Here is a 55,694-nt window from a genome sequence, read left to right as displayed (position 1 = left end):
TGGGTGGGGACCTGTCGGTACGACGTCTGGGGTTCGGCACGGGTGGTTTGGTCGGGTCCGGCTACTGGGGTCCGCGGGGCGGCCGGGTCGAGGCGCACGCGGTGTTGCGGGCGGCGGTGGAGGCCGGGGTCACCCTCATCGACACGGCCGACAACTACGGCCCGTCGCTGGCCGAGGAGCTGATCGCCGAGGCCCTGTACCCGTACGGGGAGCGCCTCGTGATCGCGACCAAGGGCGGGGTGGTCCGTACCGGACCGGACCGGTGGCACGTGGCGGGGCGTCCCGAGCAGTTGCGCGAGATGTGCGAGGCGAGCCTGCGGAGGCTGCGGGTGGAGCGGATCGACCTCTACCAGCTGCACCGCTTCGATCCGGCGGTGCCGATGGCCGAACAGCTGGGCGCGTTGGAGGGGTTGCGGGCGGAGGGAAAGATCCGGCACGTCGGGCTGAACACGGTGTCCGCCGAACAGCTGCGGTCAGCAATGGAGTTGTCGCCGATCGCCGCTGTGCAGAACCCGTACAACCTGCTGGACCGTTCGTCGGCCGAGGTGCTGGCGCTGTGCGAGGCGCACGGGATCGCCTTCCTGCCGTACTACCCGTTGGGCAGCGGCGCCCTGACCCGGGAGAGCGCGGCGGCGGTGACGGCGGTGGCCGCCGCGCACGGCGCGGGCCCGGGGCAGGTCGCGCTGGCCTGGCTGCTGCACCGTTCGCCGGTGCTGTGCCCGACCCCGGGTACCGGTTCGCCCGCCCACCTGGCGGAGAACCTGGCGGCCGGGGCGATCCGGTTGGAGCCGCGGGAGCTGGCGCTGCTCGACGCGCTGGCTCCGTAGGGCGGGTCTGCCGGGGGCGGTGGGGAGTCAGGGGCGGGTCAGTTCGACGAGTTTGGCGACCGTGTTCCAGTTGCGGGTGGTCACGTCGAGGCCCTTGACGACGGCGGGCCTGGCGAGGGCCTCGGCCAGTTTCGAGCGGCCCAGGCCGTCGGGGGCGTAGAGGTAGACGACGCGGTCGCCGATCCGGTACTCCTCGGGAAGGTGGGCGGCCGGATCCACGGAACGGAAGCGTTCCTCGGCGGGCTGTTCGGAGAAGAAGGTGGCGTGGAGCTGCTTGCCCTCCAGTTCGGCGGCGGGGAAGGGGCAGGCGTCGGCGACGGCCTTCAAGTGGTCCCCGTCCACGACCAGGCACGCCACCCGGAAGCCGAAGTGGGCCTCGATGGCTGCCTCCAGTTCGCGGGCGAGCGCGTCGGGGTCGTGCCGGGTGCTGCTGAAGACGGCGTTGCCGCTCTGCAGGTAGGTCCGTACGTCGCCGTGTCCGAGTGCCTCGATGAGCGGGCGCAGCTGCGCCATGGGGACCTTCCTGCTGCCGCCCACGTTGATGCCCCGCAGCAGCGCCGCGTACTTCCGGGGGGTGTCGGGGGTGCCCGTCCTGTTCGTCATGGCGGCACCTTAGGCCGTCTCCTTCCGGTCCTGTCGGTCAGGTCCGGGCGCCCGGCGCCGGGAGTTCCGCTTCGATGAGGTCGGCGGCGCGGCGGGTACCGCCCTCGGCCGCCATCTCGGCACGGACGGCTTCGGCCCGGGCGGTGACCTCGGGGTCGGCGAGGAGGCCGAGGACGGCTTCCCGCAGGGTCTTGGCGTCGGCCTCCTCCATGGGGAGGTGGCGGGCGACGCCGAGGGAGGCGAGCATGTCGGCGTTGCCGAACTGGTCGACGGCCTGGGGGACGGCGACCATCGGGGTGCCGGTGGCGAGGCCCTCCTGGCTGCCGCCGGCGCCGGCGTGGGTGATGAAGGCGTCGGCCCGGTGGAGGATGTCGAGCTGGGGTACCCAGCGGTGGACCTCGGCGTTGGCGGGGACGGGGCCGAGTTCGGCTTCGTCGGTGAACCTGCCGATCTGCAGGACGACGTGCCAGTCGGGGAGTTCGGCGAACGCATCGAGGCAGGCCCGGTAGAACGCGGGCTGCTTGGTGAAGGTGGAGCCCAGCGAGACCAGGAGGACCTTCTTGCCCTCGGCGGCGGGCGGGCGGGTCCAGGTGCCCTGGGTGGCACTGCGGTCGCCCTGACAGGCCCCGACGAAGGTGTGCACGGTGGTGTCGACGCGGTCGGCGTGCGGCTGGAGGGCGCGCGGGATGAGGACGATGCTGCGGCGGGGGCGGCCGACGAAGGGGTCGGGGTCGTCCGCGATGCCGTTCTCGTCGAGCCAGGAACGGAAGCGGGCGTAGTAGGCCCGGCCGCGTTCGGTGGCGCGCAGTGCGGCGGTCATCGGCTCGGCGACCTCCTCCTCGTAGCCGGTCCAGGCGACCAGGTTCGGGGAGAGGGAGACGCAGGGGACGCCCCACCGGCGGGCGAGGACGATCGCCGGGTAGGAGGTGATGTCGTGGAGGACGAGGTCGGGCTCGTCCCCCTCGAAGGCGGCGGCGAGTTGCGGCAGGGCCTGGACGGCGTCGTTCAGGAAGGGCTCGATGTTGTCGATGAGTTCGGTGCCCCAGGCCTCGGGCTCCTCCTCGGTGGGGAGGGTGGAGTTCCAGATCACCGGGGTGGCGCCGGTTTCCGCGACCTTGTCGGCGTACCGGGCGGGGATGGCGTAGCTGACGCGGTGGCCCCGGGCGACGAGTTCCCGGATCACTTCGATGCTCGGGTTCACGTGGCCGGCGGCGGCGATGGAGAACATGGCGATGTGTGCGGGCTTGGCTGAGGTCATGGCAGGAGCTTAACGAGACGATACGTCTCGTGCAACCTGATTCCGGCAGCCGATCCGGAGCACCCGCGTCCATCACTTCGTCCCCGCCTGCGCCCGATCGCGCACACTGGCCTAGGATTTCGAACTTCCGCCCGATGGCGGCGGGGTCGGTTCCGGGGTGTCCGGGGAGAATGCGGGGAGGTGCCGCGAGGTGCCGGGAGGAACGTTCCTTCGTCGATCGGTCCGGACCGCGAGCGGTTCACCGGCCCCGGTCCGCAACCGGGCCGTCCGCAGGGAGGCCCGCCGCGCGGTCCGCTCCATGCCGCTGCCCCACCCCTTCAGCACGGCCTCGCTGATCTCCGCCATCGAGGCGGAACGCGGGCGCCGGATCGAGTTGGTCACGGCCCCGGACAGCCTGCTCGGGCAGAGCGACGTCTGCGGGCTGTGGGTCCACCACGAGCGGCTGCTCCTGGACCTGATCTTCATCCCGGAGAGCATCTCGGGATACCACCGGCAGCGGGTCGTCTTCCACGAGCTCGCCCACCTGTGGTGCGACGACCCGACGACCCAACCCGACGGGGCGGCCGCCCTCCTGCCGGAACTCTCACCGGAACTGACGGCCCGCCTGACCGAGGCGGGCCCGTTCATGGCCCGCCACCGCTACGACACCCACGTCGAACGGCGCGCCGAGATGATCGCCGACCTGCTCCACGAGGAGGCCTTCGCCTCCGACCGGATCGAGGACGGCACCCTGCGCGGCCTCGACGACACCCTCTCCCGCCCCTTCTCCCGACCGGCCAGGAGTGGACTTGTCTGACGCCTTGACCTACGCGATCGTGCTGCTCCTGCTCGTGCAGGCGCTCTGGCGCATCCCTTCCGCCCTGCGCGGCCGCACGAGCGAACGCTCCCTGTGGGGCGCGTTCGCCGTACTCGGCTGCGCCTGGCTGCTGCGCACCGACCTGGGCCGCCACCTGGTCGACGGCCTGGGCGTGGACGACCTGTCCACGCTGCTCAAGCACTGCTTCGTCGTGGCGGGCATGTGCGTGCTGCTGCGGTACGTCGCCGCCGTCTACCGCGGGGCCGCGGGCGACGGCTCCACCTCCCGGGGGGCGCGCGTGACGGTGGCGGTCCAACGCCACGCCGTCACCGGGGCCGTGGCGGTCATCGCCGTCATGGCGGCGGTCTTCCTGCTGGTCCTGGACCGCGGTCCGGTGCCGGAGGGCTCGCAGTTCATGGCCCGCCATGCGGGGGAGGCCGGCCTGGCCGTCTACATGCCCCTCTTCTACGGCTACAGCGGGGCCGTCATCGGACTGTGCGGCTACCAGTGGGCGGGCGCCGCCCGCGGGGCCGCCCGCCGGACCCTGCGGACCGGCCTCGCGGTGATGGCGTTCGGCATGGCGGCGGGCGCGCTGTACGCGGCGGTCCGCGCCGCGTACGCCGTCGTCGTCGCCTTCCACCCCGTCCCGCAAGCCGCCGCGGACCTCCAGGAGACCGCCACCGACGTCCTGCTGTACACCTCCTTCCTGTGCTGGACCCTCGGGGTCATCGCCCCGGCCAGCCAGGCGGCCGTCAACCGGGTGCGGGCGTACCGGATGCTGGCGGAACTCCACCCGCTGTGGCGGGACCTGGCCCTGACCGCCCCGGACCTGGTGCGCCGCGCGCCGAGCCGGCTGCTGCCCGGGCGGCCGCTCGCCGACCGCCTCAACACCCTGCGCGACCTGTTCGCGCACGACGCTTCCCCACAGGTGCGGTTGGGCCGGTACGTCACGGAGATCCGCGACGTCATCCACGCCATGCGGCGCCGGGCCCCGGACGACCTGTACCAGGTGTCGCTCGAACTCGCGGAGAGCGAGGGGCACGAGGGCCGGGACGCGGAGGCCGTCGCACAGGCGTACTGGATCCTGTCCGCACGGCTGAACATGCGGGACCCGGTCCGCGAACCCGGCGTACCGGCCGAGTTCCCCGCCGCCGGGGAGGACTTCTTCGCGGACGAGGTGCCGTGGCTGCTGCGCGTCGGCGAGGCGTACGCGCAGGCCGACCCCGCGGTCGCCGAAGAGGTGCTGGAGGACTCCCTCGCCTAGGGGGTGTTTCAGAAGTCCCGCCTGGCCCGCGGCGCCCGGCGCTACTTCCAAAACACCCCCTAGGCGCGCCGACCCGTCGACGCGGCGCGCCTCACCTGGGGCGCATGCCGTCGACGACGCCGCCGATGAAGTCCAGCAGCTCGGCGGGCAGGCCGTCGCCCCCGCCGCGGGCCGCGATGCCCGCCAGGCCGCCGCGGACCAGCCGCATGCCGCTGATGATCCGGTGCACCTCGGCGTCGTCGCTCCGGAAGAAGAGCGGCGGCACCGCCAACGCCGCGGCGAGCGCGTCGAGGACCTCATCGGAGGCCGCCTCCACCTCGCCCGTCCGCAGCCCGCGGACCAGTTCCTCGCTCAGCACCGCGGACCCGACCTTCGCGTTGCCGCGCGCCGCGATCACGGCGTCGGAGGGGTGCGGGGCCGTGTAGGTCTCCGCCAGGAGGTGGGCGAGCTTCTCCGACAGGGTGCCGGGCGAACCGGGCCGCGGCTCCCCCGGCGCGACCTCCGGCCGGGGCTCCCGCACGGGAGCGTCGGCGGCGTCCGGCGGGGCGGGGCTGAAGGAGCGTTCCTCCGCGGCCAGCAGCGCCTCGACGCTCACCCCGTACGCCTGCGCGAGGAGCGGCAGGAACTTCTCCGAGAGGCGCCGCCTGCCCCGTTCGGCGTTGGCCACCGGGCCGGCGCTGCGCGTCCCCGTGATCGCCGCCGTCTGGTACTGGGAGTACCCGGCGTCACAGCGGAGGTCGGCCAGGTCCGGGGGCAGGGAACGGGGAAAGAGTTCGTCCAGGTCGGCGCCGAGCGCCTGCGCCAGTGCCGGGAGCTTCTCACCGTCCGGCAGTGACTTGCCGCTCTCCCACCCGACGACGGCCGGGACGGTGACCCCGAGCCGGTCCGCGACCTCGCCCTGGGTCAGGTCGGCGGCGCGACGTACTTTGCGGAGCAGGTTTCCGTCGACGTGACGAACCGGCATGGGCTCTCCTGGGCTGGCTCGGCAGGTGCACCAACTCTAACGAGTGGACCACTTGATCGGTTCTCCAAATTTAGATAACTTCATTTCAGCGAACGGGGGTCGCTCCTCCGGGCCTGGCACCGCGTTGCGGCGCAGGGCCTTGCCGTGGGCCGACGTGTGGGGGGACGCGTCGGTCCACGGGTCCGGGGACTTCGCGCGGGATGCGAGACTGGGCGGATTCACGACGGTCCGGACCCGGAGAACGAGATGGACGAGGCGCAGGCCAGGAACGTACTGGAAGCAGTGGGCCTGGGCGCGGGCGCCGTGCTGGTGGCGCTCGGCGAGAACGCGGTCTTCACCGCCGGGGACCTGGTGGTGAAGGTGGGCCGCGCGGATCCGGCGCTCGTCGGGCGGGCCGCACACGAACTGGCCGTCGCCCACTGGTTGGAGCAGGCCGGAATCCCGGCCGTCACCGCCGCCGAGGCGGAACCCCGGCTCGTCTCCGGACACCCCGTGACCCTGTGGCACCGACTCCCGGACGCGGTCCGAGCGGCCGGTCCGGAGGATCTGGCCGGGCTGCTGCGGCTCGTCCACGCGCTGCCCGCACCGCCGTTCGCCCTGCCCCCTCGGGAGCTCCTGGGCGGCGTGGAGCGCTGGTTGCGGCTGGCCGGCGACTCCGTGGACCCGGAGGACGCCGCGTACCTGCGGGCCCGCCGCGACGCCTACGCGGGCGAAGTCGCGCTCCTGACACCCCACTTGACGCCCGGACCGATCCACGGTGACGCCCTGACCCGGAACGTCCACGTGGGTCCCGACGGGCCGGTCCTGGTGGACCTGGAGACCGTCTCCACCGACCTGCGGGAACACGACCTGGTGGTGATGGCCCTGGCCCGCGATCGGTACGGGCTGCCCACCGACTCCTACGAGGCGTTCGTGTCCGCGTACGGATGGGACGTACGGGAGTGGGAGGGCTGCCGGGTGCTGCGCGGCGCCCGCGAGACGGCCAGCTGCGCCTGGGTGTCCCAGCACGCGCCGGCCAATCCGAAGGCGCTGGCCGAGTTCCGCCGCCGGGTCGCCTCGCTGCGCGAAGGCGACACGGAAACCCGCTGGCACCCGTTCTAGGAACCGTCGCCGGGCCGGTCGTCCGCCGGTATCGGGGGGGGCGCTCCCGCCGCGGGGCCCGGTCGTCCCGGTTCAGGCGGGGACGAGGTCGCGCAGCGGCCAGGCCGTGTCGATCACCGCGTCCGGGGTGCCCTGCTTGCGCAGGTACGACTGGAAGTCGCGGGCCCAGCGGGCGTGCCAGGTGCCCTGCCGGTCGTGCAGGTCGGCCGGTGTGAGGGAGGCCACTTCGGGGTGCCGGACGGCTATCGCGCGGGCCACCTGCACCGCGGCCAGCGCGTCGGCCCCCGCGTCGTGCGCCGCGTCGAGGGTGACCCCGTACACCCCGCACACCGCCTCCAGCGTCCGCTTGCCGCGCCGGTAGCGGTCCACGGCCCGGTCGATGGTCAGAGGGTCCACCACCGGCCCGGTCTCGGCCCCGCCCAACCGGTCGGCGAGGGAGGGCAGCCCGTACCGGGCCAGTTCGGCGGAGAGCAGCGTCAGGTCGAACGCCGCGTTGTACGCCACCACCACCGCGCCCCGGAGCCAGTGCCCGACCAGCACGTCGGCGACCTCGTCCGCGACCTCGCGGACCGGGCGGCCCTCGGCGACCGCCCGCTCCGTGCTGATGCCGTGGATCGCCGAGGCCTGCTCCGGAATGGGTATCCCCGGATCCGCGAGCCAGCCGCGCCTCCCGTGCACCGCGCCGTCCCGCACCTCGATCACCGCGGCCGTCACGATCCTGGACTCCCCCGGCTCCGTACCGGTCGTCTCCAGGTCGAAACCGACCAGTGCTCCCCCGTGCCACGCCTCCATGACGCGCCCTCCCCCGTTTGTCCGGTCAACGGGTTTCAGCCTGACACGGCCCACTGACACCGCCGCCGCCGGGGTTCGGCCCCCGCACCGACCGCCGCGGGAACGCACCCCCGGCCCGCGGGGGCGCCGAGGGACTCGTGGGGGGGCGTCGAGGTGCCGGCGGGGGCGTCGAGCCCGTAGGGCGCGACCGCGCCCGCCCCGCCCCGCCCCGGAGGCCGCCGCGCCCGCGGGCGCCGGGGCGGGCCGGCCCCGGCCCCTCGTCACGAGACCGGGCGGGAGTCCTCCCACACCGACTCGAACTCCTCGCGGTAGGTCGTGAAGAGGCCGTGGTCGGCGTCCTTCGGTACGCCGCGGCCGCCACCGCGCAGCACCAGCACCGGGGCCTCCATGCCGCGGGCCCGGCGCAGGTACGACTGGACGACCGCGATGCCCGAGGTCTCGCCCTCCACCAGGTAGGCGGTGAAGCGCGGGGTCTCGTCGAACACGTGGATGTCGAAGCGCGAGGGGTCCCGCAGGCCCGCCCGGACCCGGCGCACGTGCAGGATGTTCATCTCGACCGAGCGGCTCAGCTCGCCCTTGCGCAGTCCCAGCTCCCGCTCGCGGCGTTTGACGGCGCTGCTCGCCGGGTTCAGGAACAGCAGTCGGACCCGGCAGCCCGCCTCGGTGAGCCGGACGAGTCTTCGACCCGAGAAGTTCTGCACCAGCAGGTTCAGGCCTATGCCGATGGCGTCCAGCCGCCGCGCCCCGCCGAAGAGGTCCTCGGCCGGGAGCTGCCGCTGGAGCCGCACCCGGTCGGGGTGGACCGAGATGACGTCCGCGTACCGGTCGCCGACGAGGTCCTCGACCGCGTCGATCGGCAGCCGGTCCGCCGCCGGGCTGCCCGCGCCCGCGCCCAGGACCTCCAGCAGGCGCGCCGAGGCGCGCTCGGCCTGCTCCAGCACGGGGCGCGACAGTGCCCGGTTGCGGGACACCACGTTCCGGGTGACCTCCAGCTCGTCGAGCGCCAGCTCGATCTCCCGCCGGTCGTCGAAGTAGGGCTCGAAGCAGGGCCAGTGCTGGACCATCAGCTCACGCAGCTGCGGCAGCGTCAGAAAGCTCAGCACGTTGTCGTCGGCCGGGTCGAGGAGGTAGCCCTTGCGACGGCTGACCTCGCGCACGGCGACGGCCCGCTGCACCCACTCCTGCCCCGCGGGGCCGGCGGCCGCGACCACCCAGTCGTCGCCGCCGTGCACCGGTTCGTAGACGGGCCGCAGGACCGCGCCGACGACCGATCGCAGGCGCTGCTCGATCAGGTTCAGCCAGATGTAGGCGCGTCCCGCGCGCTGGGCACGGATGCGGACCTCGCTCCACGCGTCCGCGCCCCAGTCCAGCTCGGCGCCGGCCCGTACGCTCCCGGCCTCCGGCGGGGCCACCGACACCGTCCCGGCCGCCACCCCCGCGGGGGCCCCTCCTGGGGCATCCGCCGGGCCACCCTCGTGACCACCGTCACCAGGGGGCAGCTCCAGACCTCCCGAGCTCACCCGTGCACCGCCTTCTGCGTCTGGACGCCCGTCTCCAGTGATCACGGAAGGGTACTCCGCGCGCGCGGTCCGATGCAGCCCGAAGCGGCCGTCGGGTGAGCCCATGCTCCTTGCCCCGGCAGTCCGTTGACTCATTATGTGATGCGCGGACTGTCCGTTGACCCGCCTATCAGCTCTCCGGGTCACCCGGTAGGAGCATCCCAAGTCCACGCGTGGAGACCCTCTTTCGGGGAAGATCTGGCAGTGACGTGGTCCACGCCGGATCAGCCGGGACATCCTCCGACCCCGAGGAAAGAGTCGTTATCCATGCAAGTCTGGCCGGGACAGGCGTATCCGCTCGGCGCCACGTACGACGGCGCCGGCACCAACTTCGCGGTCTACTCCGAGGCCGCGCGCCGCATCGAGCTGTGCCTTCTGGCCGACGACGGCTCGGAGACCGCCATCGAGCTGCGCGAGACGGACGCCTTCGTCCGCCACGCCTACCTGCCCGGGATCATGCCGGGCCAGCGCTACGGCTTCCGGGTCCACGGCCCGTACGAGCCCGAACGGGGGCAGCGCTGCAACGCGGCGAAGCTGCTGCTGGACCCGTACGCGCGCGCCATCAGCGGGAAGGTCGACTGGGGCGAGGAGGTGTACGGCTACCACTTCGGCCGCCCCGACTCCCGCAACGACCTGGACTCGGCTCCGCACACGATGAGTTCGGTCGTGGTGAACCCGTACTTCGACTGGGCCAACGACCGACCGCCGCGCCACGAGTACCACCACACGGTGCTGTACGAGGCGCACGTCAAGGGCCTGACCATGCGGCACCCGGACCTCCCGGAGGAGCTGCGGGGCACCTACGGGGCGCTGGCGCACCCCGCGGTCATCGGGCACCTGACGAAGCTGGGCGTCACGGCGCTGGAGCTGATGCCGGTGCACCAGTTCGTCAACGACCACCGGCTGGCGAACGACGGCCTGAGCAACTACTGGGGCTACAACACCATCGGGTTCTTCGCCCCGCACAACGGCTACGCCTCGGGTGACCGCGGGCAGCAGGTGCTGGAGTTCAAGTCGGCGGTGCGGGCGCTGCACGAGGCCGGGATCGAGGTGATCCTGGACGTGGTCTACAACCACACGGCGGAGGGGAACCACCTCGGTCCGACGTTGTCCTTCCGCGGCCTGGACAACGCCTCGTACTACCGACTGGGCGACGACGCCCGGCACTACACGGACACCACCGGCACCGGGAACTCGCTGCTGATGCGGTCCCCGCACGTACTCCAGCTGATCATGGATTCGTTGCGGTACTGGGTGACCGAGATGCACGTGGACGGCTTCCGGTTCGACCTGGCGGCCACGCTGGCCCGGCAGTTCCACGAGGTGGACCGGCTGTCCTCGTTCTTCGACCTGGTGCAGCAGGACCCGGTGGTGAGCCAGGTCAAGCTGATCGCCGAGCCGTGGGACCTGGGCGAGGGCGGCTACCAGGTGGGCAACTTCCCGCCGCTGTGGACCGAGTGGAACGGCAAGTACCGCGACACGGTACGGGACCTGTGGCGCGGGCAGCCGCGGACGCTCGCCGAATTCGCGGGCCGACTGACGGGCTCCTCGGACCTCTACCAGGACGACGGCCGGCGGCCGTTGGCCTCGATCAACTTCACCACCTGCCACGACGGTTTCACCCTGCACGACCTCGTCTCCTACGACGAGAAGCACAACGAGGGCAACCGGGAGGGGAACCGGGACGGCGAGACCCACAACCGGTCGTGGAACTGCGGTGTCGAGGGGCCGACGGAGGACCTTGAGGTCCGGGACCTGCGCGAGCGGCAGATGCGCAACTTCACCGCCACCCTGATGCTCTCGCAGGGCGTGCCGATGCTCAGCCACGGCGACGAGTTCGCCCGGACGCAGGGCGGCAACAACAACGCCTACTGCCAGGACAACGAGGTGGCCTGGGTGGCCTGGCCGGAGCCGGGCAAGGAGCCGCCCGCGCTCCTGGAGTTCACCCGGCGGATGGTCTGGCTGCGCCGCGACCACCCGGTGTTCCGGCGGCGCCGGTTCTTCCACGGCCGCCCGGTCGAGGGCACGCACGACGAGCTGTCCGACATCGCCTGGTTCACCCCGCACGGCGAGGAGATGCGGGCCAGGGACTGGCAGGCGCAGAGCGCGCGGGCGCTGACCGTGTTCCTCAACGGGGAGGCGATCTCGGAGCCGGGCACCCGCGGGGAGCGGATCACCGACGACTCGTTCCTGTTGATGTTCAACGCCGGAGCGGAGCACCAGGACTTCACGATCCCGGCCGGTCACGGCGCGCGCTGGCACCTGGTGGTGAACACGGCGCGGGCGGACGTGCTGCCACCCGGTACCGGGCCGCAGTACGCGGCCGGGGACCGGGTGGCCCTGACGGGGCGGTCTCTGGTGGTGCTTCAGCGTCCGGCGTAGGAGGTGCTGCCCTCCCCGACGGCCGGGGAGGTGCTCCGCTGGGCCGGGATGAAGGGCTTGGCGGGGGTACGGGCGGACGGGACGCGGGTGACGAGCGCCAGGGTCAGACACAGGGCGGCCGCCCCGACCGCCACGGCGAACGCCCCCGACGGCCCGTACCACTCGGCGAGCCGCCCGGAGACGGCGAGGGCGACAGCCTGCCCGGCGACCAGGGAGCTCGCGGCGTAGGCCATGGCCTCGGCGAGCCGGGCGGGTTCGACGACCCGCTCGGTGAGCGCGAACGCGGTGATCAGGTGGGGGGCGTAGGCGGCGCCGAGGACGGTGACGACCGCGTAGAGCGGCCACAGCGAGTCGGTGAACAGCAGCGGCACCGACAGGACCAGTGCCGAGGCGGTGGCCGCCCGCCAGCGCAGCCGCAGCCCGAAGCGGGCGGGCAGCGCGCCCAGGGCGAGGCCGACGAAGGCGCTGACGACGCCCATGGCGGCGTACACGATCCCGGCCTGGCCGGGGACGCCCAACTGCGCGGTCAGCGAGGCGATTCCGGCCTGGCAGGCGCCGAACATGGCGCCCTGGAGGGCGAGGGAGCCGCGGACGGCGTGGACGACGCGGGGGTGGCGGGTCCGGCCGCCCGCCTCCGCCTTCGGTCGCGCGGGGGACCCCGACGTGACGGCGGCGGTCGGGTGCAGGGCGTAGGCGGTGCCGAAGACCACGACGAGTCCGGCCGCGCCGGCGAGGGCGACGGCGGGGTGCGCGACGAGCGCGGCGAGTCCCACGAGGGCCGGGCCGAGGACGAACGAGACCTCGTCGAGCGTTCCTTCGAGGGAGTGGACGGCTCCGACGACGGCCTCGTCGGACTCGGCCCGGTGGGCGAGGGCGACGGAGCGGGTCCGGGCGAGCGGTCCGATCAGCGGTACGGAGGCGCCCGTGACCGCGCCGATCGCGGCGAGCGGGACGGTCGCGAGGCCGCCGAGGGCTCCCGCGACGAGGGCGGCGGTGGCGACGGCGTTGACGGCCGCCGCGGTCAGGACGACGGGCCGCTGCCCGTGGCGGTCGGCGAGCCGGCCGAGGACGGGACCGAAGACCACCTGGCCGGCGGAGAGGGTGCCTCCGACGATGCCGGCGGTGGCGAGGGAGCCGCTGGTCTGGGCGACCAGCAGGACGCTCCCGAACTGGGACATCGCGACGGGCAGTCGGGCGAAGAAGGAGACGAGGGGGAGTAGGGGCCCGGTCAGGGCGATGACGTTTCGATAGGTGTTGACGGTTCCAACCACTTGATCAACGCTAACCCGACGCAGTCACCCGGATGCATTGGGTAATGGCACGGAATCCGGCAGGCTGGGTACGTACGTTCTCATGAGCCTGCCGCAGCACAGCATCCGAACGGAATCTGATGTTCCGAAATCTGTCACTCCGGCGTCGACCTACCGCCTCCAGCTGTGCCCGGAGTTTCCCTTCGAGGCGGCCGGGGCGGTCGTACCGCACCTCGCCGCGCTCGGCGTGTCGCACCTGCACCTCTCCCCCGTCCTGGAGGCGGCGCCCGGCTCCTCGCACGGGTACGACGTCACCGACCACGCCCGGGTCCGGGCCGAGCTCGGCGGCGAGCCGGGGCTGCGGGCCCTGGCCGCGACGGCCCGCGCCCACGGGCTCGGCCTGGTCCTGGACATCGTGCCGAACCACATGGCGGTGCCGTCACCGCTGAGGCTGAACCGGGCGCTGTGGGAAGTGCTGCGGGAGGGACCGCACTCCCCGTACGCCCGCTGGTTCGACATCGACTGGGCGGCGGGCGGCGGACAGCTCCTGCTGCCGGTGCTCGGAGAACCCGCGGACACCTACGACGTCCGGGTCGGCGGGGACGTACTGCGCTTCGGGGAGCAGGAGTTCCCGCTGCGGGCCGGCACCGCCGGGTTGCCGCTGCCGGAGCTGTTGGCCGCCCAGTGGTACCGGCCGGCATGGTGGCGCGAGGCCCGGACCGGGCTCAACTACCGTCGCTTCTTCACCATTTCGGACCTGATCGGGGTCCGCGTCGAGGACCCGGCCGTCTTCGCCGCCACCCACGCGAAGGTGCTGGAGCTGGTGCGGGACGGAGTGGTGCAGGGCCTGCGCATCGACCACGTGGACGGACTGGCCGACCCGGGGCAGTACCTGCGCAGGCTGCGGGCCGCCGCCGGGGACGGCTGCTGGGTGGTGGTGGAGAAGATCCTGGCCCGCGACGAACGGCTCCCGTCGGCCTGGCCGGTGGCGGGCACCACCGGGTACGACGCGCTGCACCGGATCGACGGGCTCTTCACCGATCCGGCCGGCGCGGCCGAGCTGGCCCGCGCGTACGGGCGCGCCACCGGCCTGCCCTCCTGGGAGGAGACCGCCGCGGCCGCGGCCCGGGAGGTCCTGACCGTGGACCTGGCCGCCGAACTGGCCCTCCTGGAAGACCGGGCCGGCCCCGGTGCGGCCCCGGCCGTACGGGAACTGCTGATCGCCCACCCGGTCTACCGCACCTACCCCGACGGGCCCGGGCCCGACCAGCGGACCCTGGAGGAGGCCGCCCGGTGGGCCGGGCGGCCCGCGGTGGACGGCGTACGGGACCTCCTGCTGCGGGATCCGGCCTTCACGGCCCGGTTCGCCCAGACCTCGGCGGCGCTGCGCGCCAAGTCCCTGGAGGACCGGGCCTTCTACCGCTGGGCCCCGCTGCTGTCGGCCACCGAGGTCGGCGGGGAACCGGGCGCGCCGGCGGTGCCGCTCGGGGAGTTCCACGCGTACTGCGCCGCCCTGGAGCGGGACTGGCCCGCCTCGGGGACCGTGCTGTCCACGCACGACACCAAGCGCAGCGCGGACGTCCGGGCCCGGATCGCGGTGCTGTCCCAGGCGCCGGAGCTGATGGCCGGACCGGAGCCGCTGGAGGGGGACCCGCAGCTCGCCTGGGTCGCCCGGCAGAGCGCGCTGGGGCTCGGCGAGGTGCCCGAGCGGGCGGAGCGGCTGGCGGCGGCCCTGCTGAAGGCCGCCCGGGAGGCGGGTCTGCGCACCTCGTGGACCGATCCCGACGAGGCGTACGAGGCGGGCGTGACGGCAGCGGTCCCGAAGGGCGCGGAGGAGCTCCCCGCCGAGCTGGCGGGCGCTGCGCGGGCCGGCCTGCTCGGCATGACCCTGCTGCACCTGACGATGCCCGGGGTGCCCGAGGTGTACCAGGGTGCGGAGAGCGAGTACCGGGCCCTGGTCGACCCGGACAACCGGCGCCCGGCCCACTTCGCCCGCCAGGAGCTGGCCGCCCTCGACGCGGGCACGGAGCCCGACGGCGTGTCGCGGGAGAAGCTGGCCCTGACCGCGGCCCTGTTGCGACTGCGCCGCGACCGGCCCGCCCTGTTCACCGGGTACGCCCCGCTGGAGGCCCGGGGGCCGGCGGCGGAGCACTGCGTCGCCTTCGCGCGTACGGGCGGGCTCGTCGCGGTGGCCACCCGCCTCTCGCACCGGCTGGCCGGTGCGGGCGGCTGGCGGGGCACCGCCCTGACCCTGCCGCCGGGCCGCTGGGCGGTGGTGCCGGGCTGCGGCGACGGCGCGGCGGACACCTCGTACGAGGGGGCCGTCGACCTGGCCGGGCTGCTGGCCAGGCGCCCGGCGCTGGCGCTGATCCGCACGGACGCGGGAACGGGCGGGTACTCCGGGCGGGCGGAAGGGGCGTAGGGAGGTTCCCGGCCCGGCGGGAGCGGATCGGGGGCGGTCGGGGCGAGGGCGGGCAAGGCGTTGGCCAGGGGTTTTCGGAGGGGGATCCGGAGAAGTGCGGGGCGCGGGGAGCAGTAGGGGGCGTGCGCGGCGGGCATGGCATCCCATGTGACCCTCCTCCGTGAAACGCGCTACCCGACACCTCAAGAACTCGCCCTGGCCGCACGCGCTCTGGCGGACGAACACCCCGCCCGGGTCCGGCTCCGCCGGGTCGGCACCTCCCGGGCGGGGGCGCCCCTCTGGCTGCTCTCCGTCGACCCCGGCGAAGGCGCCCGCGACGTCCTGGTCGTCGCCGGGGCCCACGCCAACGAGCCCGTCGGCGGGGCGACGGCCCTGTCCCTCGCCCGTCGGATCGTCCGGGACCCCGCCCTCGGCGCCGGGGCGGGCTGGCACTTCCTGCTCTGCGCCGACCCGGACGGGGCGGAGCTGCACCGCACGCCCCGCCCGTACACCCTGCTCGACTACCACCGGAACTTCTTCCGGCCGCCCGGGCCCGAACAGCCCGAGTGGGCACCCTCTTTACTCGCCCCGGACCGGCTGCCGCCCGAGACGCTCGCGCTGACCGCGCTCATCGACGAGCTGCGCCCCTTCCTCCAGGTCTCCCTGCACGGCACGGACCTCGGCGGGTCCTGGGTACAGCTCACCCGGGACATACCGGGGCTCGCCGAGCCGTTCGGGAGGTCGGCCGCCGAACTCCGCATCCCGGTCGAGACCGGGGCGTCCGACGCCGCCGGGTGGCCCTCCCCCGGGCCGGGGATCTTCGTGATGCCGGAGCCGGGAGCCGGCCCCGGCGGGGCCTTCCACCCCGAGGACACCCGGCTCAGCACCTGGTACCGGGTCCATCGCCACCACGGGACCACCGCGATCGTCGAGGTCCCCATGTGGGCCTCGGCCCTGGTGGACGATCCGGCCCCGCATCCGGACCCCCGGCACGCCCTGCGCGTGCTCGCGGCCAGGCTCACCGAGGACGCCGCGCGCGTGGCCGGACCGCGGGACACGGTCGGGGGCGCCGACCCCGCGTCCGCCGCCCTGCTGCGCGCCGTCGACTGGACGCTCGCCCTGATCCCCCGGATCACCACCGAGTGGACCGGGCCCGGTGCCCCCGTCGACGCCACGGCGGCGGCCATCGGCAGCATCGACGCCTTCGGGCGGCGGCTCTCGCTGCGGGCCGCCGCGATGCTCCTGCGGGTCCTGCGCATCCAGGGGCACCCGGCCGCGCCGGCCCTCGACCGGCTCGTGACCGGCTGGTGCGAGGAGTTCTCGGCCCGCTTCCAGGCCCGCCGGGTCCCGGTGGCCACCCAGGTGGAGCACCAGTGCCGGACGGTCCTGGCCACGTACGAGCGGCTCGCGCACGCCTCGTGCGCCGAGCGGGTGTAGGCCGAGCGGGTACGGGCCGCCCGACCCGGCCGGCGGAACCCCGCCGCCCCCGCCCCGGCCGGCGGGGGCCGGCCCGCGTCCGTCGGCGGCCGGACGGCCTAAACGGGCCACCCGTAGCGGCGCTTGGGCAGACCGGTCGCGCCGAGGCGGTCGTAGAAGCGGATCGCGCCCTCGTTCCAGTCGGGCGTCTGCCACTCGACGTGGTCCAGGCCCAGCTCCCGGGCGAGGGCGGCCACCCCGTCCATGAGGGCCCGGCCGAGGCCGTGACCACGGGCCCCGTCGGCCAGGTAGAGGCAGTCCATGTGGAGGTGGTACCGGGCGTCCCAGAAGGAGAACTCGGCCGCGCAGGCGGCGTATCCGACCACGGAGCCCCCGGGTGCCTCGGCCAGCAGCACCCATTGCCGGGGCTCATCGACGAAGAGCTGCGGGCCGAGCCGGGCGGCCAGACCGGGCGGGCGCGGGGCGGAGCGCTCGTAGGCGATGTGTTCGTGGATCAGTTCGACGAGGCGCGGCAGGTCCTCGGGGCGCGCCGGACGCACCGCGGGCGTGGGTTCTTCCATGACGTCATCCTGCGCCCCGGCGCGGCCCACCGCGCCGTCGGGTCCGCCGTCGAGGAGGCGTCAGGTCGCGGACAGCCGGAAGTCCATCCGGCCGAAGCCGATCTGGTCGCCGTCCCGGACCACCGCCGAGCCGGACACCCGACGGCCGTTGACGGTGGTGCCGTTGGTCGAGCCGAGGTCCTTGATCACCCAGACTCCGTCGCGCATGCTCAGCTCGGCGTGCGCCCGCGAGACGGTCTCGTGGCTGAGCCGCAGGCCGTTGCCCGGGTCGCGGCCGATCCGCAACGGCCCGGCACCCGGGTGCGGCAACAGCAGCCGGGGCAGCCGTTCCACCTGCCAGGCACGACGGACCCCGGCGGACACGGCGGACGCGCGGCCCACCCAACCGAACAGCCGACGGCTCCAGGGGGCTTCGCCCGCCTCCCGGGTCTGCAGGTCGGCGGTGAGCACCGCGAGGTCCTCCGCCCGGCGGGCGGTGAGCGCGAGTTCCATCCGCCGCAGGAAGGTGTCGTGCGAGAGCCGGCCGAGCGCCGCACCCTCTCTGAGCTGGCCCAGCGCCCGGTCGCGCTCGGCGTCGGAGAGCCGCGGCGCGGGGAAGGCGGGGAACTCGAAACTCGATGTCACAGGGTGATTGTCGGCCCGTCGGGTGCGGAGTGTCCAGAAGTCCTCCGGAAGGCCCGGAATGATGGGCACGATACGCATGCTGGACACCGCCGGAGACGAGGGGACCGTCCGTGCAGTTCGAGGTATGGGCACCGCTGACAGGTCGGGTCGCCATGCGACTGAACGACACCGCCTACGAGATGACACCGGACCGGGACCCCGGCCGCCCCGGCTGGTGGACCGTGGACGCCCCGGCCGCCGACGGCGACCGGTACGGCTTCCTGCTGGGGGACGACCCCGTGGTCCGCCCCGACCCGCGCGGGCGGCGCCTGCCGGACGGGCCCGACGGCCTGTCCGCGGTCGTGGACTTCGAGCCGCTCACCCCGCGGGGTCCGGCGCCGCGCACCCCGCTCCAGGACGCGGTGCTGTACGAGCTGCACGTCGGAACCTTCACCTCCGAGGGGACCTTCGACGCGGCCGCGGCCCGGCTGGGGCACCTCACCGCGCTGGGCGTGACGCACGTCGAGCTGATGCCGGTGTGCTCCTTCCCGGGCCGGCACGGCTGGGGGTACGACGGGGTGGCGCCCTGGTCCGTGCACGAACCGTACGGCGGCCCGGCCGGGCTGGCCCGGTTCGTGGAGGCCGCGCACGCGGCCGGACTGGGCGTGGTCCTGGACGTGGTCCACAACCACCTGGGGCCGTCCGGGAACCACCTCCCCGCCTTCGGGCCGTACTTCACCGACACCCACCACACCCCGTGGGGCTCGGCGGTGAACCTGGACGCGCCGGGCTCCGACGAGGTGCGGTCCTACCTCCTGGGCAGCGCGCTGGCCTGGCTGCGGGACTACCGGATCGACGGACTCCGGCTGGACGCGGTGCACGCCCTCGTCGACGGGCGGGCCCTGACCTTCCTGGAGGAACTCGGCGCGGCCGTCGACGAACTGGGGGTGGAGACCGCCCGTCCGCTGTTCCTGATCGCCGAGTCCGACCGGTGCGACCCGCGCACCACGGCCTCCCGCGCCCAGGGCGGGCTGGGCCTGCACGGGCAGTGGAACGACGACTTCCACCACGCCCTGCACTGCGCCCTGACCGGCGAATCGCAGGGCTACTACGCCGACTTCGCGCAGGCCCCGATCGGCGCCCTCGCCAAGACCCTGACCCGGGCCTTCTTCCACGACGGGACCTGGTCCTCGTTCCGGGGCCGGACCCACGGCCACCCGGTGGACCGCAGGCGCACCCCCGCACACCGGTTCGTCGGCTACACCCAGACCCACGACCAGATCGGCAACCGCGCGCTGGGCGACCGGCTCTCCGCCTCGCTCTCCCCCGGCCTGCTGGCCTGCGCGGCGACGGTGGCGCTGACCGGACCGTTCGTGCCGATGCTGTTCATGGGCGAGGAGTGGGGGGCCGGCACGCCCTGGCAGTACTTCACCGACCACCCCGATCCGGAGCTCGCGGAAGCGGTACGGACCGGTCGGCGAAGGGAGTTCGCCGCGCACGGCTGGAAGGCGGAGGAGATCCCGGACCCGCAGGACCCGGCGACCCGCGACCGGTCCTGCCTGGACTGGACGGAACCCGAACGGGCCGCGCACGCCCGGCTGCTGGCCTGGTACCGCACCCTGGTCTCGCTGCGCCGCACCCAGCCGGACCTGCGCGACCCGGATCTCGCGGCGGTCCGCGTCGCGCACGACGAGGAGCGCCGCTGGCTGACGTTCCGAAGGGGCGAGGTCCGCGTCGCGGTGAACCTCGCCCCGGAGCCGGTGACGATCGCGCTGGGCCGCAACGGCGTGCGGGTCCTGGCCTCCTGGGAGCCGGCCGAGCATCCGGGGCCGGACGGGCGGATCCACGTACCGGGCGAGTCCGCCGTGGTCCTCGCTCCCTGACGGGCGCCGCCGGCGGCCGTGGCACGCGGGGCTCGTGGGGACGGGCGGGGCTCGCGCTCAGTGCCCGTCCCGGGATCCCGCCGTGAGCCGGGCGGCGAGGGAGGCCGCCGCGCCCGTCACGACCTTCGGCGCGAGCAGTTCCGTACGGTGCACCAGGCGCGGCGCGGACAGCGGTACGCAGACCCCCGCCCCGGCGGCCCCGGCGACCCTTGGCGGCAGCAGGACGAGGCCGTGCCCGGCCGCGGCCAGGGCGCAGAGGGCGAGCAGGTCGGTGCCCTCGTAGCGGACGGAGCCGCGGGCCGCGGTGAGCGGGCGGCCCACCCCGGGGGCGTCCAGCCAACGCGCGTCGGCGAGGTCGTCCAGCCGGACGGCGGCCCGGCCGGCGAGGGGGTGCCCGGCGGGCAGCAGCACGGCCAGGTCCTCCTCGCCGATCCCGGTGACGGTGAGCGGGGCGACGTCGGGCAGCCGCAGCGGGTCGCTCGGCGCGGCCAGCCCGTCGACGAGCCCGAGGTCGCAGCCGCCGGTGGCGACGGCGGCGGGCACCTCGTCCGGGGGCAACACGCGCAGGGTGACACCGGTGGTGGGCAGGACCGCGAGCAGCGCGGGCCCGACGGCCAGCGGGGAGGCGGCGAGGGTGACCCGACCGGGCGGCGCCGCGGCCAGCCGCAGTACGTCGGCGCGGGCCGCGTCGAGACGCAGCAGCAGCGGGCCGGCGTGCTCCAGCAGCCGCTCGCCGGCCGGGGTCGGCGCGACGGGCCTGCGGGTGAGGAGCTCGGTGCGCAGGTCGGCCTCCAGCGCGGCGACGTGCTGGGAGACGGCGGACTGGGTGTAGCCGAGTTCGCGGGCGGCCGCCGAGAAGGAGGCGAGGCGGGTGACGGCGACGAAGGTGCGGAGCAGGTGCGGGTCCATGCCACCAGCCTGCCATCGACATCAGGAACACTTATCGATGGTGCAGGAACAATCGTTGGCGCTGAACGGCGTCGGGGTCGCAGGATGATCGTCATGAACACCGCTCCGATCGCCCGGATCGCCCTCGTCGGCGACCGTTCCCCGCACGTCACCTCCCACGCCCGCGTCCCGGTCCTGCTGGACGCGTTGGCCGCGCGCGACGGGCTCGTCCTCGACGCCTACTGGATCCCCACCGCCGACGCCGGGGCGGGGGCGGCCGCCGGCACCCTGGCGGGGTTCGACGCGGTGTGGGTGCTGCCCGGCAGCCCGTACGCCAGCGAGGCCGGGGCGCTCGCCGCGATCCGGGTGGCACGGGAGGAGGGCATCCCCTTCCTCGGCACCTGCGGCGGGTTCCAGCACGCGCTGCTGGAGTACGCCCGCAACGTCTGCGGGCTGACCGACGCGGCGCACGCCGAGAACGATCCCGGGGCCGGCGATCCGCTGATCGCGCCGCTCGCCTGCTCCCTCGTCGGGCACGAGGGGCTGGTCCGGGCCGAGCCCGGCTCCCTCGCCGAGTCCGCGCTGGGAGCGGAGCGGACGATGGAGCGCTACCACTGCGACTACGGTCCGGCGCCGCGGCACCTGCCCGCGCTCGCCGCGCACGGACTGCGGCTGTCGGGCCACGACGAGGACGGGCAGGTCCGCGTCGCGGAGCTGCCGGGGCACCCCTTCTTCCTGGCGACGCTGTTCCAGCCCGAGCTCTCCGGCGACGGCACCCGGCCGCACCCGATCGTGCGGGCCTTCGCCGCGGCCGCGGTGGAGCGGGCCGCCCACCGCGAGGAGGGGTTCCCCGCCCGCCTCGCGGCGACCCCCACCGGCAGCCGGTCCGCCGGATAACGCGTCGCGGAACCACCCCTCTGATCGGCTATGCTGTGCTTGCACATCGAACGGGTGGTTCCGCCGCCCTTCGTGGTGGGTGTAGCTCAGTTGGTAGAGCACCTGGTTGTGGTCCAGGTGGCCGCGGGTTCAAGTCCCGTCACTCACCCTTTTGATCCCGTGGGGTACGAGGTTTCCTCGTACCCCACGGGTTTTTCGCGTTCCGGAGGGGACGGGGCGGGGCGGACCCTAGCCGCGCAGGAAGGCCTCGACGTCGGTGGCGAAGGCGACCGGGGTCTCGTGCGGCGGGTAGTGGCCGGAGCCCGGGACCGTGACGATGCGGCAGTTCGAGTACCAGGCCTGCCACGTGGCGCGCATCACGTCGGCCGTCAGCGCCAGGTCGTACTCCCCCACCAGGACCAGCACCGGGACCGTGCTGCCCTTCACGGCCGAGGACAGGTCGAGCGGCTGCCAGCTCGCCAGGTACCCGGCGAAGGCCTCGGGGCGGGAGACCGCGAGCGAATGGGCGACCATCCGGTCCAGCCAGTACCGGCTCGCCCGGTGGCCGGTGACCAGGTCGAGGATGGCGAGGCGCTTGTCCGGGTCCTCGGCGGCTCCGTGGAAGAGGGCGTGGGTCCGGTCGTCCATGACGTAGGGCCCGGCCGGCACGGGCGCCGTGCCGATCAGCTTCTCGATCCGCTCGGGGGCCCGCACGAGCACCTGCTGGGCGGCCTTGGCGCCCATGGAGTGCCCGAGCAGGGAGAACGTGTCCCAGCCCAGCTGGTCGGCCAGTTCCAGGACGTCGTCGGCGATCTCGGGCAGGGTGTGGCGGCCGGGGACGTCCCGCCGCTCGCCGTAGCCGCGGTAGTCGAGGAAGGCGTACGAGAACTCCTCCGGGTCCAGGTGGTCCAGTACGGAGCCCCAGTTCGCGGAGGTCCCGAACCAGTCGTGCAGCACGATGACGCGGACGGGTCCGGTGCCGATCCTGCGATGGGCGATGGCCATGCGTTCCCCTTCGGTGACGGGCGAAGAAAGCGACGCGGTACCTCTGCCCATCCGGCCCGCCGTCACACCGCACGGCCGGTTCGCCCGCCCGCGCGACCACCGGAATCCGGACGGGCCCGGGTCCCCGCACGGGCGCGGGGACCCGGGCCCGACGGTTCAGACCGTCTTGATCGCCGGGTCGGAGACGCCCGGGGCGCCCGTCTCCACGTGGCCGGCGAACCGGCGCAGGAACGTCGCGTCGGCGTCCGAGACGACCGTCACGTCGTACCAGCGGGCCGCGGCGCGCAGGTCCACCGTGTGGGAGACGCTCGCGCCCGCGTTGACCTTGAAGGTCTGGGCGGCGCCGCCGTAGGCGTTGGTCACCGTGAGGTTCACCGCGGCCGTGCCCCCGTTCGTCAGGGTCAGTGCCAGGTTGCCGGTCGCGCCCACGTGGCGGGCCGTCACCTCCGGGCCGGCCTTCTTCGCCGGTCCCTTCCAGGTGCGCAGGAAGCCGTTGGGGCCCCAGACCGTGAGGTCGATCCGGTTGCCGGTGGGGGCGCTGGTGCTCCAGGTGTCGGACAGGGTCTTGCCGGCCTCCACCGTGTAGGGCCACGGACCGTCGGTCCGGTTGCCCGAGGTGCTGTGGAAATGGGCACCCAGCGACGGCCCGGAGGCGAAGGTCAGCGTGAACTTGCCGGTGGAGACGGTGGCCCTGCCGTCCACGTACGGGCTGTAGCCCAGGGCTCGGGTCGGCTTCCCGCCCGCCTCCTGCTTCGGCAGCGCCCCGGTCGCCGGCGGGGTCGGGTGGTAGGACGGGTGACGGTCCTTGTCCGGCGGGACGTACCCGGCCGTGGAGGGCAGCGCGGCGGGTGCGGAGTCCGCCCGGGTGAAGTCGAACGCCGAGGTCAGGTCACCGCACACGGCCCGGCGCCACGGCGAGATGTTCGGCTCCTGCACGCCGAACCGCTTCTCCATGAAGCGGATCACCGAGGTGTGGTCGAAGGTCTCGGAGCAGACGTAGCCGCCCTTGCTCCAAGGCGAGACCACGATCATCGGGACGCGCGGGCCGAGACCGTAGGGGCCGGCCGCGTAGCCCCCGCCGCCGGCGTACAGGTCGCGGGTGACGTCGGCCGTGGACAGGCCCCACGCCGAGGAGGTGGGCGGGTACGGCGGGACGACGTGGTCGAAGAAGCCGTCGTTCTCGTCGTAGGTGATGAAGAGGGCGGTCTTCGCCCAGACGGCCGGGTTCGCGGTCAGCGCGTCCAGCACCTGCGAGATGTACCAGGCGCCGAAGTTCGTCGGCCAGTTGGAGTGCTCGCTGAACGCCTCGGGTGCGGCGATCCACGAGACCTGCGGCAGGGTGCCGTTCACCACGTCCGCGCGCAGCCGGTCGAAGTAGCCCTCGCCCGCGGCGGCGTTCGTGCCCGTGCGCGCCTTCTCGTACAGGGGGCTGCCGGGCTGGGCGTTGCGGTACGCGTTGAAGTAGAGCAGCGAATTGTCGCCGTAGTTGCCGCGGAAGGCGTCGTTGATCCAGCCCCAGTGGCCCGCCGCGTTCAGGCCGTCGCCGATGTCCTGGTAGACCTTCCAGGACACCCCGGCCGATTCCAGGCGCTCCGGGTAGGTCTTCCAGCCGTACCCGAGCTCCTGGTTGCCGAGGACCGGGCCGCCGCCCGTGCCGTCGTTGCCCGTGTGCCCCGTCCACAGGTAGTAGCGGTTGGGGTCCGTCGCCCCGATGAACGAGCAGTGGTAGGCGTCACAGACGGTGAACGCGTCGGCGAGGGCGTAGTGGAACGGGATGTCGTTCCGCGTCATGTACGACATGGTCGTGGCCGTCTTCGCCGGGACCCACTTGTCGTACTTGCCGTTGTTGTAGGCCTGGTGGCCACCGGCCCAGTCGTGGTTCAGGCCCTCCAGGAACTGCATCCCGAGGTCCTCGATCTGCGGGTGGAAGGGCAGGATGTCCTTCGTCCCGTTCGACTGGTGGAAGACCGACTTCCCGTTGTCCTGGAGCACCGGACGCGGGTCCCCGAAGCCGCGGACGCCCTTCATGGCCCCGAAGTAGTGGTCGAAGGACCGGTTCTCCTGCATGAGGACGACGACGTGCTCGATGTCCTGGATGGTCCCGGTGCCGCCCTGCGCGGCCGGGATCGCGGCGGCGCGCGCGATGCTCTCGTTCAGCATCGCGACGGCGGCGGTCCCGCCGGCGATCCGGAGGAACCTGCGTCGGTTGAGTTCAGCCATGGGTGACGACCTCTGGAGGTGAGGGGGGAGTCGAGGGGCGCCCCAAGAACAGCCGCCCCGGGGTACCGGACGGAGATCCCCGTCTGACGTCGGGCCGTACAGCGGGCGAACGGAAAGCCCCGGGAAATGGCTCCCGCACGGCCCCCGCATCTGCTGGAATGACCTTCACACACTGCACGGGGGGCGCAGACGTATGGCGGGGACCGAGCACGGGCACGCCCTGGCCCGGCCCGGCACACCCTCCGCCCGTCCGCCCGCCGCATCGATGGAACGCTACGGGGCACACGGGGCGCGACAACAGCCCTCCGATGTGAGGGTGTTCGGGAGGTCCGACGCGATGGCCCGGTACGGGCGGGGCGCGATGCCCCGGTACGGGAGGGCCTGGACGTCACGGCGGGCGGCGACGCCCCGGGGCGGGCGGGCGTGGACGCCGGGCGGGGCGGCCGCCCGGTCGGAGGGGGACGCATGAACCTCGCGCAGCTCCACTACGCCTCGGGGACGCCCGGCCCGGAGGGTTCCGGTCCGGGCTTCACGTCCGTCACCCCGGGCGTGCCCGCCGCGCTGCTGCGCGAGGCCGGGCGGCTGATCGGGTACGAGCCGCCCGACGACGCCCCGGCGCACCCGTCGGCGGAGCAACTGGCCGCGCTCCCGGTGGCGCTGAGCCTGAGCATCCTCTCCGACGGGAGCCGGCTGCTGGCCCGCTCGGCGTGCACGGACGCGGGTACGGGTACCGGTGCGGACGCGGGTACGGGCACCGGTACTGACGCGGGTACCGATACGGGCGCGGGCGCCGGACCGGCCCGCCCCGGGGTGGGCCTTCCCTTCCACGCGCACGCCGTGCACCTGCCCGGGGCCGCGGGCTCCGGGGCGGCCCAGGGCGCCCTGCCGATCACGGCCTGGGGCTCCCCCCAGTGGGCCTCGCGTACCCCTCCCGGCGGCCCGCCCCCGCCGCTCGCGAAGGTGCCCGCCCCTGGACGGCACGACGCCCCCGGGCTGGCCGCGTTCGTCGCGGCGCGGGGCGCCCGGCTCGCGGGGTTCTTCGCCGACGTGCGCCGGCTCGGCATGGACCCGGAGGCCCCGCGGATCGTGCTCGTGGAGCGCGACAGCCTGGACGTGGCCCGCTGGGTGATGCTGGCGTGCAGCGTGCTCCCGCACCAGCGGGGGCAGTGGCTCACCTTCACCACCTACACGCGGCGTCCCGGCCTGGCCCCGCAGCAACTGATCGGCGTGCGCCCCGGCGGGGAGGCCGAACTCGCCGCGCTCGCCGGGCGGGAACACCGCTACCGGATCCTCGACCCCGCGCGCGAGCCCCTCGCACCGGCCGACTCCGACGCGTCCGCCGGCCCGTGGGCGCGGACCGCTGCGCTGGTCTGGCTGGCGGGCCGGCCCCAACTGTTCGCGGAGGTGCGGCAACTGCCCGGCGACCCCTACGACGCGGGCCCGTTGGCCGCGCTCGCCCTTGCCGCCGGGCTGCCGCTGGACCCGGCGGCCCACGCGGAGGCCGCCGAGTGGACCGCCGAACACGGGGACGCGCTGCCCGACGCCCGCGACCGAGCACCGCGCCGCACACCCGGGCCCGGCCCGACACCACCGGCACCGGCACCGGCACCGCTGCTCTCCGAAGCGCGGCCCGCCGGCCCCCGGCACGCGCGGCGGGCACGGCACGCGGGGGACGACATACGCGACGAGGCGCCGCACCCGGCCGCCGAGGCCGATCGCGCCGAGGGGGTCCCGCCGGGCGCGGGGTCCGGCGTCGACGGCCCGCACGGGGTGGCGGACCGGCGCACGCGGATGGCCGCCGCCCTCGGGGTCGGCCCCGCCGCGCCGTTGCCGGAGGTGGCACGCCGACTGGCCCTCGCGCTGCTGGGCGATCCGGAGCGGGCGTACGGGGAGGACGTACGGGACGGGCTGGCCGAGCTGCCGGCCCTGCGGATCCTCGTGCTGGACCGGCTGGACGCCCTGTCCGCGGGCGATCCCGCCGCCGGTGTCCGACTGTTCGAGCACACCGGGATGCGGCTGGGCGCCGCGGAGGCGGTACCGCACCTGCGGATGTGCGCGCGGGCCACGGAGCCGGCGTGGGCGCGGGCGGACCGGGTCGTCGCGCTGGACACCCTCCTCCGGGACTGCGGGGTCTCCCTCTACGCCGAGCCGCTGGTCCTGCGGACCGGAATGCGGCTGGTGTGGGGTGCGGAGCCGCTGCCCGCCGACGAGGCCCGTCTGGTGCTGGCGACGACGGGCGCGCCGGTGCACCGCGACGCCGGTACCTGGGACCTGCTCGCCTTGGCGGCGGTGCGGGCCCCGGCCGGGGACCCGGCGGCGTCGGACCTGGCGCGGGAGGTGCTGGGCCACTTCGCGACGGAACTCCCCGAGCGGCTGCGCCGGGAGCTCCTGCTGGTGGAGACGGCCCCCGGGCAGGACGACGACGCCCGCCCCGACGAGCGGCCCTACGCACGGGACGCGGCGCACGGGGAAACACCCCCGGACGACCGCCCCGACGACCGACCGGCCGACCGGGCCACGACGGCGACCCGAGCCGGGAGCGCAGGGCGCTCGACCCCGGACCCGGCCCCGCGGACGTCCGCCCGGCCCGACGCCCCGGTGGACGGCCGGGACACCCTGCCGTCGGCACGACCCGGCGCGGACGGGACCCGCTCCATACGGCAGGACCGACGTCCGGACGTCCCCGCGCAGGACCCGGAGCCCCGGGGCCCCGCCCCCGGAGCCGACGCGGCGGCCGGAGCACTCGCGGCGACGGCGGCCCGGCTGCTCGCCCCGGACCGGTCGGGCGCGGCCGGGTTGCGGGCGCTGATCGACAGCGAGGACGCCGAGTTGCTGTCGGCGTACCGGCGCGCGGCGCACGATCCCCGGGTCGGGGCGCTGCTGCGCCGCTCGCCGCGCTTCCTCGCGGACTGCTTCGCCGTCTGGTCCTCGCACCCGCAGGCGGGACCGCTGTGGCAGGAGACCCGGACCGACCTCTTGGAGGGCGTGCTCCGACCCGCCGTACGGGACCTGTCGCCCGAGCGGCTCCTGGAGGCCGAGGAGGAGCTGGCCGGTCACGGGGCGCGCCGGGCGGAGGAGTTCCGTGCCTGGCGGCGGCCGGGGGCCCTCGCGGGGCTGCGTGAGCGGCTGTCGGGACTCCTGCGCCGTCGCCCGCTCCCGCCGGACCCCGGTCCGGGCCCGGGACCTGCCACGACGGCCGCCGCTCCCGACCGCCCGGCGGGCGCCGACTGGGCCGGCGTCACCCGCCGCCGCGTCATCCCGCCCCCGCCGAACGAGCCGCCCCGGAACCACTGAACCCGGGGCGCGGTCCGGGTGTCCCAACCCATCAGGGAGTAACCAACGCAGCGACGGGCCTGGTTGATCGGACCACGGCGGCACGACCGACCGCACGGCCTGGACGATCCTCCGCCCGGCGACCTAGGTCCGGCGTCGGATGCGAAGGGTCGGACGTCGCCATAGTCTCCTCGCATGACGGAAGTTGACTCCCTCCCCGACGGACCCCGCAGCCCCGAGCAACGCAAGCGCGAGGCCTTGGAACGGCTCGTGCGGGACGTGGACGTATGGGTCGCCACGGCCGACGCCACCGGCGAGCCCTGTCTCGTGCCGCTGACCTTCTGGTGGGACGGCGAAGCCGTCTGGCTCGCCACCCGCGACACCAACCCGACCGGGCGCAACCTGAGCGCCTCGGGTCGCGTCCGGCTGTCCTTCGGCCACACCCGGGACGTCGTCCTGGTCCACGGCACCTCGCGCACGGTGCCCCCCGAGGAGCTGCCCGACGGGGTGGGCGAGGGATTCGTCGCGAAGGACGGCTGGGACCCGCGCAAGAGCGGGCCCTCGTACTTCTTCTACCGGGTCACCCCGCAGTTGCTGCAGGCGTGGGGAACCGTGCCCGAGTTGGCCGGACGGACCCTGATGCGCGACGGGAAGTGGCTGGTATAGGGCGTGTTCTGAAAGTGGCGCCGGGCGCCCGAAGCCCTCCGCAGGGCGGTGGGGGCGGCGGCTCGGGGACCGGGCGGTGACGGTCGGGCCGGCCGCCCCGGCGGAGCACGGGCCTCCTACTCAAGGCGCGCGTACGGGATCTGAGCATCCGTACTCAGGACCCGGCGCCGGCGGCTTGTCATCGTGAGGGCATGCCCATTCAGCCGTGTGATCCGCCCCCGCGCGTCGGGATAACCGCCGTCGGCAGCCTGCTGCCCGGGGACGTCCTGACCTCCGACGACCTCCAGCGGGACGTGGCCGGGGCCGGCGGGTTCGCGTTGCCGCCGGGGGTCCTGTCCAGGGCCACCGGGATCGCGTCCCGGCGCGTCGCCGCCGAGGGGGTGTACGCCTCCACGCTGGCCGTCGGCGCCGCGCGCCGGGCGCTGGACTCCGCCGGTCTCGCCCCGCACGACGTGGACCTGTTGGTCTTCGCCTCGGCCTCCCGGGACCTCGTCGAGCCGGCCACCGCGCACATCGTGCAGGCCGAACTCGGCTCCCGGGCGCACGCCCTGGACGTCACGAACGCCTGCAACAGCTTCGTCAACGGCATCGACCTCGCCCGGACGATGATCCTCGCCGGGCGCTCGCGCCGGGCACTGGTGGTCACCGGGGAGACGCCGAGCCGGGCCGTGCGCAGGGCGCCGGCGGACTTCGCGGAGTTCCGCGAGGGTTTCGCCGGCTACACGTTCGGCGACGCGGGCGCGGCCGTGGTCCTGGAGGGGGTGGAGGCCGGCGGGATCCTCGACGTGGACACCGAGACGCATTCGGAGCACTGGGAGGTCGGCGGGATCCCGGGCGGCGGTTCGCGGCACCCGCGCGGGGACGCGTACACGTACTTCCGGGGGGACGGGCACGAACTGCGTGGGGTGTTCGAGAAGGTCGGCACGGCGGTCGTCGACCGGACGTTGCACCGCACGGGTCTGGACTGGGACGGCTTCGCGAAGGTGCTGGTGCACCAGGTGACGGTGCCGTACCTGGAGCGGTTCGCGGAGCTGACGGGGGTCCCTGAGCGGAAGCTGGTGGTGACCGTCCCGGAGCTCGGGAACGTGGCGAGCGCGAGCATCGGGGTGCAGTTGGACCGGGTGTTCTCGGACCTCGCGCCGGGGGAACGGGTGCTGTTCGTCGGTCTCGGCGGCGGGATCAGCATCATGACGATGGTCTGGGAGAAGTCGTGAGCGGCTCCCGCATGTGGGTGGTGGTGCCCGCGCACGAGGAAGAGGCACGGCTGGCGGACACGCTGCGGGCGCTGGCCGCGCAGCGGGACCGGGACTTCACCCTGCTGGTCGTCGACAACGCCTCGGCGGACGGGACGGGCGACATCGCGCGGGCGTTCGCGGCGGACGCGCCGTTCCCGGTGGAGGTGATCGAGGAGCCGCAGAAGGGCGTCGGGTCCGCCGTGGACACCGGGTTCCGGTACGCGATGGCCCGGGGGGCGACGCTGCTGGCGCGGACGGACGCCGACTGCCTGCCCCGGCCCGGTTGGACGGGTGCGGCGCGGGCCGCGCTGCTGGCGCGGCCGGGTCTGGTGTGCGGTCGGATCGTGGCGCGGGGCGACGAGCACGGCCCGCTCGGGCGGACCGTGTTCGCGGGGCTGGTCGCGGTGGCCGCGCTGTTCGGGCGGCTGCGGCCGGAGCACGCCCGCCGACACGGCTACCGGGCTCCGTACCGGATGCACGCGGGGAACAACATGGCGATCACCGCGGACCTGTACCTGGCGGTCGGCGGGATGCCCAGGCGGCCGTCGCCGACGGACCGGCTGTTCCTGAACGCGGTGCGCCGCCACACCGACCGCATCAGCCACTGCCGGACGATGGTCGTGGAGAACTCCACGCGCCGGCTGCGGGCGTACGGCCTCGCCGGTACGGCCCGCTGGTACCTCGACCAGGGCAGCGGCGCGCACGGAACGGATCCCCGCTGATGCTGGACCGACTCGCGGACTCGCTGCGTTCCCGGCCCGAACGGCCCGCCGTCCTGACGGCGACCCGTACGGGCGCCACCCGGGTCCGCGTCACCCGGGGCGAACTCGCCGACCTGGCCGAGGCGTACGCCGCCGCGCTGCACGCGCGCGGCCTGCGGGCCGGGGACACCGTCGGGGTGGCGGTGCGGCCCGGACCGCGGGCCCTCGCGGTGCTGCTGGCCCTGTGGCGGCTCGGGTTGCGCGGGGCCGTCCTCGACCCGGGGGCCGGGGCGGAGGTGCTGCGGGCCCGGCTCGCGCTGGCCCGGCCGGCGCTGGTGCTGGCCGACGCCGCCGCGCAGGCGGTCGCGGGGTGGGCCGGGCCGTTGGCCCGCCGGTCCGGGCTGGAACTGCCGGAGCTGTCCGGGCTGGGGCCGGTGGCGACGGTCGGACGCCGACTGCCGGGGTGCGCGCCCGCCCTGGGGACGGGGGCCTCCCGGACGGGGGTGCCGGCCGGCCGGGACGAGGACGGCGACGCGGTGATCGTGTTCACCTCGGGGACCACGTCCCGACCGCGTGCGGTCGTGCACACCCGGGCCGGTCTCGCGGCCGGGATGGAGACGGTGGCGTCGCTGTTCGACTCCGGGGACGACGGCTCGCCCGTGCTGGGCGGTACGTTCTTCGTCCTCGTGCCTTCCCTGACGCGCGGGGCGCCGGTCGCCCTGCCGGCGCGCCGGCCTCGGGTCCTGGCCCGGCAGTTGGCCGGGCTGCTTCCTCGGGACACCTATCTGACGCCGCCGCGGCTGCGGGACGCCCTGGACGCGGGCGCCCGGTTCACGGGCCGGGTGTGGACGGGTTCGGCCCCGGCGAGCGCCGGGCTGTTGAACCGGGTCCGGGAGGCCGGCGCCGAGCAGGCGTGGGGGGTGTACGCGCTGACCGAGCTGTTCCCGGCGGCCGCGGTGGAGTCCCGGGAGAAGGCCGCCTTCGAGGGGGTCGGGGACCTGGTCGGCGCCCCGCTGTCGGGGGTGCGGGCGGTACGGGACGCCACCGGGGAGCTGTTGCTGGCCGGACCCGCGGCCCGGCACCGCTACCTGGGTGAGGAACCCGATCCGTGGGTGCGCACGGGCGACCGGGCGCGGCTGGATCCGGCCGGGCGGATCGTGTTGGAGGGGCGTTGCAAGGACATGGTGCTGCGGCGGGCGGAGAACATCTACCCGGGTCTGTACGAGCCGGCGCTGCACGTGCCGGGGGTGGAGTTGGGCGTGCTCGTCGGGGTTCCGGCGGGAGACGGGGACGAACGGCTCGTGGCGTTGGTGCAGCCGCGGCGCGGTGTTCCCGAACCGGCGCTGCGGTCGGCGCTGTCGGGGCCGCTGCGGCGGATGGGCACGGCCCGGCCCGACGCCCTGGTGTTCGCCCGGATCCCGCTGTCGGGGCGCTCCCGCAAACCGGACCGGGCGGCGGCCTCGGCCCTGGCGGCGGCGCACCTGGCGGCCGCGGCCCGGCGGGGGCGCTGACGTGCGCGCCGCTCGTCGGGGCGGCCCGGAGCCGCGGCCGGGCGGGTCGCCGGCCGGGCGGGCTGCCGGTGGTGTACGGGCGGTTCCGGGCCGCGCACCGCGATCCTCGCCACCGGGCTCCGTACGGGCTGTGCCACGGCCACGACCCGGGGATCCCCGCCGACCTGTACGTGCGCCGCGGCGGGACCGTCCGGGAGCCGCCGGAGGCGGGTTCGCAGGACGTGGTGCTGCTCAACCGGGCCCGGGAGCGCAGTGCGCGGATCGTCCGGGTCGAGCACCCGGTGGTCGGGAACGGCCTGCGGCGGCTGCGTTCCTGGGGCGCCCGGCGCACCCTTCTCCGGTAGTGGGACCGGTGGTACCGGCCCGTCGACACGAAAGAGGTCCACGTCCGATGAACGGCGCTGCGACGACCGACCGCCCGACGCCCACCGGCCATGCGAGGGCCCGCCGCCGGGACCGCCGGGTCTACCTGCGCGGGCATCCGCTGCTGTTCGGGCTGCTGGCCGCGACGCGCGGGCGGGGTGTGCGCCGGTTGGGCGGGACGCTGCTGGTGCACGACGCGGACGCCTACCGGGAGGCGCTGACCCGGCTGCCGCTGGACCGTACGGCGGAGGGGACGACGGGCGGCGCGGCGCGGGCCGCGTTGCGGGGGGACGGCGACGTGCTGTTCGACCAGGAGGGCGGGGTGCACCGGGCCGACCGGCGGGCCCTCGCGGTCCGGCTGGGGGCGGCCGGGGTGGAGGAGCTGCGGCCGGTGTGGCTGCCGCTGCTGGCGCGCGGGTCGGCCCCGCTGGCCGGGGGCGGCGAGGTGGACGTGGTGGCCCTGACGCGGGAGCTGGCGGGGTCGGTGGCGGTCGCCCTGCTGGGGTCGGACGCGGATCCGGTGCTGTTGGCACGGGCCGCTGCGCGGGCGGCGGCCGCTTCGGTGCGCAGCCACCTGCCGGGCCCGCCGCGGCCCGGTGCGGCGGCCGCGGCGGCAGGGGCCGCGGCGCGGCTGCGGGAGCTGGCCGGGGCGGGGGACGCGCTGTCCTCGATGGTGGCGGTGGCCGCGGTGAACACCACCGTGGCGGCGGTGCCTCGGGCGGTGGCCTGGTGCGCGGACGCGGGGCTGTGGGGGCAGGCCGCGGACCCGGGGCTGCGGCCGCGGCTGGTGGCGGAGTTGCTGCGGGTCACGGCGGCCTCTCCGGTGCTGCCCCGGGTGGCGGCGGCGGGCGGGTCGGTGGGCGGCTGTCCGGTGCGCGGCGGTGACCGGCTGGTGCTGGTGGCCCGGCACGCGGCGGGGGCGCACCGGCGCGACCCGGACGCGCTGGATCCGGCGGGGCCGGAGGTGGCGCGGCTGGTGTTCGGCGTGGGGCCGCACGCGTGTCCCGGGGCGCGGCTGGCTTCCGTCCTGCTGGCCGACGTACTGGCGGAGCTGGCCGTGCACCGTCCGGTGGTGGCGCGGGCACGGGTGGACCGGCGGGTGGCGCTGCCGGGCTGGCGGTCGCTGACGGTGCGGGCGGGCGCGGGGGTGGGGGCGTGAGTGCGCGGATCGCGGTGACGGGGGCGAGCGGGTTCTGCGGCGGGCAGGTGGCCCGGGCGGCGGCCGCGGCGGGGGCGTCGGTGGTGTGCGTGGGTCGCAGGCCGGGGCCGGTGGGGGAACACCGGTTCTGGGACGCGGCCCGTGGTGTGCCGGATCTGGCGGGGGTCGACTTCGTGGTGCACTGCGCGGCGGCCGTGGGCGATCCGGCGCCCGGAGGGCGGGCCGAGGCGGTGATGCGGGCGGTCAACGAGGCGGGGACGGCGCGGCTGCTGCGGGCCGCCGGGGGGCGGCCGGTGGTGTGGGTGAGCAGCGCGAGCGTGTACGACCCGCGGTGTTCGCGCGAGCGGGTTTCCGAGGAGCATCCGCGGGCGGGTCACCTGAACGCGTACGGCCGTACGAAGGCGGCGGGCGAGGCGCTGGCGCTGGCCGGGGGCGCCGTGGTGCTGCGGCCCCGGGCGGTGTACGGGCCGGGTGACACGCAGTTGCTGCCCCGACTGCTGTCCCGGGTCCGGGCGGGGACGCTGCTGCTGCCGGGTCCGGACGTGCGGCTGAGCCTGACGGCGGTGGAGAACCTCGCGGACGCCGCTCTGGCGGCCGCGGGCTGGCCGCCGGGCGCGTACAACGTGGCGGACGCGGAGCCGTACGGGCGGGACGCGGCGATCGGGGCGGTGCTGCGGGCGCACGGGGTGCGGGCCCGGATCCGGCACCTGCCGCTGCCGGTGGCGCTCGCGGCTGCCCGGGCGGCGGAGTCGGTGGCGCGGCTGACGGGCTCGGAGCCCTTGCTCAGCCGGTACGCGGTGGACCAGCTCTCCCGTCCGGTGGTGCTGGACGTGAGCAGGGCCCGGTCGCGGGGGTGGAACCCGCGCCGGACCCTGGAGGACCACCTCAGTTCCCTGCGGCCTCCTTCGGGGTGAGGCGCAGGGAGATGCTGTTGATGCAGTACCGCTGGTCGGTGGGGGTCGGGTAGCCCTCGCCGTCGAAGACGTGCCCCAGGTGGGAGCCGCAGGTCGCGCAGCGGACCTCGGTGCGGACCATGCCGTGGGTGGTGTCGGCGATCAGCTCGACGGCCTCGGTGTCCTTCGGGTCGAAGAAGGACGGCCAGCCGCAGTGCGACTCGAACTTCTCCGTGGAACGGAACAGCTCGGAGCCGCAGCCGCGACAGGAGTAGACGCCCACCGTCTTCGTGTCCGTGTACTCACCGCGGAAGGCCGGCTCGGTGCCCGCCAGGCGCAGCACCTGGTACTCGGACGGGGTCAGCTCCGCCTGCCACTGCTCGTCCGTCTTCTGGACCTCGTACGCCATGACGTTCCCGCTCCCTCAGTTCGACAGGCGGGCGAGGATCTGCGGTCCGAGATCCGTGACGTCGCCGGCGCCCATCGTGAGAACGAGATCACCGGGCTTGGCCATTCCCGCGATGACGTCGGCGACGGCCTCCTTGGAGTGCTCGGCGGTGACGTCGGCGCCCGCGGCGCGGGCCGCGGTGATGATGATCTCGCTGGTGATCCCGGGGATCGGGTCCTCGCGGGCCGGGTAGATGTCGAGGACCACGGAGGCGTCGGCGAGGGCCAGGGCCTGGCCCATCTCCTTGCCGAGCTCCTGGGTGCGGGAGAAGAGGTGGGGCTGGAAGACGACCAGGATGCGGGAGTCGCCCGCGGCGCCGCGGATGGCCTCCAGGTCGGCGGTCATCTCGGTCGGGTGGTGCGCGTACGAGTCGATGACCTGTACGCCGGCCTCCTCGCCCTTGAGCTGGAGGCGGCGCTTGACGCCCGTGTACTTGCCGAGGGCGGAGGCCAGGTTGTGCGCCGGGATGCCGAGCGCGACACCGGCCGCGAGGGCGGCGACGGCGTTGTGCGCGTAGTGGCGTCCGGGCACGGACACGGTGAAGGTGAGCATCCGGTCCTGGATGACCACGGTGACCTCGCTGGTCAGGCCGCGCGGGGTGATCTTGGTGATGCGGACGTCGGCGTCGGCCTCCTCGCCGTACGTGACGACGTGGAGGTCGGGGTTGCCGGCGACCCGGGCGGCGATCTCGGCGGCGCCCGCCTGGCCGTGGGCGACGACGAGGGTGCCGCCGGGCACGATCTTGGAGACGAAGGTCTCGAAGGACTCGTAGATCTCTTCCATCGACGCGTAGTTCGCGTGGTGGTCGAGCTCGGCGTTGAGGATGATCGCGACCTGCGGGACGTACTTGTGGAAGCTGCGGTCGCTCTCGTCCGCCTCTGCGACGAAGATGTCGCCCTCGCCGTGGTGGGCGTTGGAGCCGGGGGCGTCCAGGTCGCCGCCGATGGCGTACGAGGGGTCCAGGCCGAGCGCCGACAGGGAGACCGCCAGCATCGAGGTGGTGGTGGTCTTGCCGTGCGTACCGGCGACGGCGATGGGGCGCAGGCCCTCCATCACGCCGGCGAGGGCGTCCGAGCGGTGCACGACGGGGATGCCGAGTTCGGCGGCCCGGGCGAGCTCGGGGTTGTCGGCGCGGATGGCGCTGGAGACGACCACGCAGGTGGCGTCGTCGGCGAGGTGCCCGGCGGCGTGCCCGATGTGGACGGTCGCGCCGTGGGCGCGCAGCGCCTGGGCGGTCTCGGAGTCACGGGAGTCGCTGCCGGCCACCTTCGCGCCGCGCTGCGCGAGGATCTTCGCGATGCCGGACATGCCGGCGCCGCCGATGCCGATGAAGTGGGGCCGTTCCATGGCGGTCGGCAGGCCGGGCTTCATTCAGGTCGCTCCTGGATCGTGTGCGGGGTGCAGCGGACTGCGGCGGGCTGTGCGGTGTGACCGCACCAGCCTATTCGTTGTGGGCGAAGAGCTTGAGCACCGGAACCCCGACCTTGTGCCGGGCCCGGGAGGCCCAGTCCCGGTGGAAGAACTCCTCGACGAAGTGCGGGGCGGTCAGGACGATCACCTCGTCGGCGCCGGTCTCGTCCACGACGGCCTTCAGCTTGTCGAGGGGATGGTCCTCGACGATCTGTCCGACGGCCGTGGCCCCCTTCGTGCGCAGGGCGACGAGGGAGTGTTCGAGAGCCGTCTCGGCGGGTCCCCTGGCGTGCTCCCCCTCGGGTTCGTCGCCCTCGTGGAGGGCTTCGGGGAGCTCGCCGAGCGCCACGTCGTCGATGGCGCGGAGCAGGCGGTCCTGGTCTCCCCGGGGCTGCATGAGCACGACGAAGGAGACCTGGTCGTCTCCGTGCAGGGTGGTGACGAAGTCCACGTCCACCGTGGTCAGCGGCTGCTCGATCATCAATACGCTCGTGAACACGGACGCCCTCTCCTTCATGGGCCGGGGCCGGTCGGCCGGCCCCTGCGGAAACCATCCTGCCCCGCTGTCCCGCGGGGCCGTGCGCAGTTATGTGTGCCCAGGTATGTGCCCGGCGGAAGCAAAGCGGAACGACAAATTCCGCCTCTTTCTCAGATCCGACGGTAACTGGTGAAGAGGAACCCGGCCTCCTCCAGTACGCGGGCCGGGACGAGCCGGTGCGGAACCGTGACGGAGGGTCCGCCCGCGATCCGCTGGGCGTCGCCGGCCGTGAGCATCGGGGAGATCGTCAGGCACAGCTCGTCCAGTACGTCGGCGGCCACGAACTGGCCCAACAGCCTCGGGCCGCCCTCGGTGAGCTGACGGCGCAGCCCGCGCCCGGCCAGCTCCCGCACCGCCCGGGCGGGGTCCACGGCGGCGCCGTCCCCCGCGACGATCACCTCGGCGCCGGCCTTGCGGGCCGCGGCCACCCGTTCGGCGGGCGCCGCCGAGCCCGTGAGGACCAGGGTCGGCTCCAGCGGGGAGGTGAACAGCGGCAGGTCGAAGTCCAGCTCCATGCTCGCCGTGATCACCGCGATGGCGGGCGCCGTCCCCTGACCCGCGGCCGCGCGGCGGGCCGCGAAGACCTCGCGGGCCCGGGCCGGCCGGTAGCCCTCCTGGCGAACCGTTTCCGCGCCGACGACCACCACGTCGGCCAGCGCCCGGAGGGTGCCGAAGATCCGCATGTCCGTCTCGCCCGAGATCGGCTGCGAACGGCCCTCGTGCTGGGCGGCCCCGTCCAGGGTGGAGACCATGTTCGCCCGCAACCAGTGCCCGCCCGGGGCCGGCTCCGGGTAGGCGTAGGCATCCGCGAGCTCGTCGAGCGACCACTCGCGGTCGACCGCGTCCTGGGACGGGGCTGATGTCTGATCGGTCACAGGGAACAGGCGTCGCATCGGTGCAGTGTGCCACGCCCCGTAGAGTTAAGAGCTGTGTCAACATCTCTCTCCACCTCCGGCTCTGCCCCCGGGCACCCGACGGCCGACGCGGGCCCCCTGGCCCTGTGCGCCCGCGAACCGCGCGTGCCCGCCGAACGGCTGGTGGCGGAGATGGTGCCGCCCCCGCGCTTCGACTCGGTGCGCTTCGACACCTACGAGCCCGATCCCGCCCAGCCCAGCCAGACCGAGGCCGTGAGCGTGCTGAGCGGCTTCGCCGCCGGCCTGGGCGGCGCGCACGCGACCGGCTCCGGCAAGCGCCGCTGGTTCTCCAAGGCCCCCAAGGCGGCCCCCGCCGGACCGCGCGGCGTCTACCTCGACGGCGGCTACGGCGTCGGCAAGACCCACCTCCTCGCCTCCCTGTGGCACGCCACCCCGGCGGAGCCCGCCCTCAAGGCGTTCGGCACCTTCGTGGAGCTGACCAACCTGGTCGGCGCGCTCGGCTTCCAGCAGACCGTGCAGACCCTGGGCGGGCACCGGCTGCTGTGCATCGACGAATTCGAGCTGGACGACCCGGGCGACACCGTCCTGGTGTCCTCGCTGCTCAGCCGCCTGGTCGAACAGGGCGTGGCGCTCGCCGCCACCTCCAACACGCTGCCCGGCAAGCTCGGCGAGGGCCGGTTCGCGGCCGCCGACTTCCTCCGGGAGATCCAGGGGCTGTCCGCGCACTTCCGGCCGCTGCGGATCGACGGTCAGGACTACCGCCACCGCGGCCTGCCCGACGCCCCCGCCCCGTTCTCGGACGAGCAGGTCGCGAAGGCCGCGTACGCGACCCCCGGCGCGAGCCTGGACGACTTCCCCGGCCTGCTCGACCACCTCGCGAAGGTCCACCCGAGCCGCTACGGCGCGCTCACGGACGGCATAGCCGCCGTCTGCCTGACCGACGTGGGCCCGGTGCCCGACCAGTCGACCGCGCTGCGCCTGGTGGTGCTGGCCGACCGGCTGTACGACCGGGAGGTCCCGGTCCTGGCCTCCGGGGTGCCCTTCGACCGGCTGTTCAGTGAAGAAATGCTCAACGGCGGTTATCGGAAGAAGTACTTCCGAGCCATATCGCGGCTCACCGCCCTCGCACGCGACGCGAAGCCCCTGGTCTCCCAGTAGGTTTGGCACGGTCGGGGCGCTTTCGCCGCCCGACCGTTTCCACATCTGCGAAGGGATCACCATGGCCACCACGCGTCACGCGCACACCGTCTGGGAAGGCAACCTGCTGGAGGGCAAGGGTGTCGTCACCCTCGACTCCTCGGGCCTCGGCTCGTACGACGTCTCCTGGCCCTCCCGCGCCGAGGCCGCGAACGGCAAGACCAGCCCGGAAGAGCTGATCGCCGCCGCGCACTCCAGCTGCTACTCGATGGCGCTCTCCCACGGCCTCGCGGGCGCGGGCACCCCGCCCACCCGCCTGGAGACCAAGGCCGACGTCACCTTCCAGCCCGGCGAGGGCATCACCGGCATCCACCTGAGCGTGCGCGCCGAGGTCCCCGGCCTGGACGCGGAGGGCTTCGCCTCCGCCGCCGAGGACGCCAAGAAGAACTGCCCCGTCAGCCAGGCCCTGACCGGTACGACGATCACCCTGAGCGCCGAGCTCGTCTGATCACCGCCGTACGCGCCTCCCGTCCGGCCCCGGCGGCCGGACGGGACGGCACGGCGTACGGGAACCCGCAGGGGTGACGGATCCGCGGCCGCGCACGCGCCGCCCGGAGCCGCGACGCACCACGTGGTACCACGGGCCGGTCACATCTCCAGGGAAACAGCGGGGAGTTGCCGATGTCCGTCACCCGACGCGGCCTGCTGGCGGCAGGCGCGGTCAGCTTCACCGGGGCACTGGGCGCCCTCTTCGCGGGCGGTGCCCCCGGCGGCGGCCCGACCGCGGTCGCGGCCGGCCGGGCCGGGTCCCCCGGCTACGGGCCGCTGCTGCCCGATCCGGACGGGCTGCTCGACCTGCCGGCCGGGTTCTCGTACCGGGTCCTCTCGCGCGCCGGGCAGCCGCTGCGCTCCGGCGAGGGCCCGACGCCCGCCAACTGCGACGGCATGGCCGCCTTCGGGGCGGGCACCGGCACGGGCGGCGGCTCCGTCCGGCTGGTCCGCAACCACGAGAACCGCGCCACCGCCGCACTGCGCGTCCCCGCCGTCGGGGGCCTGACCTACGACCCGGCGGCCCTGGGCGGCTGCACCGTACTGGAACTGGATCCGGCCGGCGGGGTCACCGCCGAGCGCGTCGCCCTCGCCGGTACCGCCGTCAACTGCGCGGGGGGCCGGACCCCCTGGAACACCTGGCTGAGCTGCGAGGAGACCGAGGACCGGGCCAGGGACTCCGGATACTCCCGCGACCACGGGTACGTCTTCGAGGTCGACCCCGTCGACCCGCACCGCCTCGGCGCGGTGCCCCTGACCGCGCTGGGGCGCTTCGCCCACGAGGCCGTCGCCGTGGACCCCCACCGGGGCGTCGTCTACGAGACCGAGGACGCCTTCGTCGAACCCTTCGGCCTGTTCCACCGGTTCCTGCCCGCCCGGCCCCTCGGCGGACCCGGCTCGCTGCGCGCGGGCGGCGTGCTGGAGGCGCTGCGCGTGCCCGGGCTCGACGACCTCTCGCGGGTGGACCGGACCGGGGCCGAGTTCCCGGTGGAGTGGGTCCCCGTACCGGACCCGTCGGCCCGCGTGACGCCCGTCCGGCTCCAGGACTTCGGACCGCGCGGCATCACCCACGCGCAGAAGCTGGAGGGCTGCTACTGGGGCGGCACCGGCGTGTACTTCGTCTCCAGTTACGCCCGCAGCCGGGAGGGCTCCGCCGCCGACCACCAGGGGCAGGTGTGGTTCTACGACCCGCTGCGCCAACGGCTCCGGCTGGACGTCCTGTTCGGCCCGTCGTCCGGCGTGCACCTGCCGGGTGACTCCCCCGACAACATCTGCCTGGCCCCGGACGGCGGCCTGATGGTGTGCGAGGACGGCGGCGGGGAGCAGTACGTCCTCGGTGTCACCCCCGGCGGGACGGTCCACCCCGTGGCCCGCAACGCGGACGACGTGGGCCCGCCCGGGGACCCGCAGTGGGGGGAGTTCGCGGGTGTCACCTTCTCCCCCGACGGCCGCACCATGTTCGTGAACGCCTACACCCCGGGCACGACGTTCGCGGTGACCGGCCCCTGGCACTGATCCGGCCCCGAGGCGGCCCGGCCGTCGTGTCCTCGGTCCGGTCCTCCGCACCTGCCGTGTCCTCACTCCCGTATCCCCCGCTCCCGCCGTGTCGCGAACCTGTTCGACCTGCTGGAAGATCGGACGGAGCCGATCGAAGGGGGTAGGTGACCGTGGCCAAGAAGGACAAGGCCGAGAAGGACAAGGGAGCCCGCGGGGACAAGCAGGACAGGGCCGGCGGCGCGGCCCTGGAGCCCAAGGGGTCGAAGGCTGCCAAGGGCGACCGGAAGGGCGGGGCTCCCGACGGATCCGGCGCCCCCGACGGGCCGGCGCTCGGGCCGGTGTTGCGGGTGCCGGTCGGGGAGCGGGTGGACCTGGCCGCCCTGGACCCGGCGGGGACGCCCGCGGGTCCCACGGACAAGGCGTCCGGGTTGGCCGCCACGGCCCGGATGGCCGAGCGGCTCGCCTCCCTCCAGGACCGGCTGTACGCGGCGAGCACGGCCGGCGACCGCCGCCGGCTGCTGCTCGTCCTCCAGGGCATGGACACCAGCGGCAAGGGCGGCACGGTCAAGCACGTGATCGGACTGTTCAACCCGTCCGGCTGCCGGATCCGGTCCTTCAAGGCGCCCACGCCCGAGGAACTGGACCACCCGTTCCTGTGGCGCGTCACGAACGCCCTCCCGCTGCCGGGGGAGATCGGCATCTTCGACCGGTCGCACTACGAGGACGTGCTCGTCGCCCGGGTGCGCGAGTTGGTGTCGCGCAGCGAGCTGAAGCGGCGTTACGCCGAGATCAACCGGTTCGAGAAGGACCTCGCCGACGACGGGGTGACCGTCGTCAAGGTCTTCCTGCACCTCGGTTACGAGGAGCAGCGCCGGCGTCTGCTGGCCCGGCTGGACGACCCGGACAAGCACTGGAAGTTCAGTCCGGCCGACATCGAGGCGCGGGCCGCGTGGCCCGCCTACCAGCAGGCGTACGAGCTGGCCCTGGAGCGTTGCTCGATGGCGGAGGCACCCTGGTACGTCGTGCCCGCGGACCGGAAGTGGTACCGGAACTGGGCGGTCGGCCGGCTCCTGCTGGAGCACCTGGAGGCGCTGGCTCCGGCGTACCCGCCGGGTGACTTCGACGTGGAGGAGTGCCGTACCCGTCTGATTGCCACATAGTCATATATTTTCCCTACGTGACCACTTCTGTGCGCAAAGCGGCCGTCGTGGCCGTCGTCGGTGCTGCCCTGGGTGCCGCCCTCGCGGGATGCGCGGGCGGCGCCGCTCCGTCCCGGGGTGACGGCCAGGCCCGCATGGGGAGCCCCGCGGCCTCGGCCCCGGGCGCCCCGCAGTCCGTCTCCCCCACCCCCTCCGGCGCGTCCCCGCAGGCCGGCCCGCCGGGCAGGGCGCCGACCATGGCTCCCGGCCCGAACGGGCTGACGCCCGTCTTCGAGCGGGCGCGACAGCGCAGCGACAAGACCGTCGCCCTGACGTTCGACGCCGACATGACCGCCGACCAGGGACCGCGCGCCGCCTCGGGGGAACGTTTCGACAACCCCGAGCTGATCTCCACCCTGCGCCGGCTCCAGGTTCCCTCGACGGTCTTCATGACCGGCCGCTGGGCCGAGGAGTACCCGGACCAGGCCAAGTCCATCGGCACCGATCCGAACTTCGAGATCGCGAACCACTCGTACAGCCACCACGCCTTCAAGGCACCCTGCTACGGGCTCCCCACCCTCGACGACGAGGAGGCGCGGGCCGACGTGGACCGGGCCTTCGCGGCGTTCCGGACGGCCGGCGCGGTCAACACCGTGCCGTACTTCCGCTTCCCCGGCGGCTGCTACGACGACCGGGCGCTGCGTTCCCTCCGCGAGGCCAAGGTCACCGCCGTGCAGTGGGACGTGGTCAGCGGGGACGCCTTCGCGAAGGACCCGGACGCGGTGGCCGAGCAGGTGCTCGCCGGGGTGAAGCCCGGCTCGGTGGTGGTCATGCACTGCACGCGCAGCGCGGCCCCCGTCACGGAGGAGGCCATCCGGAAGATCGTCCCGGAGCTCCGCGCGCGCGGGTACCGCTTCGTGAAGGTGTCCGACCTGATCGGGAAGTAGCCCGGGCGGCGCGCCGCCCGGTCAGCCGGAGCAGGCGGTGCGCTGCGCCTCCTGCCACTCGCAGACCGGGCACAGCACGACGCCCGGCGTCGCGACCCCGTACTCGGTGGGCTTGCCGCACTCCAGGCAGTCGGCGTACGGCGGCCCGGGCACCCGCCCGACGGGCGCGGCCGGGGCGGGGCAGTACGTGGCGTTCTCCTGCGGCTGGTCCATGCGTACGAGCCTACTCACCCCGGCCGCCGACGGGCCGGGGTCCGTTCAGTTCGCGGTCGCCGCCTCGGTGACCTCGCTGGGGCGGACGATGACGAAGCCCTCGCCGCTCAGCTTCAGCTGGACGGCCTCCCCCGACCCGCCGCGGATCATGGAGCCGACGGACTGGGAGCGGTGCAGGCCGGTCTCCAGCCGCGCGCTCCAGCCGACGACCGCGTCGGTGTCGACGAAGACCGGTTCCTGCGGGGTGACGGGGATGATGATGGGGCTGCCGTCGCACACGACGGCGAGCTTGCCGGTGCCGGTGAAGAGGCTGTTGAAGAGGCCGCCGCCGGTCATGCCGGCGCCCTTGACCATCTTGATCTCGTAGGAGAGCGTCGGGTCGAAGCACAGGACGTTGCGGCCGTTGACGGTCAGCGCGTCGCCGGGTTCGAAGTCGACGATGAAGCAGTTGCCGCCCTGGTGCGCGAACCAGGCCTCGCCCTGGCCGCGTACGGACATCAGCGCGAGCCCCTCGCCGGTGACGGCGCGCTTGAGCATGCCGCCTATGCCCTGGCCCTTCCGCTCGAACTGCAGGTTCCCCCGGAAGGCGATCATCGCGCCCTGCCGGGCGAGCACCTCTCCGTTGACGGTGTACTTGACGGACTTGGCGTTCTGCAGGGTCATGCCGGGCGCGGCGGCCGGCTGGGCCAGGTTCTCGGACGCGAAAAGGTCGCTCTTCATGGGTTCGATCCTCGCGCGGGTGGGGGACCCGGAGCATCCTCCTCAGGTCGGAGGCCGGCATCCTTGGCGGGATGAGCAGCCGGCACACGAACGAGACCACAGACGTACCCGCGGGCGGTGACGCACCGGTATCCGCGGGCGTCCCCGCGAAGGGTCCCGCGGACGTGCCCGCGGTCGGGGCGGGCAGCCCCTTCCGCCTGGAGCACGTACTGCGCGACGAGGCCCCGCAGTTCGTCCTGCCGCTGGTCGTCCGGATCGAGAAGACCGAGCCGCCCGCCCGGACGGACGCCCTGGAGACGGCGGCCCGCGCGGTGCTCGTCCTGCTGGCGGACGAGAGGGCGCACGGCGAGGGCGAGTGGGCCGAGGCCGTCCGCGACTGGCAGGACGCCCGGATCCGCAAGGTGGTCCGGCGGGCGCGCGGCGCGGAGTGGCGCAAGGCGGAGACCCTGCCGGGCATCACCGTGAGCGGCGAGGCCTCCCTGGTACGGGTCTTCCCGCCGGTGCCGCTGGACGGCTGGCCCAAGGAACTGGCGAAGCTCCAGGTCTCCGGCACCGATCTGGACGACCCCGGTCCCGTTCCGCCGGCCGCCGCCGACCTCCCGGTGCTGTGGCTGAACCCGGACCTCGACATGTCGGCCGGAAAGGCGATGGCGCAGGTCGGGCACGCGGCGCAGCTGGCCTGGTGGGAGCTCACCACGGCCGAGCGGACGGCGTGGCGGGACTCCGGTTTCCGGCTGGCGGTGCGCACGGCCCCGCGCGAGCGGTGGGCCGAGCTCGGTGGGAGCGGGTTGCCGGTGGTCCGTGACGCCGGTTTCACGGAGATCGCGCCGGGGTCCTGCACGGTCGTCGCCGACCATCCGGCGCTGCGGGCACGGCTCTGAGGTCCGGGCGGGAACCTCAAATCATGCTCTGAACGTCCCCCGACGCGGGTTGGCCGGGCTCCGACGGGGTCATCACACCGGCACACGGTCCGACGGACCGAAGAGAAGAGGGGGGCGGCGACATGAAGCCCATGACGCGCCTGGGGGTGGGCATCGGCTGGCGGCCGGAGATCGCGGACGCGGTCGAACGGCTGCCGGGCCTGGACTGGGTCGAGGTGGTGGCGGAGAACGCCTGCCCCGGCCACCTGCACCCCGGATTGCTGAGGTTGCGCGAGCGCGGCGTCCACGTCGTGCCGCACGGTGTGTCGCTGGGCCTCGGCGGAGCCGACCGGCCCGACGCCGCGAAGCTGGCCGAGCTCGCGGAACGGGCGGTGGCGCTGGGGGCGCCGCTGGTCACCGAGCACATCGCCTTCGTACGGACGTCCTCGCCCGCGCTGGAGGCCGGTCACCTGCTGCCCGTGCCCCGCACCCGCGACGCGCTGGCGGTGCTGTGCGAGAACGTACGGATCGCCCAGGACGCGCTGCCCGTGCCGCTGGCGCTGGAAAACATCGCCGCGCTCCTCTCCTGGCCCGGGGAGGAGCTGACGGAGGGGCAGTTCCTGACGGAGCTGGTCGAGCGGACCGGTGTGCGGCTCCTCATCGACGTGGCCAACCTGCACACGAACCGGGTCAACCGAGGCGAGGACCCGGCCGCCGTCCTCGACGGGATCCCGCTGGAGGCGCTGGCCTACGTGCACGTCGCCGGTGGCGTGGAGCGCGACGGCGTCTGGCACGACACCCACGCGCACCCGGTGCCGCCGGTGGTGCTCGACGTCCTCGCGCAGCTGCGCGAGCGGGTGGACCCGCCGGGGGTGCTGCTGGAGCGCGACGACGACTTCCCGCCGGAGGCCGAGCTCGCCGGGGAACTGGAGCGGATCCGGGCCGTCGTGGGCGCCGCTCCCGCCGCCCGGCCGCCGGCGCCCGACGGGGGCCCGGCCGCGGACACCGGGGCCGCCCGGCCCGCCGAGAACGCGACCGCGCCCGACGGCGACGCCCCCGACATCGGGGCGGCCCGTACCCGGCTGGGGCTGGAGCAGGCGGCCCTGCTGTCGGCGCTGGTCGCCGGCACCCCGGTGCCCGAGGGCTTCGACCGGCAGCGGATCCGCGTCCAGGCGCGGGCGCTGGCCGCCAAGCGGGCCTCGGTCGTGGCCAAGGTCGCGCCCGAACTACCCGAACTGCTCGGCGGCCCCGCCGCCTACCGCACGGCCTTCCTCGCGTACGCCCGCCGGCGGCCCATGACGGCCGGCTACCGCCGGGACGCCCTGGACTTCGCCGAGCACCTGCTCATCCAGGACCTGCCGGCCGACCCGGCCGCCCGCCGCCGGCTCACCACCTGGTGGCGGGACCGCGCCGGGACCCGGCCGCCCCGCCGGATCGTCCGCTGGGCCCGCGCCCTGGTGGGGAGAGCCGCGTGAACGCCCTCATCGCCCTCGTGTGGATCGCCGTCGCCACTTCCACCGTCCTGCTCCTGGTCGCCCAGCGCCGGGCCCGGCCCCCGGTGGCCGGGCCCGCGCCGAGGCTGCACGACCTGTCCGAGGCCGCCTTCATGGCGGGCGGCCCCGGAGCCGTCGTCGACGCCGCGCTCGTCTCCCTCCTGGGCGACGGCCGCCTGGCGATCGGCGGGCCGGGCATCATCCACGTGCGGTCCGGGGCCCGGGCCGGTGACCCCGCCGAGCGGGCCGTGCTGCTGGCCGTCCAGCAGGCGCCCTCCGGTTGGCTCCACCGGATCCGCTACTCCGCCATGCTGGACCCGGCCGTGCAGGAGATCGGTGACGCCCTGGCCGCCCGGGGCCTCGTCGCCGAACCCGGCGCGGGCCGTGGCCGGCGCCGCTGGGGGAAGCTCCAGGCCCTGCTCTGCGCGCTGCTGGCCTTCGCGTCGATCCCGATCACCGTCGTGACCCTCGCCCTGGACGCGGGGCCCCGGATCCCGTTCGCCCTCACGGTGCTGCCCGCCCTCATCACCGGCCTGGTGATGGGCGTCGTCTGCGCGAAGCGCGCCGGCCGGCGGATCACCCCGGCCGGACGGGCCGCGCTCGGGGAGATCCGGGCGCAGCACGTGGGCAACCCGGCCCCGCACGTGCAGACCGCCCTGTTCGGGCTGCGGGGTCTGCAGGATCCGTACCTGCGCTCGCACCTGGTGCCCGCGGCCCGCGAGGCACGGCTCGCCGCGGCCCAGGCCCGCGCGGCCGGTCACCGGCCGCACCGGCCGCACTCCTCGTCAGGAACGTCCGGTTCCTCCGACGAGTTCGCGGTCCCGGTCGTCTGGTGCGCGTCATCCGACGGAGGCAGCGGCGGCGGGGGCGGGTCCGGCTGCGGTTCGGGGCCGGGCTGCGGATCGTCGGGCGGCAGCTGCGGCGGAGGCGGGGGATCCAGTTGCTCGTCGTCCGGTTCCAGTTGCGGTTCCTCAAGTTCCAGCTGCGGGAGCAGCAGCAGTTCCAGTTGTGGGAGCAGCAGCTCCTGAACGTCCGTCATCACAGGTCACGAGGTGCTCACATGTGCGCGGCGCCCCTGACCGTCGGCTCCGACAACGGGTAGGAATCAGGCATGTTCTGGGTCCTGTTCCTCCTCCTGGCGTGGGCCGGCGTGCTGCTGGCCTGCGTCCGGCTGCTGCGCGCCACGACCGAGGCCGCCGGTTCCGTCGAGAGCTTCGTCATCGAACACCGGCTGAGCCTGTACGAGGCCGCGTACCTGGCCGGCGGCCCGGACCGGGTCGCCGTGGTGACGCTGCTGTCCATGGAGCGCGGGCGGCGGCTGCTCCTCGCCCACACCGGCTGGGCCACCGTCGTCGATCCCGTCGGGCGGGACCCGCACGAGCGGGCCCTGCTGGAGGCGTTCGGCCCGCAGGGGCAGTCCCCCGTCCGGGAGCTGCGGACCGCGGCGGCGGGTCACGAGGCCGTACGGGTCCTCGCGGACCGGCTGGGATCGGCGGGGCTCACCGTGCCCGACGCGGTACGGGACGACCTCGCGGAGGGCCTGCGGGCGGTCCGCCGGGCCACCTGGCTGGTGCTCGCCATGGCGGCGGCCTCGCTGGCCGCGGCCCCCTCCGACAAGGGCACCGCGGTGACCGTGCTGTGGTGGTTCTCGCTGCCGCTGCTGCTCACCCTGAGCTGCCAGGCCGTCGCCCGCTTCGAGGGCCACCGCCACTCCCCCTGGGCGTCCCCCTCGGGCCGGCGGCTGCTGTTGGAGTTGCAGCGCGAGGACGGCGTCCCGGACCCCCTCACGGCGGTGGCCGTGCACGGGGTGCGGGCCGTGACCGACCCGGGGCTGCGGGCCGCGCTCGCCTGACGGCCCGTCGCACCGGCGGACCCCCGCCGGCGCGACGGGACTTCGACGCGGTGCGCGCCGGCCGGGGGCCGATCGGGCGGTAACGGCGGCCGGGCCCGGGGCGCCCGGCGGTGCGCCTGTACAGGGCGGCGGACCTGGCATCTCATCGGACCAGCCGATGAGACGAGGGAGCCGCCATGCGGATGCCGACGCCCGCCCGCCACCGCACGACGCCCACCCGCCGCGCCGCCGCCCTGGCGGCGCTCTCGCTCGCCCTGTGCCTGCCCTCCCCGGCGGTCGCCGACGTCCTCGGGAACCGGGTGACCGCCCCTGCCGACGCGCGGACCGCCGCCGAGGACGCCGGGGCCGTCCGCGTCGCCCTGCGGGCCGCCCGGGCGGCCCGCGGCGGAGCCGGCGGCGGGCTCGTCTTCGGGCGCTGCCCCGTGGTCGAGGAACTACCCGGCCCGGTGCGGTGCGCCGCCCTGCGCGTCCCCCTCGACTACGCCCGCCCCGACGGCCCGCAGATCTCCCTCACCGTCAGCCGGGTCCCGGCCACCGGCCGCGGGGGCGTCGCGCGGCAGGGCGCGCTCGTCCACAACCCGGGCGGCCCGGGCGCCTCCGGGATGTACTTCCCGTTGTTCGCCGGGCTCCCGGCCTGGCGCGGCGTCGCCGCCGCCTACGACTTGGTCGGTTACGCCCCGCGCGGGGTCGGCCGGTCCGCCCCGCTGTCCTGTCACGACCCGGCCGACCCGGCTCCGGCCGGCCCGACCCGGGTTCCCGCCGAGCCGTCCGCCGCGTACAAGCGGGAGCGGGTCGCCGCGGCCCGGACGTACGCCCTTGGCTGTGCGCGGCGGGCCGGCGACGCCCTGGCGCAGTACACGACCCTGAACAACGTCCGGGACCTGCACGTGCTCCGGGCCGCGCTCGGCGAGGAGCGGCTGACCTTCATGGGGGCCTCGTACGGCACGTACCTGGGGGCCGTGTACGCGACCCGGTACCCGGGGCACGTGCGGCGCATGGTCTTCGACTCGGCCGTGGACCCGGACCCGCGCCGCATCTGGTACCGCAACAACCTCGACCAGGCCCCGGGCTTCGAGCGGCGCTGGTCCGACTTCCGGACCTGGGCGGCCCGCCACCACGCCACGTACGGGCTCGGCGCCACCGCGGGGGCCGTGCGGGCGAGTTACGAGCGGGTCCGGGCGGTGGTGTCCCGGGAGCCGGCGGGCGGGGTCGTCGGGACGGGCGAACTGCACGCGGCGTTCCTCCAGGTCGCCTACTACGACGACGTCTGGCCCGAGCGGGCGGCGGCCCTGGCGGCCTTCCTACGGGGCGACCCCGGGCCGCTGGTCGAGCAGGCGGGGCCGCGACCGCGGGACGCGGCGCGGGCCGCGAACGCGACGGCGGTCTACACGGCGGTGCTCTGCAACGACGCGCCCTGGCCCGCCGACTGGGAGACCTGGGACCGGGACAACACCGAGTTGGCGCGCCGCGCGCCCTTCGAGACCTGGGCGAACGCGTTCCTGAACCTGCCGTGCGCGTTCTGGCCGGTGGCGCAGCGGCAACGTCCGGTGGCCGTCGGCGCGGGGCCCGCGCGGCTGCCCCGGACGCTGATCGTGGCGGCGGAACGGGACGGGGCGACGCCCCACCGGGGCGCACTGGAACTGCAACGGCGGCTCGGCCCGCGGGCGGCGCTGCTCACCGAGGAGGGGGCGGGCAACCACGGGGTGGCCGGCGGACGCAACGCGTGCGTGGACCGGCGGGTGGAGCGGTACCTGCTGACGGGCGCCACTCCGGGGTGGCGCACCACGTGTGCGCCGCATCCGGAGCCCGCACCGGTGTCGCTGGACGACCGGGCAGCGGGCGCTCCCAGGGCGCTGCTGCCGCCAGTCGTCTGAACTTCCGGGCGGGGTCTCCGGCTGCGTCGATTCGGGGGCAGGGCCTCCCGATCCCCGGAGGAGGTCAAATCCTCCGGTCCTTCCCCCCAGGGGAGGTATCAGGCGAGTCCGGCCACCAGATCGGCGACGGACTTGCGGCGCCCGGTGTAGAAGGGCACCTCTTCACGGACGTGCATGCGGGCCTCGGAGGCGCGCAGGTGACGCATGAGGTCGACGATGCGGTACAGCTCGTCGGCCTCGAAGGCCAGCATCCACTCGTAGTCGCCCAGCGAGAAGGAAGCGACGGTGTTGGCACGGACGTCCGGGTAGCCGCGGGCCATCTTGCCGTGGTCGGCGAGCATGCGGCGACGGTCCTCGTCGGGCAGCAGGTACCAGTCGTAGCTGCGCACGAAGGGGTACACGCTGACGTACTCGCGGGCGACCTCGTCGGCCAGGAAGGCCGGGATGTGCGACTTGTTGAACTCGGCGGGGCGGTGCAGCGCCATGTTCGACCAGACCGGCTCCAGGGCGCGGCCCAGCTTGGTGCGGCGGAACAGGTTGTAGGCGGTCTGCAGCTCGTCCGCGGTCTCGGCGTGCCACCAGATCATGACGTCCGCGTCGGCGCGCAGGCCGGAGACGTCGTAGGCGCCGCGGACGGTGATGTCCTTGGCGGCCAGCTGGTCGAACAGCTCCTGGACCTCGTCGGCGAAGCCGGTACGGTCCTCGGGCAGGACGTCCTTCAGCTTGAAGACGGACCACAGGGTGTAGCGAATGACCTCGTTGAGGTCCTTCGCCTTCTTCCCCGCGTTGGGAATCTTCTCCGGTGCAGTCATGCGTCCATTGTCCCGTGTGCTGATCAGTGGTCTGCGCCAGGGGTGGCCAACGAGGCGATCACCACATCGGCGGCCTTCCCCGCGCTCGCGACGCAGGCCGGGATGCCGACGCCGTCGTAGAGGGCGCCGCACACGGCGAGGCCGGGCAGGGCCGAGACGGCGGCGCGGATCCTGGCCACCCGGGCGAGGTGGCCGACCGGGTACTGGGGCAGGCCGCGGTCCCAGCGGGTGACCGTGGAGGCCACCGGGCGGGCCGTGAGGCCGACGGCTTCGCCGAGGTCGGCCAGCGAGACGTCGACGAGTTCCCCGTCCTCCCGCTTCAGGTCGTGTTCGTCGCCGTGCCGGCCGACGGAGGTGCGCAGCAGGAAGAGGTCCGGATCGGCGCCGCTCCAGGCCCACTTGTTGCTGGAGAAGGTGGAGGCCTTGATCGTGCGGCCGTCGACGGGCGGTACGAGGAACCCGCTCGCGCCGCCGTCGATGATCGACCGCGGCAGCTCGGAGCGGCGGAAGGCCATGGTGACCAGCGCCATGGAGGCGTACTCGGCCTCGCGCAGTTCGGCGCGGGCGGCGGGGGCGAGGACGGCCAGCAGGTCCGCGGTCGGTCCCGCCGGGGTGGCCAGCACCACGGCGTCGGCGTCGATGACCTCGGAGCCGGTGACGACGCGCCATCCGCCGGCGGTCCGCAGGACCTCGCGGACGGGGGCTCCGGTGCGCAGCTCGGCGCCGGCGGCCCGGCAGGCCTCGGCGACGGCCAGGGGCAGGCGTCCGATGCCGCCGTCGATGCCCGCGAACACGGGTCCGGTGGCCTGCGGCTGCCGGGCGGCGCGGGCCTGGAGGTCCCGTACGGCCTCGCCGAGCATCGGGTGGGAGCGGGCGGCGTCGAAGAGCTGGGGCACGGCGGCGCGCATCGAGATGCGGTAGGCGTTGCCCGCGTACACCCCGCCGAGGAGGGGTTCGACGAGCCGGTCGACGACCTCGTGGCCGAGACGGGCGGCGACGTACTCGCCGACGGCGACGTCCTCGCCGATCTCCAGGGGCGGCAGGTCGCGTTCGGCCTCGATGCGGGCCAGCCCCTCGCCGGAGAGCACGCCGGAGGCGGCGAGCGGCCCCGGTTCGGCGGGGACGCCCATGACGTGGCCGCGCGGCATGGGGCGCAGGGCGCCGCGGGTCCACAGGTGGGCGGTGGCGGTGGCGGGCGGCCGGAGGGCATCGGCGAGGCCGACTGCGCGGGCCAGGTCCACGGCCTCGGGGCGGCGGGCGAGCACGGATTCGGCGCCCAGGTCCACCGGGAGGCCGGCGAGTTCGCCCGCGTGCAGCTTGCCGCCCAGGCGCGGTCCGGCTTCCAGGAGGGTGACGCGGACGCCTTCGGTCAGCAGCCGGTGGGCCGCAGCGAGGCCGGCGATGCCGCCGCCGATGACGACGGCGTGGCCCGGGGATGCCGGGTGGCCCGTACGCGTGTCCGCTTCATCCATGGACACATCGTCTCAGACCGCCCGGTGAGGCCGGACCGTGACCTCATCGCGACCGGTCCGGGACCCTGCGTACGAAACCGGGGGCGGGGCGGCTTACGTCGAACGGGCGACATTCGGCGGATTCCCCGGGGGTACTCACGATGCGCACGCTCCACAGACACCGTACGGCCGCGGCCCTCGCGGCCCTGTCCCTGACCGGCGCCCTCGCGCTCACCGGCTGCGGGGCGGACGGCTCCGGCTCCTCGGCCGACCGGGGCGCGGCGGCGCCGAGGGGCGCCGAGGCGGGCAGGGCCGGGGCGGAGGCGGTCGCGCCGCCGGCCGCGGCGGACGCCAAGGCCCCGAGCGCGCCGAGCGCCGCCGCCACGCCGGGCGCCCCGCAGGCGCCCACCGTGATCCGCCCGCACGTCATCCGCACCGGGACGCTCGGCATCGAGACGGCCGAACCGCAGAAGGCCCTGGCGGCGGCGCGCACGGCGGCGGAGGGCGCGGGCGGCTACGTCGGCAACGAGTCCACCCAGCGCGCCGGGGACGGTCGGATGACCTCGACGCTGACGCTGCGGGTGCCCGGCGAACGCTTCGACTCGGTGATCGGCGCCCTGGAGGGCGGCGGCAAGCTGCTGAACCGCAAGGTCGAGGCGCAGGACGTGACCGAGAAGGTCGCCGACATCGACAGTCGGGTCAAGTCCCAGCAGGCCAGCGTGGCCCGGGTGCGGGAGATGATGGAGCGGGCCACGGCGCTGGGCGACGTGGTCATGCTGGAGGGCGAGTTGAGCCGGCGCCAGTCCGACCTGGAGTCGCTGCTGGCGCAGCAGACCGCGCTGAAGGACCGGACCTCCCTGGCCACCATCACGCTGGCCGTGTCGGAGCCCTCGCCGGCGACGAAGGAGGAGAAGGACGAGAAGACCGGCTTCGGCGACGCGCTGGCCGCCGGGTGGGCGGTGTTCAGCACGGTGGTGCGCTACCTCCTCCTCGCCCTGGCCGCCGTCCTGCCGTTCGCGGTGGCCGCGGCCCTGATCGTCCTCGCGTTCAAGGCCCACCGTCGGCTCCGGCCGGCGAGGACGAAGTCGAAGCCGGCCGCCGGTCCGACGTGGCTCCCGCGTCAGGAGGGCGCCGCCCCGGCGCCCGTGGCACAGGCACCGGGTACGCACTCCGACCCGGCCCCGACCCCGGACTCCGACGGGTCCGGAACCGACCGGGAGGGCTGAGCGCGCGGGGCGCCCGTACCGTGGCCCCGTGGACGACGGCACGGAACGGGGCGGACGATGACGGCGGAACGACTGGTGGTGGTCGGCGGTGACGCGGCGGGGATGTCCGCGGCGTCACAGGCCCGGCGGATGAGGGGCCCGGCGGAACTGGGGATCACCGCCTTCGAGCGCGGGCACTTCACCTCGTACTCGGCGTGCGGCATCCCGTACTGGATCGGCGGTCTGGTGGCCGAGCGGGACGACCTGATCGCCCGGACCCCGCAGGAGCACCGGGAGCGGGACATCGACCTGCGCACCCGCACGGAGGTCGTCGAGCTGGACCTGGCCGGGCACCGGGTCCGGGCCCGCGACCTGGACTCCGGGGCCGAGTCGTGGACCGCGTACGACAAGCTGGTCCTGGCGACGGGGGCCCGCCCGCTGCGCCCCCGGTTGCCCGGCATCGGCGCGCACGGGGTGCACGGGGTGCAGTCCCTGGACGACGGGCAGCGCCTGATGACGTCCCTGGAACGGGCCCGGGGCCGCCGGGCGGTCGTCGTCGGCGCGGGGTACATCGGCGTGGAGATGGCCGAGGCGCTGGTCGGGCGGGGCTTCGAGGTCACCGTCCTGCACCGCGGCGAGCAGCCCATGGCCACGCTCGACCCCGACATGGGCGGCCTGGTGCACAGCGCGATGAACCGGATGGGCATCCGTACGGTCTCCCGCGCCGAGGTGACGGCGGTCCTCACCGACGAGGAGGGCCGGGCCCGCGCCGTGACGACGGCGACCGGCGAGGAGTACCCGGCGGACGTGGTGGTGCTCGGCATGGGCGTGGAACCGCGCACGGCCCTGGCCCGCGCGGCGGGCCTGCCGCTGGGCCCCTCGGGCGGCATCCTGACGGACCTCTCGATGCGGGTGCGGGGCCACGAGGACGTCTGGGCGGGCGGTGACTGCGTGGAGGTCCTGGACCTGGTGGCGGGCCGCACCCGGCACATCCCGCTGGGCACGCACGCCAACAAGCACGGCCAGGTCATCGGCGCGGGCGTGGGCGGCGGATACGCCACCTTCCCCGGGGTGGTGGGGACGGCGGTGAGCAAGGTGTGCGACCTGGAGATCGCCCGCACGGGACTGCGCGAGCGGGACGCGCTGGAGGCAGGCCTGCGCTTCGTGACGGCCACCATCACCTCCACCAACACGGCGGGCTACTACCCGGGCGCGGTGGAGATGACGGTCAAGATGCTGGCCGAGCGCCGCACGGGCCGCCTGCTCGGCGTGCAGATCGTGGGCGGCGCGGGCGCCGCGAAGCGGGTCGACGTCGCGGCCGTCGCCCTCACCGCCGGCATGACGGTGGAGCAGGTCGTCGCCCTGGACCTGGGCTACGCCCCGCCCTTCTCCCCGGTGTGGGACCCCGTCCTGGTGGCGGCCCGCAAGGCCGTCTCGGCGGTCCGGGCGGCCGTGTAGGCCCGCCCCGCCGGGCCCCGTACGCGCGGACGCGCCGCAGGACGGGGTCCTGCGGCGCGTCGCTGCCGCTCCGGTCGGGAGCGGCGGGGGATCAGCGGGCCGTGCGGGTGTGGACGTGTTCCACGAGGCGGGTCAGCGCGTCCGGGTTCGTGGTCGGCAGCACGCCGTGGCCGAGGTTGAAGATGTGGCCCTCCAGGCCGGCGGCGGCCGCGAGGACCTCGTCGGTCTTGGCCTCGACGGCTTCCGTGGTGGAGAAGAGCACGGCGGGGTCCAGGTTGCCCTGGAGCGCCTTGCCGGGGCCGACGCGGCGGACGGCCTCGTCGAGCGGGACCCGGTAGTCGACGCCCATGACGTCGGCGCCGGCCTCGCCCATCAGGCCGAGCAGCTCGCCGGTGCCCACGCCGAAGTGGATGCGCGGGACCCCGTACGAGGCCACGGACTCCAGGACCTTCGCCGACGCCGGCATCACCGAGCGGCGGTAGTCCGCGGGGGCGAGCGCGCCGACCCATGAGTCGAAGAGCTGGACGGCCGAGGCGCCGGCCTCGATCTGCACCTTCAGGAAGGCCGAGGTGATCTCCGCGAGCCGGTCCAGCAGCTCCGCCCACAGCTGCGGGTCCCCGTACATCAGGGCCTTGGTGTGCTCGTGGTTCTTCGACGGTCCGCCCTCGACGAGGTAGCTCGCGAGGGTGAACGGGGCGCCGGCGAAACCGATCAACGGCGTGGAGCCCAGTTCACCCGTGAGCATG

At 74.7% G+C, this 55,694-nt stretch carries 48 protein-coding genes, 1 tRNA gene and 1 pseudogene (2 of these 50 only partly in view); 30 read left to right on the top strand and 20 right to left on the bottom strand.

Features of this window, described 5'->3' with window-relative positions; all coding sequences use genetic code 11:
• Positions 1–827, top strand: the 3' portion of a protein-coding gene (locus ACFVS6_RS07725; protein WP_389701586.1) for an aldo/keto reductase. Its footprint begins 22 nt before the window's first position; the window shows 827 of its 849 coding nt (coding positions 23–849); its start codon lies beyond the left edge, outside the window; it ends in the stop codon at positions 825–827.
• Between the two features lie 27 nt (positions 828–854).
• On the opposite strand, the gene ACFVS6_RS07720 is transcribed toward ACFVS6_RS07725, so the two are convergent.
• Together ACFVS6_RS07720 and mgt are read right to left on the bottom strand one after the other, a co-directional pair.
• Positions 855–1,430, bottom strand: a complete 576-nt coding sequence (locus tag ACFVS6_RS07720; protein ID WP_389701585.1) for a DUF1697 domain-containing protein — start codon at positions 1,428–1,430, stop codon at positions 855–857.
• Between the two features lie 37 nt (positions 1,431–1,467).
• Positions 1,468–2,729: pseudogene (gene mgt / locus ACFVS6_RS07715) on the bottom strand (macrolide-inactivating glycosyltransferase).
• 257 nt (positions 2,730–2,986) lie between these two features.
• Here mgt and ACFVS6_RS07710 point away from each other — a divergent pair.
• Together ACFVS6_RS07710 and ACFVS6_RS07705 are read left to right on the top strand one after the other, a co-directional pair.
• On the top strand, positions 2,987–3,484 hold the full coding sequence (locus ACFVS6_RS07710; RefSeq protein WP_389701583.1) for a hypothetical protein: 498 nt from the start codon (positions 2,987–2,989) through the stop codon (positions 3,482–3,484).
• Positions 3,477–4,748, top strand: a complete 1,272-nt coding sequence (locus ACFVS6_RS07705; protein WP_389701581.1) for an MAB_1171c family putative transporter — start codon at positions 3,477–3,479, stop codon at positions 4,746–4,748. Before ACFVS6_RS07710 ends, ACFVS6_RS07705 begins: the two co-directional genes overlap by 8 nt.
• 91 nt (positions 4,749–4,839) lie before the next feature.
• Here ACFVS6_RS07705 and ACFVS6_RS07700 read toward each other — a convergent pair whose 3' ends face one another.
• A complete protein-coding gene (locus ACFVS6_RS07700) occupies positions 4,840–5,712 on the bottom strand; it encodes a helix-turn-helix domain-containing protein (protein ID WP_389701579.1) in 873 nt (290 codons plus the stop codon).
• A 246-nt stretch (positions 5,713–5,958) separates the two neighbouring features.
• On the opposite strand from ACFVS6_RS07700, the gene ACFVS6_RS07695 reads away from it, so the two are divergent.
• Positions 5,959–6,813, top strand: a complete 855-nt coding sequence (locus ACFVS6_RS07695) for a phosphotransferase enzyme family protein (RefSeq protein ID WP_389701578.1) — start codon at positions 5,959–5,961, stop codon at positions 6,811–6,813.
• A 72-nt stretch (positions 6,814–6,885) separates the two neighbouring features.
• On the opposite strand, the gene ACFVS6_RS07690 is transcribed toward ACFVS6_RS07695, so the two are convergent.
• Together ACFVS6_RS07690 and ACFVS6_RS07685 are read right to left on the bottom strand one after the other, a co-directional pair.
• Positions 6,886–7,605 (bottom strand): 3'-5' exonuclease, encoded by a 720-nt coding sequence (locus ACFVS6_RS07690; RefSeq protein ID WP_389701576.1) that lies wholly within the window; start codon positions 7,603–7,605, stop codon positions 6,886–6,888.
• 260 nt (positions 7,606–7,865) lie between these two features.
• Positions 7,866–9,125 (bottom strand): SAV2148 family HEPN domain-containing protein, encoded by a 1,260-nt coding sequence (locus ACFVS6_RS07685; RefSeq protein WP_389701574.1) that lies wholly within the window; start codon positions 9,123–9,125, stop codon positions 7,866–7,868.
• Positions 9,126–9,431: 306 nt separating this feature from the next.
• On the opposite strand from ACFVS6_RS07685, the gene glgX reads away from it, so the two are divergent.
• Positions 9,432–11,546: a glycogen debranching protein GlgX gene (gene glgX, locus ACFVS6_RS07680; protein ID WP_389701573.1), complete on the top strand. Its 2,115-nt coding sequence runs from the start codon at positions 9,432–9,434 to the stop codon at positions 11,544–11,546.
• On the opposite strand, the gene ACFVS6_RS07675 is transcribed toward glgX, so the two are convergent.
• Positions 11,531–12,817: an MFS transporter gene (locus tag ACFVS6_RS07675; protein WP_389701571.1), complete on the bottom strand. Its 1,287-nt coding sequence runs from the start codon at positions 12,815–12,817 to the stop codon at positions 11,531–11,533. The genes glgX and ACFVS6_RS07675 overlap by 16 nt on opposite strands.
• Before the next feature lie 82 nt (positions 12,818–12,899).
• On the opposite strand from ACFVS6_RS07675, the gene treY reads away from it, so the two are divergent.
• Both treY and ACFVS6_RS07665 read left to right on the top strand, forming a co-directional pair.
• The gene (treY, locus tag ACFVS6_RS07670; protein WP_389701569.1) at positions 12,900–15,218 is read left to right on the top strand and encodes a malto-oligosyltrehalose synthase; all 2,319 of its coding nucleotides are present in this window, start codon (positions 12,900–12,902) and stop codon (positions 15,216–15,218) included.
• A 147-nt stretch (positions 15,219–15,365) separates the two neighbouring features.
• A complete protein-coding gene (locus tag ACFVS6_RS07665; RefSeq protein WP_389701615.1) occupies positions 15,366–16,634 on the top strand; it encodes a M14 family zinc carboxypeptidase in 1,269 nt (422 codons plus the stop codon).
• A 98-nt stretch (positions 16,635–16,732) separates the two neighbouring features.
• Here the strand turns inward: ACFVS6_RS07665 and ACFVS6_RS07660 are convergent, their stop codons facing one another.
• Positions 16,733–17,194 carry a GNAT family N-acetyltransferase gene (locus ACFVS6_RS07660; protein ID WP_389701567.1) on the bottom strand — a complete coding sequence of 154 codons (462 nt, stop codon included), beginning with the start codon at positions 17,192–17,194 and terminating at the stop codon, positions 16,733–16,735.
• Between the two features lie 60 nt (positions 17,195–17,254).
• Complete coding sequence (locus ACFVS6_RS07655) at positions 17,255–17,818, bottom strand: DUF1707 and FHA domain-containing protein (protein WP_389701565.1); 564 nt, start codon at positions 17,816–17,818, stop codon at positions 17,255–17,257.
• 110 nt (positions 17,819–17,928) lie between these two features.
• Here ACFVS6_RS07655 and treZ point away from each other — a divergent pair, with 110 nt between their 5' ends.
• Positions 17,929–19,680: a malto-oligosyltrehalose trehalohydrolase gene (gene treZ / locus ACFVS6_RS07650; RefSeq protein WP_389701563.1), complete on the top strand. Its 1,752-nt coding sequence runs from the start codon at positions 17,929–17,931 to the stop codon at positions 19,678–19,680.
• 57 nt (positions 19,681–19,737) lie between these two features.
• Here treZ and ACFVS6_RS07645 read toward each other — a convergent pair whose 3' ends face one another.
• Entirely contained in the window at positions 19,738–20,589 is an 852-nt protein-coding gene (locus tag ACFVS6_RS07645) for a LysR family transcriptional regulator (RefSeq protein WP_389701562.1), read from the bottom strand.
• Between the two features lie 93 nt (positions 20,590–20,682).
• On the opposite strand from ACFVS6_RS07645, the gene ACFVS6_RS07640 reads away from it, so the two are divergent.
• Both ACFVS6_RS07640 and ACFVS6_RS07635 read left to right on the top strand, forming a co-directional pair.
• Complete coding sequence (locus tag ACFVS6_RS07640; protein ID WP_389701560.1) at positions 20,683–21,465, top strand: hypothetical protein; 783 nt, start codon at positions 20,683–20,685, stop codon at positions 21,463–21,465.
• A gap of 75 nt (positions 21,466–21,540) precedes the next feature.
• A tRNA-His gene (locus ACFVS6_RS07635) sits at positions 21,541–21,613 on the top strand.
• An 80-nt stretch (positions 21,614–21,693) separates the two neighbouring features.
• On the opposite strand, the gene ACFVS6_RS07630 is transcribed toward ACFVS6_RS07635, so the two are convergent.
• Together ACFVS6_RS07630 and ACFVS6_RS07625 are read right to left on the bottom strand one after the other, a co-directional pair.
• Positions 21,694–22,449, bottom strand: coding sequence for an alpha/beta fold hydrolase (locus tag ACFVS6_RS07630; protein ID WP_389701559.1), 756 nt, complete (start codon positions 22,447–22,449; stop codon positions 21,694–21,696).
• Between the two features lie 156 nt (positions 22,450–22,605).
• A complete protein-coding gene (locus ACFVS6_RS07625) occupies positions 22,606–24,669 on the bottom strand; it encodes a phosphocholine-specific phospholipase C (RefSeq protein WP_389701558.1) in 2,064 nt (687 codons plus the stop codon).
• A gap of 465 nt (positions 24,670–25,134) precedes the next feature.
• Here ACFVS6_RS07625 and ACFVS6_RS07620 point away from each other — a divergent pair, with 465 nt between their 5' ends.
• The 8 genes from ACFVS6_RS07620 (at position 25,135) to ACFVS6_RS07585 (ending at position 34,491) form a co-directional block, all read left to right on the top strand.
• The gene (locus ACFVS6_RS07620) at positions 25,135–27,963 is read left to right on the top strand and encodes a GTPase-associated protein 1-related protein (protein WP_389701556.1); all 2,829 of its coding nucleotides are present in this window, start codon (positions 25,135–25,137) and stop codon (positions 27,961–27,963) included.
• A gap of 174 nt (positions 27,964–28,137) precedes the next feature.
• The gene (locus tag ACFVS6_RS07615) at positions 28,138–28,608 is read left to right on the top strand and encodes a pyridoxamine 5'-phosphate oxidase family protein (RefSeq protein WP_389701555.1); all 471 of its coding nucleotides are present in this window, start codon (positions 28,138–28,140) and stop codon (positions 28,606–28,608) included.
• Positions 28,609–28,799: 191 nt separating this feature from the next.
• A complete protein-coding gene (locus ACFVS6_RS07610) occupies positions 28,800–29,822 on the top strand; it encodes a 3-oxoacyl-ACP synthase III family protein (protein ID WP_389701553.1) in 1,023 nt (340 codons plus the stop codon).
• Complete coding sequence (locus ACFVS6_RS07605; RefSeq protein WP_389701551.1) at positions 29,819–30,565, top strand: glycosyltransferase family 2 protein; 747 nt, start codon at positions 29,819–29,821, stop codon at positions 30,563–30,565. The genes ACFVS6_RS07610 and ACFVS6_RS07605 overlap by 4 nt, the downstream gene beginning before the upstream one ends.
• A complete protein-coding gene (locus ACFVS6_RS07600) occupies positions 30,565–32,055 on the top strand; it encodes an AMP-binding protein (RefSeq protein WP_389701549.1) in 1,491 nt (496 codons plus the stop codon). Before ACFVS6_RS07605 ends, ACFVS6_RS07600 begins: the two co-directional genes overlap by 1 nt.
• Positions 32,056–32,123: 68 nt before the next feature.
• Entirely contained in the window at positions 32,124–32,399 is a 276-nt protein-coding gene (locus tag ACFVS6_RS07595) for a hypothetical protein (protein ID WP_389701548.1), read from the top strand.
• A gap of 47 nt (positions 32,400–32,446) precedes the next feature.
• Positions 32,447–33,577, top strand: a complete 1,131-nt coding sequence (locus ACFVS6_RS07590; protein WP_389701546.1) for a cytochrome P450 — start codon at positions 32,447–32,449, stop codon at positions 33,575–33,577.
• Positions 33,574–34,491: an NAD-dependent epimerase/dehydratase family protein gene (locus ACFVS6_RS07585; RefSeq protein WP_389701544.1), complete on the top strand. Its 918-nt coding sequence runs from the start codon at positions 33,574–33,576 to the stop codon at positions 34,489–34,491. The genes ACFVS6_RS07590 and ACFVS6_RS07585 overlap by 4 nt, the downstream gene beginning before the upstream one ends.
• Here the strand turns inward: ACFVS6_RS07585 and msrB are convergent.
• From msrB to ACFVS6_RS07565, 4 genes are all read right to left on the bottom strand, one after another.
• Positions 34,463–34,879: a peptide-methionine (R)-S-oxide reductase MsrB gene (gene msrB, locus ACFVS6_RS07580; protein WP_389701542.1), complete on the bottom strand. Its 417-nt coding sequence runs from the start codon at positions 34,877–34,879 to the stop codon at positions 34,463–34,465. The genes ACFVS6_RS07585 and msrB overlap by 29 nt on opposite strands.
• A gap of 15 nt (positions 34,880–34,894) precedes the next feature.
• On the bottom strand, positions 34,895–36,289 hold the full coding sequence (gene murC / locus ACFVS6_RS07575) for a UDP-N-acetylmuramate--L-alanine ligase (RefSeq protein ID WP_389701541.1): 1,395 nt from the start codon (positions 36,287–36,289) through the stop codon (positions 34,895–34,897).
• A 70-nt stretch (positions 36,290–36,359) separates the two neighbouring features.
• Positions 36,360–36,827: an indole-3-glycerol phosphate synthase gene (locus ACFVS6_RS07570; protein ID WP_389701540.1), complete on the bottom strand. Its 468-nt coding sequence runs from the start codon at positions 36,825–36,827 to the stop codon at positions 36,360–36,362.
• Positions 36,828–36,976: 149 nt separating this feature from the next.
• Positions 36,977–37,759, bottom strand: coding sequence for a pyrimidine reductase family protein (locus ACFVS6_RS07565; protein WP_389701538.1), 783 nt, complete (start codon positions 37,757–37,759; stop codon positions 36,977–36,979).
• Positions 37,760–37,795: 36 nt separating this feature from the next.
• Here ACFVS6_RS07565 and zapE point away from each other — a divergent pair, with 36 nt between their 5' ends.
• From zapE to ACFVS6_RS07540, 5 genes are all read left to right on the top strand, one after another.
• Positions 37,796–38,899 (top strand): cell division protein ZapE, encoded by a 1,104-nt coding sequence (gene zapE / locus ACFVS6_RS07560; protein ID WP_389701536.1) that lies wholly within the window; start codon positions 37,796–37,798, stop codon positions 38,897–38,899.
• Positions 38,900–38,960: 61 nt separating this feature from the next.
• On the top strand, positions 38,961–39,386 hold the full coding sequence (locus tag ACFVS6_RS07555) for an OsmC family protein (protein WP_389701535.1): 426 nt from the start codon (positions 38,961–38,963) through the stop codon (positions 39,384–39,386).
• 173 nt (positions 39,387–39,559) lie between these two features.
• Entirely contained in the window at positions 39,560–40,942 is a 1,383-nt protein-coding gene (locus tag ACFVS6_RS07550; RefSeq protein ID WP_389701533.1) for an alkaline phosphatase PhoX, read from the top strand.
• Positions 40,943–41,169: 227 nt separating this feature from the next.
• Complete coding sequence (locus ACFVS6_RS07545; protein WP_389701614.1) at positions 41,170–42,084, top strand: PPK2 family polyphosphate kinase; 915 nt, start codon at positions 41,170–41,172, stop codon at positions 42,082–42,084.
• A gap of 17 nt (positions 42,085–42,101) precedes the next feature.
• Positions 42,102–43,010 carry a polysaccharide deacetylase family protein gene (locus tag ACFVS6_RS07540; protein ID WP_389701531.1) on the top strand — a complete coding sequence of 303 codons (909 nt, stop codon included), beginning with the start codon at positions 42,102–42,104 and terminating at the stop codon, positions 43,008–43,010.
• A gap of 21 nt (positions 43,011–43,031) precedes the next feature.
• On the opposite strand, the gene ACFVS6_RS07535 is transcribed toward ACFVS6_RS07540, so the two are convergent.
• On the bottom strand, positions 43,032–43,223 hold the full coding sequence (locus ACFVS6_RS07535; RefSeq protein ID WP_389701530.1) for a hypothetical protein: 192 nt from the start codon (positions 43,221–43,223) through the stop codon (positions 43,032–43,034).
• A gap of 45 nt (positions 43,224–43,268) precedes the next feature.
• A complete protein-coding gene (locus ACFVS6_RS07530) occupies positions 43,269–43,943 on the bottom strand; it encodes an AIM24 family protein (protein ID WP_389701528.1) in 675 nt (224 codons plus the stop codon).
• A 71-nt stretch (positions 43,944–44,014) separates the two neighbouring features.
• On the opposite strand from ACFVS6_RS07530, the gene ACFVS6_RS07525 reads away from it, so the two are divergent.
• The 5 genes from ACFVS6_RS07525 to ACFVS6_RS07505 all read left to right on the top strand — a co-directional run bounded on the left by ACFVS6_RS07525 (position 44,015) and on the right by ACFVS6_RS07505 (position 50,022).
• The gene (locus ACFVS6_RS07525) at positions 44,015–44,824 is read left to right on the top strand and encodes a peptidyl-tRNA hydrolase (RefSeq protein WP_389701526.1); all 810 of its coding nucleotides are present in this window, start codon (positions 44,015–44,017) and stop codon (positions 44,822–44,824) included.
• Positions 44,825–44,946: 122 nt separating this feature from the next.
• On the top strand, positions 44,947–46,278 hold the full coding sequence (locus ACFVS6_RS07520) for a DUF692 domain-containing protein (protein WP_389701525.1): 1,332 nt from the start codon (positions 44,947–44,949) through the stop codon (positions 46,276–46,278).
• A complete protein-coding gene (locus ACFVS6_RS07515) occupies positions 46,275–47,324 on the top strand; it encodes a TIGR04222 domain-containing membrane protein (RefSeq protein WP_389701523.1) in 1,050 nt (349 codons plus the stop codon). Before ACFVS6_RS07520 ends, ACFVS6_RS07515 begins: the two co-directional genes overlap by 4 nt.
• Positions 47,325–47,407: 83 nt before the next feature.
• A complete protein-coding gene (locus tag ACFVS6_RS07510) occupies positions 47,408–48,148 on the top strand; it encodes a TIGR04222 domain-containing membrane protein (RefSeq protein WP_389701522.1) in 741 nt (246 codons plus the stop codon).
• A gap of 176 nt (positions 48,149–48,324) precedes the next feature.
• Entirely contained in the window at positions 48,325–50,022 is a 1,698-nt protein-coding gene (locus tag ACFVS6_RS07505) for an alpha/beta hydrolase (protein WP_389701520.1), read from the top strand.
• Positions 50,023–50,120: 98 nt separating this feature from the next.
• On the opposite strand, the gene hemQ is transcribed toward ACFVS6_RS07505, so the two are convergent.
• Complete coding sequence (gene hemQ / locus ACFVS6_RS07500; RefSeq protein ID WP_389701518.1) at positions 50,121–50,834, bottom strand: hydrogen peroxide-dependent heme synthase; 714 nt, start codon at positions 50,832–50,834, stop codon at positions 50,121–50,123.
• Between the two features lie 23 nt (positions 50,835–50,857).
• Complete coding sequence (hemG, locus tag ACFVS6_RS07495; protein ID WP_389701517.1) at positions 50,858–52,306, bottom strand: protoporphyrinogen oxidase; 1,449 nt, start codon at positions 52,304–52,306, stop codon at positions 50,858–50,860.
• A gap of 140 nt (positions 52,307–52,446) precedes the next feature.
• Between hemG and ACFVS6_RS07490 the strand changes: the two genes are divergently transcribed.
• Positions 52,447–53,511 carry a DUF4349 domain-containing protein gene (locus tag ACFVS6_RS07490; protein ID WP_389701515.1) on the top strand — a complete coding sequence of 355 codons (1,065 nt, stop codon included), beginning with the start codon at positions 52,447–52,449 and terminating at the stop codon, positions 53,509–53,511.
• A gap of 57 nt (positions 53,512–53,568) precedes the next feature.
• Positions 53,569–54,948 carry an FAD-dependent oxidoreductase gene (locus ACFVS6_RS07485; RefSeq protein ID WP_389701514.1) on the top strand — a complete coding sequence of 460 codons (1,380 nt, stop codon included), beginning with the start codon at positions 53,569–53,571 and terminating at the stop codon, positions 54,946–54,948.
• 91 nt (positions 54,949–55,039) lie between these two features.
• Here ACFVS6_RS07485 and hemE read toward each other — a convergent pair whose 3' ends face one another.
• On the bottom strand, positions 55,040–55,694 hold the 3' portion of the coding sequence (gene hemE, locus ACFVS6_RS07480; protein ID WP_389701512.1) for a uroporphyrinogen decarboxylase. Its footprint extends 410 nt past the window's final position; 655 of the gene's 1,065 nt are visible here — the last part of the coding sequence; the start codon falls outside the window, past its right edge; the stop codon is at positions 55,040–55,042.

Source organism: Streptomyces sp. NPDC057939 (assembly GCF_042887545.1).
Classification (GTDB): Bacteria; Actinomycetota; Actinomycetes; order Streptomycetales; family Streptomycetaceae; genus Streptomyces.
The sequence above is the reverse complement of the archived record's forward strand: the minus strand, read 5'-3'. Positions and strand labels throughout refer to the sequence as shown.

What these genes read in the sequence shown, in the direction of transcription:
- ACFVS6_RS07600 (WP_389701549.1), top strand. Translation starts at nt 30,565, where the DNA reads ATGCTGGACCGACTCGCGGACTCGCTGCGTTCCCGGCCCGAACGGCCC.
- ACFVS6_RS07620 (WP_389701556.1), top strand. Translation starts at nt 25,135, where the DNA reads ATGAACCTCGCGCAGCTCCACTACGCCTCGGGGACGCCCGGCCCGGAG.
- ACFVS6_RS07525 (WP_389701526.1), top strand. Translation starts at nt 44,015, where the DNA reads ATGAGCAGCCGGCACACGAACGAGACCACAGACGTACCCGCGGGCGGT.
- hemG (WP_389701517.1), bottom strand. Translation starts at nt 52,306, where the DNA reads ATGGATGAAGCGGACACGCGTACGGGCCACCCGGCATCCCCGGGCCAC.
- ACFVS6_RS07630 (WP_389701559.1), bottom strand. Translation starts at nt 22,449, where the DNA reads ATGGCCATCGCCCATCGCAGGATCGGCACCGGACCCGTCCGCGTCATC.
- ACFVS6_RS07690 (WP_389701576.1), bottom strand. Translation starts at nt 7,605, where the DNA reads ATGGAGGCGTGGCACGGGGGAGCACTGGTCGGTTTCGACCTGGAGACG.
- ACFVS6_RS07640 (WP_389701560.1), top strand. Translation starts at nt 20,683, where the DNA reads ATGAACACCGCTCCGATCGCCCGGATCGCCCTCGTCGGCGACCGTTCC.
- ACFVS6_RS07660 (WP_389701567.1), bottom strand. Translation starts at nt 17,194, where the DNA reads ATGGAAGAACCCACGCCCGCGGTGCGTCCGGCGCGCCCCGAGGACCTG.
- ACFVS6_RS07720 (WP_389701585.1), bottom strand. Translation starts at nt 1,430, where the DNA reads ATGACGAACAGGACGGGCACCCCCGACACCCCCCGGAAGTACGCGGCG.
- ACFVS6_RS07610 (WP_389701553.1), top strand. Translation starts at nt 28,800, where the DNA reads ATGCCCATTCAGCCGTGTGATCCGCCCCCGCGCGTCGGGATAACCGCC.
- msrB (WP_389701542.1), bottom strand. Translation starts at nt 34,879, where the DNA reads ATGGCGTACGAGGTCCAGAAGACGGACGAGCAGTGGCAGGCGGAGCTG.
- ACFVS6_RS07625 (WP_389701558.1), bottom strand. Translation starts at nt 24,669, where the DNA reads ATGGCTGAACTCAACCGACGCAGGTTCCTCCGGATCGCCGGCGGGACC.
- ACFVS6_RS07510 (WP_389701522.1), top strand. Translation starts at nt 47,408, where the DNA reads ATGTTCTGGGTCCTGTTCCTCCTCCTGGCGTGGGCCGGCGTGCTGCTG.
- ACFVS6_RS07485 (WP_389701514.1), top strand. Translation starts at nt 53,569, where the DNA reads ATGACGGCGGAACGACTGGTGGTGGTCGGCGGTGACGCGGCGGGGATG.
- ACFVS6_RS07645 (WP_389701562.1), bottom strand. Translation starts at nt 20,589, where the DNA reads ATGGACCCGCACCTGCTCCGCACCTTCGTCGCCGTCACCCGCCTCGCC.
- ACFVS6_RS07615 (WP_389701555.1), top strand. Translation starts at nt 28,138, where the DNA reads ATGACGGAAGTTGACTCCCTCCCCGACGGACCCCGCAGCCCCGAGCAA.
- treY (WP_389701569.1), top strand. Translation starts at nt 12,900, where the DNA reads ATGAGCCTGCCGCAGCACAGCATCCGAACGGAATCTGATGTTCCGAAA.
- ACFVS6_RS07700 (WP_389701579.1), bottom strand. Translation starts at nt 5,712, where the DNA reads ATGCCGGTTCGTCACGTCGACGGAAACCTGCTCCGCAAAGTACGTCGC.
- ACFVS6_RS07490 (WP_389701515.1), top strand. Translation starts at nt 52,447, where the DNA reads ATGCGCACGCTCCACAGACACCGTACGGCCGCGGCCCTCGCGGCCCTG.
- ACFVS6_RS07590 (WP_389701546.1), top strand. Translation starts at nt 32,447, where the DNA reads ATGAACGGCGCTGCGACGACCGACCGCCCGACGCCCACCGGCCATGCG.
- ACFVS6_RS07555 (WP_389701535.1), top strand. Translation starts at nt 38,961, where the DNA reads ATGGCCACCACGCGTCACGCGCACACCGTCTGGGAAGGCAACCTGCTG.
- hemQ (WP_389701518.1), bottom strand. Translation starts at nt 50,834, where the DNA reads ATGACTGCACCGGAGAAGATTCCCAACGCGGGGAAGAAGGCGAAGGAC.
- ACFVS6_RS07695 (WP_389701578.1), top strand. Translation starts at nt 5,959, where the DNA reads ATGGACGAGGCGCAGGCCAGGAACGTACTGGAAGCAGTGGGCCTGGGC.
- murC (WP_389701541.1), bottom strand. Translation starts at nt 36,289, where the DNA reads ATGAAGCCCGGCCTGCCGACCGCCATGGAACGGCCCCACTTCATCGGC.
- glgX (WP_389701573.1), top strand. Translation starts at nt 9,432, where the DNA reads ATGCAAGTCTGGCCGGGACAGGCGTATCCGCTCGGCGCCACGTACGAC.
- ACFVS6_RS07710 (WP_389701583.1), top strand. Translation starts at nt 2,987, where the DNA reads ATGCCGCTGCCCCACCCCTTCAGCACGGCCTCGCTGATCTCCGCCATC.
- ACFVS6_RS07565 (WP_389701538.1), bottom strand. Translation starts at nt 37,759, where the DNA reads ATGCGACGCCTGTTCCCTGTGACCGATCAGACATCAGCCCCGTCCCAG.
- ACFVS6_RS07550 (WP_389701533.1), top strand. Translation starts at nt 39,560, where the DNA reads ATGTCCGTCACCCGACGCGGCCTGCTGGCGGCAGGCGCGGTCAGCTTC.
- ACFVS6_RS07505 (WP_389701520.1), top strand. Translation starts at nt 48,325, where the DNA reads ATGCGGATGCCGACGCCCGCCCGCCACCGCACGACGCCCACCCGCCGC.
- ACFVS6_RS07530 (WP_389701528.1), bottom strand. Translation starts at nt 43,943, where the DNA reads ATGAAGAGCGACCTTTTCGCGTCCGAGAACCTGGCCCAGCCGGCCGCC.
- ACFVS6_RS07535 (WP_389701530.1), bottom strand. Translation starts at nt 43,223, where the DNA reads ATGGACCAGCCGCAGGAGAACGCCACGTACTGCCCCGCCCCGGCCGCG.
- ACFVS6_RS07520 (WP_389701525.1), top strand. Translation starts at nt 44,947, where the DNA reads ATGAAGCCCATGACGCGCCTGGGGGTGGGCATCGGCTGGCGGCCGGAG.